44 protein-coding genes and 1 pseudogene (2 of these 45 only partly in view) are annotated in these 57,671 nt (G+C 37.3%); 29 read left to right on the forward strand and 16 right to left on the reverse strand.

The window, feature by feature from the left end; genetic code table 11:
• Both fcl and gmd read right to left on the reverse strand, forming a co-directional pair.
• Nucleotides 1–260, reverse strand: partial view of a GDP-L-fucose synthase gene (gene fcl / locus OQZ33_RS02730; RefSeq protein ID WP_265797504.1) — the 5' end (the start) only. Its footprint begins 673 nt before the window's first position; only the first 260 of its 933 coding nucleotides appear in the window; it begins with the start codon at nt 258–260; its stop codon lies off the left edge, out of view.
• A 5-nt stretch (nt 261–265) separates the two neighbouring features.
• Nucleotides 266–1,378, reverse strand: coding sequence for a GDP-mannose 4,6-dehydratase (gene gmd, locus OQZ33_RS02735; protein ID WP_265797505.1), 1,113 nt, complete (start codon nt 1,376–1,378; stop codon nt 266–268).
• Between the two features lie 291 nt (nt 1,379–1,669).
• Here gmd and OQZ33_RS02740 point away from each other — a divergent pair, with 291 nt between their 5' ends.
• The 3 genes from OQZ33_RS02740 to OQZ33_RS02750 all read left to right on the forward strand — a co-directional run bounded on the left by OQZ33_RS02740 (nt 1,670) and on the right by OQZ33_RS02750 (nt 6,144).
• On the forward strand, nt 1,670–3,064 hold the full coding sequence (locus OQZ33_RS02740; protein WP_265797506.1) for a UDP-glucose 6-dehydrogenase: 1,395 nt from the start codon (nt 1,670–1,672) through the stop codon (nt 3,062–3,064).
• A 193-nt stretch (nt 3,065–3,257) separates the two neighbouring features.
• A complete protein-coding gene (locus tag OQZ33_RS02745; protein ID WP_265797507.1) occupies nt 3,258–4,649 on the forward strand; it encodes an undecaprenyl-phosphate glucose phosphotransferase in 1,392 nt (463 codons plus the stop codon).
• 586 nt (nt 4,650–5,235) lie between these two features.
• Complete coding sequence (locus OQZ33_RS02750) at nt 5,236–6,144, forward strand: sugar phosphate nucleotidyltransferase (protein ID WP_265797508.1); 909 nt, start codon at nt 5,236–5,238, stop codon at nt 6,142–6,144.
• A gap of 427 nt (nt 6,145–6,571) precedes the next feature.
• Here the strand turns inward: OQZ33_RS02750 and OQZ33_RS02755 are convergent, their stop codons facing one another.
• The 3 genes from OQZ33_RS02755 to OQZ33_RS02765 form a co-directional block, all read right to left on the reverse strand.
• Nucleotides 6,572–10,894, reverse strand: a complete 4,323-nt coding sequence (locus OQZ33_RS02755; protein WP_265797509.1) for a PAS domain S-box protein — start codon at nt 10,892–10,894, stop codon at nt 6,572–6,574.
• A gap of 234 nt (nt 10,895–11,128) precedes the next feature.
• Nucleotides 11,129–12,325, reverse strand: coding sequence for a sugar transferase (locus OQZ33_RS02760; protein WP_322975003.1), 1,197 nt, complete (start codon nt 12,323–12,325; stop codon nt 11,129–11,131).
• On the reverse strand, nt 12,325–12,729 hold the full coding sequence (locus OQZ33_RS02765; protein WP_265797510.1) for a response regulator: 405 nt from the start codon (nt 12,727–12,729) through the stop codon (nt 12,325–12,327). The genes OQZ33_RS02760 and OQZ33_RS02765 overlap by 1 nt, the downstream gene beginning before the upstream one ends.
• 545 nt (nt 12,730–13,274) lie before the next feature.
• Here OQZ33_RS02765 and OQZ33_RS02770 point away from each other — a divergent pair.
• The 3 genes from OQZ33_RS02770 to OQZ33_RS02780 all read left to right on the forward strand — a co-directional run bounded on the left by OQZ33_RS02770 (nt 13,275) and on the right by OQZ33_RS02780 (nt 17,743).
• Nucleotides 13,275–15,632: a response regulator gene (locus OQZ33_RS02770; protein ID WP_265797511.1), complete on the forward strand. Its 2,358-nt coding sequence runs from the start codon at nt 13,275–13,277 to the stop codon at nt 15,630–15,632.
• Between the two features lie 412 nt (nt 15,633–16,044).
• Nucleotides 16,045–17,196 (forward strand): DUF1972 domain-containing protein, encoded by a 1,152-nt coding sequence (locus OQZ33_RS02775; RefSeq protein ID WP_265797512.1) that lies wholly within the window; start codon nt 16,045–16,047, stop codon nt 17,194–17,196.
• A complete protein-coding gene (locus tag OQZ33_RS02780; RefSeq protein WP_265797513.1) occupies nt 17,186–17,743 on the forward strand; it encodes a serine O-acetyltransferase in 558 nt (185 codons plus the stop codon). Before OQZ33_RS02775 ends, OQZ33_RS02780 begins: the two co-directional genes overlap by 11 nt.
• 24 nt (nt 17,744–17,767) lie before the next feature.
• Here the strand turns inward: OQZ33_RS02780 and OQZ33_RS02785 are convergent, their stop codons facing one another.
• Nucleotides 17,768–18,589: a sensor histidine kinase gene (locus OQZ33_RS02785; RefSeq protein ID WP_265797514.1), complete on the reverse strand. Its 822-nt coding sequence runs from the start codon at nt 18,587–18,589 to the stop codon at nt 17,768–17,770.
• A gap of 1,039 nt (nt 18,590–19,628) precedes the next feature.
• Between OQZ33_RS02785 and OQZ33_RS02790 the strand changes: the two genes are divergently transcribed.
• Together OQZ33_RS02790 and OQZ33_RS02795 are read left to right on the forward strand one after the other, a co-directional pair.
• Nucleotides 19,629–20,279, forward strand: a complete 651-nt coding sequence (locus OQZ33_RS02790; RefSeq protein WP_265797515.1) for a response regulator — start codon at nt 19,629–19,631, stop codon at nt 20,277–20,279.
• Nucleotides 20,280–20,410: 131 nt separating this feature from the next.
• Nucleotides 20,411–21,817 (forward strand): exopolysaccharide biosynthesis polyprenyl glycosylphosphotransferase, encoded by a 1,407-nt coding sequence (locus tag OQZ33_RS02795; RefSeq protein WP_265797516.1) that lies wholly within the window; start codon nt 20,411–20,413, stop codon nt 21,815–21,817.
• A gap of 323 nt (nt 21,818–22,140) precedes the next feature.
• Here the strand turns inward: OQZ33_RS02795 and OQZ33_RS02800 are convergent, their stop codons facing one another.
• From OQZ33_RS02800 to OQZ33_RS02810, 3 genes are all read right to left on the reverse strand, one after another.
• On the reverse strand, nt 22,141–22,464 hold the full coding sequence (locus OQZ33_RS02800) for a hypothetical protein (protein WP_265797517.1): 324 nt from the start codon (nt 22,462–22,464) through the stop codon (nt 22,141–22,143).
• Nucleotides 22,465–22,671: 207 nt separating this feature from the next.
• Complete coding sequence (locus OQZ33_RS02805; protein WP_265797518.1) at nt 22,672–23,133, reverse strand: OmpA family protein; 462 nt, start codon at nt 23,131–23,133, stop codon at nt 22,672–22,674.
• Nucleotides 23,134–23,272: 139 nt separating this feature from the next.
• Complete coding sequence (locus tag OQZ33_RS02810; protein WP_265797519.1) at nt 23,273–24,826, reverse strand: right-handed parallel beta-helix repeat-containing protein; 1,554 nt, start codon at nt 24,824–24,826, stop codon at nt 23,273–23,275.
• 201 nt (nt 24,827–25,027) lie between these two features.
• Between OQZ33_RS02810 and OQZ33_RS02815 the strand changes: the two genes are divergently transcribed.
• From OQZ33_RS02815 to OQZ33_RS02855, 9 genes are all read left to right on the forward strand, one after another.
• Nucleotides 25,028–25,837 (forward strand): polysaccharide biosynthesis/export family protein, encoded by an 810-nt coding sequence (locus tag OQZ33_RS02815; protein WP_265797520.1) that lies wholly within the window; start codon nt 25,028–25,030, stop codon nt 25,835–25,837.
• A 6-nt stretch (nt 25,838–25,843) separates the two neighbouring features.
• On the forward strand, nt 25,844–28,156 hold the full coding sequence (locus OQZ33_RS02820; RefSeq protein WP_265797521.1) for a GumC family protein: 2,313 nt from the start codon (nt 25,844–25,846) through the stop codon (nt 28,154–28,156).
• Nucleotides 28,157–28,168: 12 nt separating this feature from the next.
• Nucleotides 28,169–29,716, forward strand: a complete 1,548-nt coding sequence (locus tag OQZ33_RS02825) for an MATE family efflux transporter (RefSeq protein ID WP_265797522.1) — start codon at nt 28,169–28,171, stop codon at nt 29,714–29,716.
• 22 nt (nt 29,717–29,738) lie between these two features.
• Nucleotides 29,739–30,482: a glycosyltransferase family 2 protein gene (locus OQZ33_RS02830; protein WP_265797523.1), complete on the forward strand. Its 744-nt coding sequence runs from the start codon at nt 29,739–29,741 to the stop codon at nt 30,480–30,482.
• Nucleotides 30,483–30,559: 77 nt separating this feature from the next.
• Nucleotides 30,560–31,786, forward strand: a complete 1,227-nt coding sequence (locus OQZ33_RS02835; protein ID WP_265797524.1) for an O-antigen ligase family protein — start codon at nt 30,560–30,562, stop codon at nt 31,784–31,786.
• A 3-nt stretch (nt 31,787–31,789) separates the two neighbouring features.
• A complete protein-coding gene (locus OQZ33_RS02840) occupies nt 31,790–32,836 on the forward strand; it encodes a hypothetical protein (RefSeq protein ID WP_265797525.1) in 1,047 nt (348 codons plus the stop codon).
• Nucleotides 32,837–32,839: 3 nt separating this feature from the next.
• Entirely contained in the window at nt 32,840–33,688 is an 849-nt protein-coding gene (locus OQZ33_RS02845; RefSeq protein ID WP_265797526.1) for a glycosyltransferase family 2 protein, read from the forward strand.
• Between the two features lie 2 nt (nt 33,689–33,690).
• A complete protein-coding gene (locus tag OQZ33_RS02850; protein ID WP_265797527.1) occupies nt 33,691–34,617 on the forward strand; it encodes a glycosyltransferase in 927 nt (308 codons plus the stop codon).
• Nucleotides 34,617–35,783 (forward strand): glycosyltransferase family 4 protein, encoded by a 1,167-nt coding sequence (locus OQZ33_RS02855; RefSeq protein ID WP_265797528.1) that lies wholly within the window; start codon nt 34,617–34,619, stop codon nt 35,781–35,783. Before OQZ33_RS02850 ends, OQZ33_RS02855 begins: the two co-directional genes overlap by 1 nt.
• A gap of 38 nt (nt 35,784–35,821) precedes the next feature.
• Here the strand turns inward: OQZ33_RS02855 and OQZ33_RS02860 are convergent, their stop codons facing one another.
• Nucleotides 35,822–36,580 carry a WecB/TagA/CpsF family glycosyltransferase gene (locus tag OQZ33_RS02860; protein WP_265797529.1) on the reverse strand — a complete coding sequence of 253 codons (759 nt, stop codon included), beginning with the start codon at nt 36,578–36,580 and terminating at the stop codon, nt 35,822–35,824.
• Nucleotides 36,581–36,895: 315 nt separating this feature from the next.
• Between OQZ33_RS02860 and OQZ33_RS02865 the strand changes: the two genes are divergently transcribed.
• The 3 genes and pseudogenes from OQZ33_RS02865 to OQZ33_RS24420 form a co-directional block, all read left to right on the forward strand.
• Nucleotides 36,896–37,411, forward strand: coding sequence for an RNA polymerase sigma factor (locus tag OQZ33_RS02865; RefSeq protein ID WP_265797531.1), 516 nt, complete (start codon nt 36,896–36,898; stop codon nt 37,409–37,411).
• Nucleotides 37,412–37,577: 166 nt separating this feature from the next.
• Complete coding sequence (locus OQZ33_RS24415) at nt 37,578–37,871, forward strand: NAD(P)-binding protein (RefSeq protein ID WP_416338736.1); 294 nt, start codon at nt 37,578–37,580, stop codon at nt 37,869–37,871.
• A 235-nt stretch (nt 37,872–38,106) separates the two neighbouring features.
• A pseudogene (locus OQZ33_RS24420) lies at nt 38,107–38,232 on the forward strand (UDP-galactopyranose mutase); the annotation flags it as partial.
• A gap of 332 nt (nt 38,233–38,564) precedes the next feature.
• Here the strand turns inward: OQZ33_RS24420 and OQZ33_RS02870 are convergent.
• From OQZ33_RS02870 to OQZ33_RS02895, 6 genes are all read right to left on the reverse strand, one after another.
• The gene (locus OQZ33_RS02870; RefSeq protein WP_265797532.1) at nt 38,565–39,455 is read right to left on the reverse strand and encodes a beta-1,6-N-acetylglucosaminyltransferase; all 891 of its coding nucleotides are present in this window, start codon (nt 39,453–39,455) and stop codon (nt 38,565–38,567) included.
• 916 nt (nt 39,456–40,371) lie between these two features.
• Nucleotides 40,372–41,736 carry an NAD(P)H-dependent oxidoreductase gene (locus OQZ33_RS02875; RefSeq protein WP_265797533.1) on the reverse strand — a complete coding sequence of 455 codons (1,365 nt, stop codon included), beginning with the start codon at nt 41,734–41,736 and terminating at the stop codon, nt 40,372–40,374.
• Nucleotides 41,737–41,756: 20 nt separating this feature from the next.
• Nucleotides 41,757–42,308, reverse strand: coding sequence for a dTDP-4-dehydrorhamnose 3,5-epimerase (gene rfbC / locus OQZ33_RS02880; RefSeq protein WP_265797534.1), 552 nt, complete (start codon nt 42,306–42,308; stop codon nt 41,757–41,759).
• A gap of 12 nt (nt 42,309–42,320) precedes the next feature.
• A complete protein-coding gene (locus OQZ33_RS02885; protein WP_265797536.1) occupies nt 42,321–43,406 on the reverse strand; it encodes an NAD-dependent epimerase/dehydratase family protein in 1,086 nt (361 codons plus the stop codon).
• Between the two features lie 24 nt (nt 43,407–43,430).
• Nucleotides 43,431–44,249 carry a glucose-1-phosphate cytidylyltransferase gene (gene rfbF, locus OQZ33_RS02890; protein ID WP_265797537.1) on the reverse strand — a complete coding sequence of 273 codons (819 nt, stop codon included), beginning with the start codon at nt 44,247–44,249 and terminating at the stop codon, nt 43,431–43,433.
• A gap of 790 nt (nt 44,250–45,039) precedes the next feature.
• Nucleotides 45,040–46,143: a glycosyltransferase gene (locus tag OQZ33_RS02895; protein WP_265797538.1), complete on the reverse strand. Its 1,104-nt coding sequence runs from the start codon at nt 46,141–46,143 to the stop codon at nt 45,040–45,042.
• 626 nt (nt 46,144–46,769) lie between these two features.
• Between OQZ33_RS02895 and OQZ33_RS02900 the strand changes: the two genes are divergently transcribed.
• The 9 genes in view from OQZ33_RS02900 to OQZ33_RS02940 are tightly spaced (at most 45 nt apart) and all read left to right on the forward strand, a layout consistent with a single transcriptional unit that may run on beyond the window.
• Entirely contained in the window at nt 46,770–47,522 is a 753-nt protein-coding gene (locus OQZ33_RS02900; RefSeq protein ID WP_265797539.1) for a polysaccharide biosynthesis/export family protein, read from the forward strand.
• 6 nt (nt 47,523–47,528) lie between these two features.
• The gene (locus tag OQZ33_RS02905) at nt 47,529–49,913 is read left to right on the forward strand and encodes a GumC family protein (RefSeq protein WP_265797540.1); all 2,385 of its coding nucleotides are present in this window, start codon (nt 47,529–47,531) and stop codon (nt 49,911–49,913) included.
• A 45-nt stretch (nt 49,914–49,958) separates the two neighbouring features.
• On the forward strand, nt 49,959–50,888 hold the full coding sequence (locus tag OQZ33_RS02910; RefSeq protein WP_265797541.1) for a glycosyltransferase: 930 nt from the start codon (nt 49,959–49,961) through the stop codon (nt 50,886–50,888).
• Nucleotides 50,889–50,898: 10 nt separating this feature from the next.
• Nucleotides 50,899–52,191: a lipopolysaccharide biosynthesis protein gene (locus tag OQZ33_RS02915; protein ID WP_265797542.1), complete on the forward strand. Its 1,293-nt coding sequence runs from the start codon at nt 50,899–50,901 to the stop codon at nt 52,189–52,191.
• Between the two features lie 7 nt (nt 52,192–52,198).
• Nucleotides 52,199–53,143 carry a nucleotide-diphospho-sugar transferase gene (locus tag OQZ33_RS02920; RefSeq protein WP_265797543.1) on the forward strand — a complete coding sequence of 315 codons (945 nt, stop codon included), beginning with the start codon at nt 52,199–52,201 and terminating at the stop codon, nt 53,141–53,143.
• The gene (locus OQZ33_RS02925) at nt 53,143–54,366 is read left to right on the forward strand and encodes a glycosyltransferase (protein WP_265797544.1); all 1,224 of its coding nucleotides are present in this window, start codon (nt 53,143–53,145) and stop codon (nt 54,364–54,366) included. Before OQZ33_RS02920 ends, OQZ33_RS02925 begins: the two co-directional genes overlap by 1 nt.
• 2 nt (nt 54,367–54,368) lie before the next feature.
• Entirely contained in the window at nt 54,369–55,847 is a 1,479-nt protein-coding gene (locus OQZ33_RS02930) for an O-antigen ligase family protein (RefSeq protein ID WP_265797545.1), read from the forward strand.
• Nucleotides 55,844–56,701 carry a glycosyltransferase family 2 protein gene (locus OQZ33_RS02935; RefSeq protein WP_265797546.1) on the forward strand — a complete coding sequence of 286 codons (858 nt, stop codon included), beginning with the start codon at nt 55,844–55,846 and terminating at the stop codon, nt 56,699–56,701. Before OQZ33_RS02930 ends, OQZ33_RS02935 begins: the two co-directional genes overlap by 4 nt.
• A gap of 6 nt (nt 56,702–56,707) precedes the next feature.
• A protein-coding gene (locus tag OQZ33_RS02940; RefSeq protein ID WP_265797547.1) for a glycosyltransferase crosses the window boundary here: on the forward strand, nt 56,708–57,671 show its 5' portion. 167 nt of this gene lie beyond the right edge of the window; 964 of the gene's 1,131 nt are visible here — the first part of the coding sequence; its start codon is at nt 56,708–56,710; its stop codon lies beyond the right edge, outside the window.

A 57,671-nucleotide genomic window follows, 5' to 3' on the forward strand; every position in this document is an offset into this window, starting at 1 on the left:
ATCATCAAGTTTTCATAAAGAAAATCTGCTCGGTAAATGTTGTTAGCCAGGATACCACCAACCTTAGCGGCAGCCAGAAAAACGTAATCCGGTTTCTCCGTTTCAAAAAAAAGCTGTACTGCTTGCTGGTCTTTTAAATCCAACTCTTTTGAGGAACGCGTGATTATGTTAGTAAAACCTTCGGCTTTTAATTTCCTAACGATTGCAGAGCCAACCATTCCGTTGTGCCCTGCGACGTAAATTTTTGCTGATTGCTCCATAGATCTTATTCGAATTGATTTTTAACTGCATAACCTGCCTCTTTCAACATTTTTTCCTTTTGGAAGTGTTGAACGTCGGCGTTCATCATGTCGTTAACCAATCCCGCCAAGTCATATTTAGGCGTCCAGTTTAATTTTTCTTTGCACTTCGTGGGATCGCCGATCAACAATTCCACCTCTGTTGGGCGGAAATAACGGGCATCTACCGCTACAACTTCTTTACCAACTTCAACTTGAAACTCTGATTTGCTGCACGAAACAACATAACCCTTCTCCTCTACACCTTCACCTTTAAACTCTATTGATATTCCTACTTCTTCAAAGGCCATTTTAATGAAATCTCTTACTGTTGTAGTCACGCCTGTTGCAATAACAAAATCTTCCGGCTTTTCTTGTTGCAGGATTAACCACATAGCCTCTACATAGTCTTTCGCATGTCCCCAATCCCTGCGGGCGTCTAGATTTCCCAGATATAATTTATCTTGCATACCTAAAGCAATCTTTGCAGTACCGCGGGTAATTTTACGGGTAACAAATGTCTCTCCTCTTAAAGGGCTTTCATGGTTAAATAAAATACCGTTACAAGCATATATTCCATAAGCTTCTCTATAGTTTACTGTAATCCAGTAAGCATACATTTTAGCTACTGCATAAGGAGAGCGAGGGTAAAATGGAGTGGTTTCAGATTGAGGAACTGCTTGAACCAATCCATAAAGCTCCGAGGTTGAAGCTTGATAAACTTTGGTTTTTTCAACTAAACCTAAGATACGGATTGCTTCCAAAATCCTAAGTGTTCCGATTCCATCAGCATTTGCAGTGTATTCTGGTGTTTCAAAACTAACCTGCACGTGGCTCATTGCACCTAAATTATAAATTTCGTCAGGTTGAACTTGTTGTATAATGCGAATAAGATTAGTCGAATCACTCAAGTCGCCATAGTGTAATACAAAACGAACATTGCTCTCATGAGGATCTTGATACAAATGATCAATTCGATCGGTGTTGAATAAGGAACTACGTCGTTTGATACCATGGACTTCATATCCTTTTTTCAATAATAGATCTGCTAAATATGATCCGTCCTGACCGGTAATTCCGGTAATAAGCGCTTTTTTCATTTATTTAAAATTTTTTATTTAGAATTTTCAGAAGATTAACAAAAATTTAATATAGATTTTATCTTAGAAGTGTATTAAACAGGGTTTAAATGAAAATTCAATCATTGTTTGTTTCCTTGAAACCATTTTTAAAGGTTTTACGGCGTAAATATATTCATTTCATTTTAAAATCTTAATTGAGATCAGCTTCTGAGTTGCATTTTTTCAAAAAAAAATGTTTTACCTTAAAAAAAGAATTTACCTTTACGATAATATTTAATGAATACCCACTCTAATCTAATTACGTATTAAATGAAGAAAATTACTAGCATTTGCTGCATAGGGGCAGGATATGTAGGCGGTCCTACAATGGCAGTTGTAGCTAAACAGTGTCCAGATATTAAGGTAACTATAGTTGATTTGAACGAGGCGCGTATTGCAGCCTGGAATGATGAAGATGTAAATAACATTCCCGTTTATGAGCCTGGATTAAGTGAAGTGGTTGCAGAGGCAAGAGGAAGAAATCTATTCTTTTCTACTGATGTGGACAAAGCTATCGCCGAGGCAGAGATGATTTTCATCTCCGTAAATACGCCCACTAAAACATACGGATCAGGTAAAGGGATGGGCGCTGATTTGAAGTGGATTGAGTTATGTGCAAGACAAATAGCGAGGGTATCTACCTCGGATAAAATAATCGTTGAAAAATCAACGCTACCAGTTCGGACTGCTGAGGCTGTCCGTGATATTCTCCATAATACCGGAAGTGGAGTTAAATTTCAAGTATTATCAAATCCGGAGTTTTTAGCAGAAGGCACGGCTGTTGAAGACCTTTTATCTCCCGATAGAGTGCTTATTGGTGGCGATGATACAGAAGAGGGTGAGCAAGCGATTCAATCACTTGTAGATATTTATGCTAATTGGATTCCTCGAGAGCGGATTTTAACAACTAATGTGTGGTCTTCCGAACTTTCGAAATTGGTTGCCAATGCTTTTTTAGCGCAGCGTATTTCTTCTGTAAATGCTATATCAGAACTTTGCGAGAAGACTGAAGCAAATATTAACGAGGTGTCCAGAGCTATCGGTACAGATAGCCGAATAGGTCCAAAGTTCTTAAAGGCATCCGTAGGTTTTGGTGGTTCCTGTTTTCAAAAAGACATTTTGAATCTAGTTTATATTTCTCGCTCTTTTGGATTGCAGGAAGTTGCAGATTATTGGGAACAGGTTATCATAATGAATAATCACCAAAGAAGAAGATTCGCGTTAAATATTGTTAAAAATCTTTATAACACCGTATCGGGTAAAAAAATTGCATTCCTGGGTTGGGCGTTTAAGAAAGATACCAACGATACTAGAGAGTCCGCTGCAATCTATGTTGCTGATGAGTTATTAAACGAGCAGGCATTTATTCAGGTGTATGATCCAAAGGTGCAAGAAAAGCAAATCCATCACGACTTACAATATTTGGATACTAGGAGTGAGGAAGCAAATAAGAATAATGTAGAGGTTTTTACTGATCCATATGAAGCTTGTAAGGGTGCACATGCAATCGCCGTTTTGACTGAATGGGATGATTTTAAAGAGTATGATTGGAAGCGTATATATGATGGGATGTTAAAACCTGCAAAAATATTTGATGGTAGAAATCTTTTGGATCATAAGTCTCTAAAAGCTATAGGATTTCAGGTTACTGGAATCGGTGTCTAGCTAACTGATAGTTGTAAAAGGAGTGCATAATCTAATAATTAATGCACTCCTTTGATAAATAATGGAGTTTAGTAAAGTAGGTATTGTAGAAGGTCTGAATTTATATCTCATTACCCTCAACATTCTTCTTACTACTTTTAGCTCTATTGGTTGCTTTTTTATATATTTGTCTTGTCTATCCTGTATTTAAACTATGACGTCTCCAACTCGCTATCTATATCTGCTTAAATATATTCTGCCTGTAACGGATCTCATTATGCTAAATGTGGTATATCTCGTTGCATTCCACCTTACGCCTCTTTTTGGGAAAGAGGTTCATAACGAAATGGACAGGCATCATGTTGTCGTATATAATCTTATCTGGTTGTTCGCCTCCGCTATATTTGGTCTATATTCATCTTACGGTGCTCGAAAATTGGAGCGGATATATAGAGGAACTTACCGAACACTTTCTGTACACTTTGTATTATATCTTTCCTATCTGTTATTTTCTGCAGAACATGGTTTCTCAAGAGCCTTCTTGATTGTCTTTTATGCTTTACTGGTCATATCTTTTATATTGAATAGATTTGTCGGAACCTACATCCAATATGTTGTTCTAAATAAGTTTAAGGCCGCTAAGAAAGTTGCAATTTTAGGGTCTAATGGAACCGCTATCAGGTTATCGGAATATATAGGCAAACATAGGAGCTTGGATTTTATCGGATTTGTTGGAAATGATGATGATATCTATGATTCTATAAACGGTCATGACTCAATCTCTTCGAAGCTTGAATTAGCCGTCGAAGCAGGGGTTAAGGAGATATACGTTGCTATCGCGCCAAATCGTATGAATGATGTTAGCAGGTTAGTCTCTGTCGCGGATCAACAATGTGTTAGACTCAAATTTGTGCCTGATATAGGTGGTGCACTTGCTGCCCCATACACAATATCTTATGTTGGTGGAGAGTTTCCCATGATCACGCTCAGAAATGAGCCACTCGAAGTGATGGGCAACAGATTCAAAAAAAGAGCTTTTGATATCATATTTAGCTTTTTTGTTATTGTATTTGTGATGAGCTGGCTTTATCCAATCATTGCAATTTTGATTAAAATCCAAAGCCCGGGTCCAGTATTATTTAAGCAGTTGAGAAGTGGTCGTAATGATGAACCCTTCTGGTGCTGGAAATTCAGGAGCATGAAGATCAACAAGGATAGTGATAGTAAGCAGGCCACTAAAGATGATGATCGAATTACGAAAATTGGACATTTTTTAAGAAAGACGAGCTTAGATGAAATGCCTCAGTTTTTTAATGTGTTTTTTGGATCTATGAGTGTCGTAGGACCTAGACCGCATATGCTTAAGCATACAGAAGAATACAAACAAATCATTAGTCAATTTATGGTTCGACATTTCTTAAAGCCTGGTATTACCGGATGGGCTCAAGTTAATGGCTTTAGAGGGGAAACCAAGCAGGATGACGCAATGGAAAACAGAGTTAAATTTGATATTTTTTACCTCGAAAACTGGACCTCCATGCTAGATGTCAAAATTATTTTCATGACGGTAATAAATGTATTTCGTGGAGAAGATAATGCCTATTGATGCTGGCCTCGATTTTTAAATTTATTTTTTTGGTAAAATTCTTGTTGTGGATGGATTTTTAGAATTTGCCATCAGCTTATAATTTATTAACTCCAGTTGAAAAAAAAAACCTTTTTTTTCTAAGAGCGCGATTAAGTTTCACCTGTAAAACTATATACCTTTTTTTTGCACCTGTAGCAAATGAAGTGTTTAATCGGTAGCCAAGGCAACAATGATTTCAAAATTTTACTTCTAGGTATGCGTTCCATAGGAGATTTGCACTTGGAACATTTCTTTTTCTCAGGCAGTGTAGGTGTAGAAGTCATTGCGATCGGAATTTAACTATGTCTGGACGGAATTACGTGAGCAAATATAAGTATTTTACGTTCAATCTAGTTTTTATTGATATTTTTGTTGTTTAAAATGTTGAATTCAATATAAAATTAATAAGACTGGTGTCTTATTTTGTGATTAATTGTTAATTTATCATTAATCTTTTGTTAAATACATTGTTTTTTAGTCATAAAACCTGAAATTAGTCATTAAATTGCCGGTTTACATCTATAAAATTTGTTTCATTTTAATTATCACACTCTTATAAGCAATTATGAATAACTTAAAACCCGCTTTAGTAATTTTAGCAGCAGGAATGGCCAGTAGGTATGGTGGATCCAAACAAACAGAATCGTTTGGACCTTCTGGAGAGACCATAATGGAATACTCTATTTATGACGCAATAAAATCTGGCTTCGATAAAGTAATTTTTATTATTCGGGAGGAATTTTCAACCTCTTTCAAGGCTGCAATCGAGCCAAAGCTAGCTGGTAAAATCAACTTACATTATGTTTATCAAAGTCTTGATAAATTTAGGGCAGGGAGACCTTTGCCTGAAGGTAGAGTTAAACCGTATGGCACCCAGCATGCTCTTTTATGCTGCAAGGATGTCCTTGATGCGCCATTCGCGGTGATAAATGCTGATGACTTTTATGGTCTGGATGCTTTCGAAAAGGCTTATGCTTTTCTAACACAATCTGTAGATAAAGGAAAATATGCCTGTTTAGGTTACCAATTGAAAAATACTTTAAGTGATCATGGCGCAGTAACGCGTGGGGAAATAAATGTTAATGAAGAAAATTTTATCACAGCAATTACTGAAAGAAAAGAAATCTACAAGAAAGCAAATCTTGCTATAAGAATTGATGGGGAAGAGGAGATTGAAATGGATGTACAAACTCCCGTAAGTATGAATTTCTTCTGTTTTACTCCTGAGTTTGTTGATTGGAGTGAGCAACGATATTATGAGTTTCTTGATAGTCATGATGGAGATCTCAAATCCGAATTTCTTATACCAGAAGTTGTAGATTCTCTTATTAATACCGGAGCGGGAGTGGTGAGTTTGGTAAAGACCGAGGCCCAGTGGTTTGGCGTTACTTTTAAAGAAGATGCAGAGATCGTAAGGAGTCAGCTCGCTGAATTAACCTCAAAAGACATTTATCCTAAAAATCTCTGGAAATAGAAGTTACCTCTCCAAGGCCTCAATTTTATATTGAGGCCATTTCATGACAACCTCAACTTTCACATCAAGTATAGATAACGCTTCGCAACCAGGGCAAAGATATTTCTAACCTCATGATGCACCCTCATTTTAGTTTAGTATCCATTTTGGAAAATATATTAACGAATCTTTTAGAGGACCGTTTTTAGTTGCGTGTGTTTCACAATTTTCGTATAAGCATGAGGTTCAGGCTAGTAGCAGCCATACAACGTTAGTGTAATGTTTTAAGATTTATAATGCTTCTGTGACCGACCTTTTTAGACTTAGATGCAGTTTCAATACCTTCTATTATCACTTCTGTTTACTAGATCTTGATTATTATTATTGCATTTTTCTAGTCACAAGGTCTCTTTACTTAGCTGGTATTGGCGGTAGTTTGCAGCAAGTTTTAAACATCATATCTGGACTTTAGAATTGGGATTATAGTCTCTATTCCGATTTTTAAGTTATTCAATAACTCACCGTTATCAATCAAATCTTCGGAGTGTATTTTTTGTAGGCTATTTGTAATTTCTGCAATGTTTACCAATCCGGCTGAAATGGACATTCCGTAAAGTTTATGCGCAAATGCAGTTACTTTTTCAAGATCTGTTTGCCAGCCGTTTTCATTAAGCTGGTTAAGAGCTTGTTCTAATTGTTTAATCGTGATTAGAATAATTTTTTTAAGCTTACTCTCATCTTTATCTAAATAGAAGTCTAGTTTTGACTTATCAAAATGTATTATTTCTTGAGGCGTCGAAGTTTTTTTAGCTTTGGGCAACCATTTTTTCAGGATATCATCAATATTTTCCTCAAGCACGGGTTTTGTGATGAAGTCATCCATACCCGCTTCAATACTTTTTTCCTTCTCCCGCGTGATGTTTGCAGCAGTAAGTGCAATAATTGGAGTACGATAGTCGTTTTCGAGTAGTCTGATTTGTTTTGCACATTCATATCCATTCATTTCAGGCATTTGAATATCCATGAACACAAAATCAGGCACTTCTTTTTTAAAAACCTCTAGACCCAAGATTCCGTTTTCCGCCTCTAAGATTTTTGAATTTGGATGAATTTTTTCAATTAATGCTCTTGCCAGGAACCTATTCACCTCATTGTCTTCAACAATTAAAAACGTGTAATTGTGATTTAGCGTTGTAACTTCTTCTGAACTAATGATGTTTTGAGTAGTATTGTCTGGAGAAACCTCGTTCAGTTTAGCCAGCGCTTGATACAGATCGTCAATTTTAATCGGTTTACTGAGCCTGCTTTGAATGCCCAGATCTCTGCAGGCGGCGATTAATGTTCCATCATCAGATGAGCTGTGAAGAAGAATTATGGGCGACTTTTGATTTGGATCTGAAAAACTTTGCCTGATTTTAGCAACGGTTTCTAAACCGTCCATAAACGGCATGTGATAATCCATCAAGATAACATCATACTCATTGCCTTCAGCCAAAAACTGTAGCGCCTGAAAACCTCCTTTAGCTTCTGTGACATTAATATTTTTTAGCAGGAGCATATCTTTTAAGATAATCCTGTTATTGTCATTGTCATCCACAATCAATACATTGTTGATCGATTCGATCCCCATATACTCTATCGCAGGACCGGCTTCAGATTTTAACGAAATGTCAAAGAAGAAGGTACTACCAACGCCAGGTTCACTTATCAGCTCAAGACGGCTATCCATCATGTTAAGTAACTTATTAGATATCGTTAATCCAAGGCCTGTTCCACCATATTTCTTAGTTGTTGATGAATCTTCCTGGGCAAATGCGCTAAAGATTTTGTCTTGTTTGCTCAGTGGGATTCCGATGCCGGTATCTCTTACACTAAAACGAAATCTATCTTGCTCATCACCTTTGGTAAGTAATTCTATCTTAAGTTCTATTTCTCCCGAATGAGTGAATTTAGAAGCATTGCCTAAGAGATTGATAAGTACCTGTTTTAAACGCAATCCATCCGCGAATATAAAACGGGGCAATTCGGCGTGAAGGTTTAATAGCATCTCCAGGTTTCTGGATTGGATTTGGTAAGTGGTGATATCAGTTGCCTGTGAGGCGATTTCAAATAAATCACATTTTTCCACGTCAAGTTCAAATTTTCCAGCCTCGATTTTAGAGAAATCCAGAATGTCATTTATAATGGTGAGCAATGTATTTGCAGATTGGTTTACAATAGATAGATATTGTTTTTGGATGTCGGTCAATTCCGTTTTTAAAACCAGATCAGTGAAACCGATTACGCCATTCAAGGGCGTCCTGATTTCATGGCTCATGTTGGCGAGGAAGTCTGACTTTGCAGCATTAGCATAATCCGCACGGAGTTTGGCCACAGTTAATTCCTCTCGATGCTTAACAGCCTGAGAGATATCCTGAGTGACAATCATCATTCCTCCTATAGCGCCTTCTAAGTCATGCCAAGGACGCATCTCCCATGAAATGTGATGGGGCACCTTGGTAATGGGATCGACGAAAATATCCTCGTCTTTTTTAATCACATCACCTTTTAAGACTTTCTGATGATTTTCAATTCTGCCTTTATCAAGGTTCGGGAACACTTCATAATAAGAGAGCCCATCAACATTGTCCAAGGTTTTGATATATGTATTCATCCATCTCTGACTTGCGGCTAAGAAATGCATGTTAGCATCCAGCATAGCTACCGAGGCAGGTGCGTTATTAATGAATGCAAGTAATGTAGCTTTCTCAATCGCCAAAGCTTTTTCAGCCATTTCCTTTTCAGTAATATCCGTAGCGACACCAAGATGGCCGATTATATGGCCATCAGTATCCTTGATAGAGGTAATAGATAACGAAACCCTTATCCGAACCCCTTCTTTTGTAATGTATGTAAAAGGCCTTTCCTTCTCTTCTGTATCAGCGCAGATTTGAAACAAGCGAAACTTGTCATTTCTAGTGCCGTTTTCTTCCAAAACATCATCACATATGGCTAGGATTTCCGACTTATCGTGTATAATTTCCGGACTTTTCAAGCCAACCATTTCAGCAGCAGTGTAACCCAGTAAGTTTTCAGCTCCAGTGTTAAACAAAGTGATAATACCATCATTATTAGTAGCGATGATACTCACCTGAGAGGATGCAGACAATACATCATCTAACAGTTTTTTAGATTCAACTAGCTCAAGCTGAGCGCGCTTTTGCTCATCTATATTCTGAAGGGTTCCATAGATTCTGGTGTTTCCAAGTTCAGATATTTCCCGGTTTCCTTTTGCCCTTACCCAAAGTTCCTCTCCAAAACTATTGATAATTTCCAGTTCGTGATCCCACTCTAGACCTTCTTCGATACATTTCCTAACAGCACTACTGACCTTATCCCTACTTTCACCTTCCTTGTAAAAGTCCATCGCAGTGGAGAGTTGCGGAACATAATCCGGGCTTAAACCATGGATTTCCTTAGTGACATTTGTCCATATCAATTCTTGTTCATTAATCTTGTACTCCCATCCGCCTATCTTAGCAAGCCTACTCGTCTCCTCAAGTAAATTTCTGGTATGTGTGAGGTCAGTTTCTAATTTCTTTTGATCTGTGATGTCTACTGCGTTGCCGATTACATAAAATTCATTACGCTCATCCTCTTGCAGGACATTTGAATAGAGCCAGATTCTTTGTTCACCGGATTTTTTTCTGACAATCATTAGTCCCTTGGAATGACCTTGTTCAAACACTTCTTTCAGATAATGATCAAGGTTGTTATGACGTTCCTCCGGGATAATATCCCGAAGATTTTTCCCTCTAAGCTCGGCAATATCGTAGCCAAGAATTCTAGCCCCAGACGCATTAAGTGATAGTAAATCACCATTTAAATTGTGGATACACATTAATCCCTGCGAATTTTCAAAGAATACCTTGAACTTTTGCTCGCTGAGCGTTAGTAAGCGGTTTTTTTCTGATTCATCTGTGATATCCCTTCCTATAGCGAAAAGATTCTTTTTATTTTTGTCGGCAGTTGTTGACCATTGAATGGATCTATATTTTCCGCTTGCAGTAAGTATTCGGAAACTGATAACATCAAATTCCTTTCCATACAAAAAATTATCCCAATACGATTTTGCAGACTCAATATCTTCAGGGTGTACCAGATCAAAATAAGACTTTGTCTTCAGTGTTATTTCATTCCAACCCAATCGTTTGATAAATCCAGGATTAACCTTTTTAAATCTTCCATCACTTCCCAAAATACAGATCAGGTCATCTGTTTCTTCAAATAGTGTGCTGAAGTTTTTATATTCCTCCCTTTTCTTTCTTTCCATGATGAGTTCCATTGCTTCCTCAGCCAACAGCGCCAATGCATGGCGTTGTTGAGAACCAAGCTGTTTCGGAGATGTATCCACCACACATATGGACCCAAGAGTAAAACCTTGCGGATCGATGATCGGATAACCTGCATAAAAGCGTACTTTCAACCCGTCAGTAACATCCGGATGAGTTTTAAAACGTTCATCCTTGGAAAGATCCTCTACAATAAATAAATCCGTTCCTAAAACAGTATGTTCACAGATAGCTGCTCCGCGTGGGAGTTCCTCAATGACCAGTCCATTTGCAGATTTGTACCACAACCGATTGGTTTCTACAAATGAGATAAGAGAGATTTCGCAACCACAAATAATTGATGCAATTTCTGTTATCCGGTCAAAATCGCGTTCAGGACTGGTATTAATAATCTCATAATCATATAACGCTGCTAATCTTTCCTCTTCTCTTTGTTGCATATTTATTGGTTGTATGGTTTTTGTACAGGCTTAACTTCATAATAAGTAAGAAGTCATAAGAACTCTAAGCCTCTCGAATCGGATTAATTAGTATAGATATATAAGAATGAATCGCGACCTATAGCAACGATAACTCTTTGTTATAAATATAAAGAAACTTACGAAAAATTATAGTTTCTACAGGAAAATTTTGAACTATAATTGCGTTTTGCAATGATGAAGAACTATAGTGGTTCAGACATTTTCTTTTTGAAATAAGGCAGGGATAGTTTTCAAGATCAATTTGAGGTCATTTGCAAAACTTTGGTTTTTCGCATAAGTATTATCCAGTAATAACCGCTCCTCTTCGCTCATATTACCCTTGCCTCTTTTTTCAACCTGCCATAGGCCAGTGATTCCTGCCGGAGCGGCAAAACGTAATACGTATTTATCTGTAGTTAGCTTTTCTGCCTCATAAAGTGGAAGTGGTCTATTGCCAACGATGCTCATATCCCCCCTAATCACGTTCCAGAGCTGAGGAAGCTCATCGATGCTGGTGTTTCTTATGAAATTTCCGACTTTAGTAATTCTGGGATCATTCATGATTTTGAAGAAGGCTGACTTACCATGCTTATTTTCTCTGAAGGCGGTATCTTTTTCACACCATTGAACGCCATCTGAATATAAAGGATATTGGCATTTACCCGATGAACTGCAATTATTGCATAAATCCACCTGAGCTGCAACATTGGTGCTGTTTTGTGCATCAATGTCATATTGATTTAGGTGCTTAAGCTCTTTAATCCGAGCGTCGGCGTTGACATACATTGACCTAAATTTATAGAAAGGAAAAATTTTAAAACCAGTGCCCGCCCTTGGGGAATAGTAGAATATAGGTCCTTTAGATTCTAATCTGATCAATATGGATACAATGATCAAGACAGGAGAGAGCATAATTATTGCAAGTCCCGCAAAAAAGATATCGAAACTTCGCTTAGCCCAGCCAATTGGCTTAAGCCGAACCAAATTGTTATTCACACTGGATCTAAGCGCGGTCCAGTTTGCTATGTTGAAGTTAACCCTCTTTTCAATTTTATAGCCGTCTAGAGGTAATTTAAATACATCAGTTACGCCACCTGATAAAGCGAGTAATCTTAAATTTGCATTAAAATAATTCACAACCAAAAAAAACGGAACTTCTTCTATGTTTCTATTTCTAATTGTTTCTATCAGGGACAGACCACCAGTAGACAAGATTTCACTGTGGGATATGATTGCACGAATATCTAAAGACTCATTACTCCATTTTTCTAGCAGCCTCATTCCGTTTTCGAAACAGATCACCTCGGCACCATGGAAATTTAATTGCTGAAAATATGAATTTAAATCATCTGAAAACCCAACAATAGCCACCATGGTAATTGCTGAGTTCGTTTGAATAGCAGCATCCATTAGTTTATCCCTTTTCCAACTCTTCTCAATATCCCCTTTATTCTAGCTTCCAGTTCAGCTGGATTGAAAGGCTTTAATAGAAAATCATCTGCTCCCGCTTCCAAGCATTTGATTCTTTTGTCAGAGCTCTCCTCTCCGGAAAGAATAATGATAGGTAGAGAGTGGAAAAAATCACTCGCCTTCATCTGCTCAATTAATTCAAGGCCGCTCATATTTGGTGTGTTTAGATCAGAAATAATCAGATCAGGTAGATGACCAGACTGTAAGTGATTAAGTGCACTCATTCCGTCTGATTTGATATCGATGCGATAGTTGGTCTGAAGAATTTCCTCAAGTATCGCCTGCATAAATTCGTCATCTTCAATAACTAAAATGTGGATCTTCTGCTTATTTTGTATGCTCATCGAGGAGATTTGTAATTTATAAACATAAGGTGATAAATTCGGTAGAGTGTGAACATGCTTTGGAGAGAAGTTAGTGTAATCGGGACTATAAATGAAACCAAATTATTTAAATAATTTATAATACAATAATAAGGAAATTTATAGCGAAAATAAATGATATTCTGAAAAGGAGTGAAAAATGTATGTGTAGATTGTCTGTCGTTAGTAGATTTAATATGATTGTCAAAAAATCATTCGACAAAATTTGTATATGTATCATTACTTAATGTATTTTTAAGCAGTGAATTCGTTGCTTCCCTTTCAAGAAATATCAGGTTGTCGAACGGCTTATAATAACCTATCAGGTATGGTTGCTTTTTGGATCAATATTTTAACAGAAAACACTTAACTCTGCAAATTGTAACTGGCAAGACTATTGTTAAGGAGATGAAAAAACGAAGACACTGCTGATTGAAGAATAGAGTTAATTAAGGTTAGAAAGCTCCTGCTGTTTTCTGTTAACCTAGCAAAAAATTCAATCAAACATATACTATTGATATCGCACTATGCATACTGTTAATATATTAGAGGAATTATCTCTGGATTTAGAAAAAGAATCTCAGTCAGGACTTCATGGTCCAAGGGAGTTAATCAATGAGGGTGCTTATAGGCATTCCAAAAGCATAATGCATTATGCGCCATCTGTGTTCTTTGAATATCAGCATGATGAAGAGGGTAATATTACGCTCCGATATTTAAGTCCAGAGATTAGTAATCTATTTTCAGTACACACTGATTCATCTCAGCTAAATCATTTTTACAAGAGATTGAAACAGCTCACATTGCTTTATCAACAGCAACAATCAAAGCAGGGGCTCCCCTATATTGAGTCGCAATACCCTTTGAATGACGGAACCATGCTGTACTATAATATAGGAATAGCAAATGCAATTGATCCTCTCGATGGTCAACAGGTATTTCTGGGCTACATAGCGGATATTAGCAAACAAAGAATATCAGAAAAAGCCCAAGTTGATACCAATATTAAATATCGGGATACTGTTGCCACTATGGGTTTAGGGTTAATGGAACTTGATAGTAATAACGAGTTATTATATGTAAACAGGAGTCTCGGGAATCTGGTAGGATATGAGCCCAACGCCATGAAGGGCAAGCACGTGACTGATTTCTTTGGAGAGGAATATCTATCTGCACATTACTTAGAGGGCAAAGAAAGACCCCTGAATAATTTTCAACTTGAATTTAAGGATAGGGGAGGAAATAAAAAATGGTGCGTTGTCAATCAGACCATAAACTATAATACACAAAAAGAAATCATTGGTTATATCGCAATTATAATAGATATCACGGATCATAAAGTTGAACAGCATGAGTTAATAAATGCAAAGAAGGAAGCAGAGAGGTCCGCGAGCTCGAAGGAACTGTTTCTGGCAAATATGAGTCATGAAATTCGAACACCTATGAATGCAATTATGAGCATGGCCAATGAACTATCTAAAACAGTTTTGACACCAGAACAGAAGTATTGTTTGCAAACGATCCAATCTGCATCAAAAAGTCTTCTTGTTATTATAGATGATATTTTAGATCTCTCAAAGATTGAAGCTGGACAATTAAATTTGGAATATATAGGATTCAGTTTGCAGGACTTACTTCATGAGGTGATGAAATTTGTAATGCATAAAGGTGAGAAAAAGGGACTTGCTATGATCTCCAAGGAAGTGGATCGAAATATTGCTGGCATTCTCATCGGCGATCCTTACAGGATAAATCAGGTTATTTTGAACCTGTTGAGTAATGCAGTGAAATTTACTGAAAAAGGAAGTGTTAGTTTGGAAGCTCAGTTGTTGAGCGATGATGGCTCTCAGCAAGAAATTGAGGTGATTGTGAGTGATACGGGGATTGGGATGGACCCTGCTTTTGTAGAACATCTGTTTGATAACTTTACCCAGGAATTTGAATCTGTATCCAGAAAATACGGAGGAACGGGTCTTGGAATGAGTATATCAAAAAAATTGATTGGACAAATGGGCGGTCGTTTCAACGTAGAGAGCGAAAAAGGCATTGGCTCGACCATATCATTTATACTCAAACTCGAAAAAGGATTGGAAAGTGATATTCGAAATGAAGTTCCTATATCAATCGATGAGGACTTGCTGCTTAATAGAAAAGTACTCATTGTTGATGACAATGAGATGAATAGATTGGTGGCAGCAACCATTTTGTTAAATTATGGAGCCCAGGTGATGGCTGCGGAAAGCGGCGAATCAGCAATTGAGATGACCCAAGAAGGTAATTTTGACGTTATACTCATGGATATTCAAATGCCGGTATTAAACGGGTATGAAACAACCGGCAGACTGCGTAATTTAGGATATGCCGGACCTATCATTGCCTTGACCGCGTCAGCAGTTAGTGGAGAGCGGGAGAAATGTCTGTCAGCAGGAATGGATGATTATATCACTAAACCCATTAAGGAAGATACTTTTATCTTGTTGATCGATCAGTGGATAAAAGATAGGCCTTATTCTGTGGAACAGCCAATAATCGATCAGCCCTTGTATAGTTTAGAAGGGTTATTGGAGATTAGTAAAGGGCGGCAGGACTTCGTTACTAAAATGATGGAGCTATTTTGCAAACAAATGCCGATTGCGACAAGCGATTTAGCGGAGGCGCTGGCCAGAAAGGACTTTGATAATTTATCTCAGATTGCACATAAGCTCAAGTCTACTATTGACAATCTTGGTATTATTACAATTCAGCGTACCATCAGAGATATAGAAACCTTGAGCCATTCTGACATCCCATTAGAAGAGCTTTCTGCTTTGGTAAATCTTGTTATAGATACTGTCAATAAAGTGGTCATTGATTTAAACATGGAAATCAATAGGCGAACAGCCTAAAAGGTCCCTAATGATAAAATATATTTTCTTTGATTATCGCATTAATTCGCATAGACATCTTCCTTTAGCGCCGGTAGAGGTATAACTTAGGTTAAATCTAGAACCTAGAATCGAAGAAATTTATTTTAAGGATAAAAGGGCTATTATTTGTATAGCCGATTGTTTTCGCTCGGAAGGAACTTGTCATTTTTTTTTCTGGATGAAACTCCTTTTGATAAATATTGCTTACGCAGTAATCAATTCAAACTGATGGTATTTTGCCCTTATCTCATTTTTCTTCATCACTGGTAAAACTAGTATTTAAGGGCTATTGTTAGCAGATCGCTATCGGAGTAATTTTATTGTTGTAAAAACATCACTTATTCTTCATCATTGAATTGCTGTTTGTCAACTTAATTTAGGCCGAAAGATCATGAAAATTGCCATTGTTGGAACAAAAGGGATTCCTGATCTTTGCCGGGGATTTGAGAAAGCAGCTCAGTTTATTGCTCTTGGGCTTGTGCAAAGTGGTCATGAGATACATGTATATTGTTCTCATAATCATTCCTTTCAGGGATCAAATTGGAAGGGGATCAAATTAATCCATATTTATGATCCTGAATACAATTTGGGTGCCATCGGCAAATTACTATACGATTTGAACTGTTATAAAAATTTAAGACATCACCAATTTGACTTAATCATGCAGTTTGGAGCCTCAAGTTCCATCTGGTCCTGGATGTTGCCCAAGCAGACCCTACTGGTTACAAATATCTATTCCTTAGAGTGGAAGCGGGGGCGTTACGGTATTTTAATTTCAAAAATTCTTCAAATTGCGGAATGGTTGGCGGTGCGCTATAGTCATTCGCTGATTTCCGACTCGGTTTTTATAACCAAAAATTTGCAAGGCCGTTACAAAAGGGAAGTAACGCTCATTCCTCAGGGGATAGAGCCTTTCTCAGCAAGTACCGATGATAGTTTATCTGATCATCAGCTAATACCTTTCCATTATAATTTATATGTTGGAAGTTTAGATGCTGATTGTGATCTAGAGACCATATTAGATGGTGTGGTTTCCTCTGGCTCCAAGAAACCATTTGTCATTGTCGGAAATTGCTCAGGAGAGTTTGCTGAGAATTTAAAACAAAAGTATAGTCATCATCGGCAAATTAAATTCTTAGGAAGTTTTTATGAACCAGAGAGGTTGAACCAACTCAGGTACTACTCGGATCTTTATTTTTGTGGTAACCGTAGTGACGGCTCAATGCATTTGCTATTAGAGGCTATGGCTGCAGGTTGCGCAATCTGCGCACTTGATAACGAATCTAATCGTAGCATTCTTGGCGATGATGCGTTGTACTTTAGCTATTCGAGAGATGTTGCCGGACATCTTATTTCAGGAAAGGTTAAAAAGATAAATTACAAAGAGATGATCTTAAGAAATCTTGATAAAATTTATGAAAACCACAATTGGCCTACAGTGATCAACAAATATAGGCAGCATTTTGCCTCTTTATTTCCTCTAGTTAAGTTTAAAGTTATTCATGAGGAAGTTTTACCATTATACCAGATAGATGAGTGTTAATAGAAGTCATATCTTCCAGGACTGGAAGGTCAATCAAAATAACGTTAAGGGTAGGATTGTAATGGTCTGTTTTAGATGTGCAGCTTTAGTTTACCGTTATGATCTGTTAAAAATTGTTTTCTGCTGGTATATTTTGATTTACAAATTCATACTTGGTTGGATATTTAACATTGAAATTCATCCCAAGGCCATCATCGGCAGTAACTTCAAGCTGGAAAATGGATTTGGTACTGTGATTGATAAGACGACTCGAATCGGTTCGAATTGTACAATAAGCCATTTAACAACGATAGGTTGCAAAGATCTGGAAGATGGCTCGACCCTAGTCTCTCCGGTGATTGGCAATCACGTCTATATTGGGGTGAATGCGATAATTATTGGGCCAGTGTACATCGGTAATCATGTTATCATTGGCGCGGGAGCAGTAGTAACCAAAAACGTAGATAGTTATAGTGTTATTGGGGGAAACCCCGCTGTAGTAATAAAAATGATCTACAAATATCCACTAGTTAAGACTTCGCTGGAATTGGAAGGAGTAGTGAAATAAAAGATAGGCCTTTAGACTAGTACTTCAGCCACCTTTTTTTGTCTCATCCAATTGTTGATAGAAATTGTCTGCAATTGGGAAGCTTACGGTGATCTTTGTGCCTTTATAGTTTTCAATAGTGAGCTGTCCATTGAGTCTTTTCACCCGAGAGTTCATATTTGATAAGCCCATACCAACCTTACTCTTGCCCACAGGATCAAATCCTTTTCCATTATCTTTGATAATAAGGGATATTGTTTCATCATTTATATTCAGTTCCATAGATACCTTGGTGGCCTTTGAATGTTTTAATGTGTTGTGACCAATCTCTTTTGCCAACAAATAGAAATTTCTTCTGCTTTCACTCCTTATTTTCAGAAATGGAATTAATTCTGGCATTTTTGACTTAAAAATGATAGCGGAATGTTTGAAAAGCTTTGATAATTGCTCCTCCATGTAAAATATAACGCTATCAAGTTGGTCATTTTCAGTGCTTGTTGTCCATATAATGTCATTTATCTTTAATGAAATTTCCTTTATCATCTCATTTAGTTCTTTAAATTCAACTATATCGGAATGTTTTTGCGTGGCTAATTCTGCAAATAATTTGATTGCGGACAATCCTGAACCCAGCTCGTCATGTAGTTCTGCACTGATCCTTTGTCTTTCTATTTTTATGGCTTGACTCTCCAGCAAATACTCATTTTTATACCTCAAGAAAAATTTATTTTTTCTAAAAATCACTATCGTTAATAACGGAAGGAAAATAATAAGAGAAAGGATGAACGGCCAGTGGTCGTATAATATACTAAAGTTTTCTGTGTCTAGGACAAAACCAACGCTATTTAATAATGCTAAAATGCTCATGTAAGTTGTAATATTAATAATACAAAAATGGATAAATTTGGTTATATTTTTTGTCGTATTCGCCTTTGTTTCATGTCGTATTATTTCAGTGCTTTCCGTTCAAATAATTCTATAATAGGTTGATTTAAAACTACATGCCTTTTTTTTGTCACTTTATTGATTACCCCTATCTTGCGGCCATTGAAGATTACAGTTAATAGAAGTATTTTTTTTCATATCACAGTTGTCACTTATTATAATAGTATTAAATATATGAGAATTAAGCAATATAGACACATTAAACAATTTAAGTATGAGCAAAAAACCGACAAAGTAAATTTTATTGATAAATGTCAATTATTTTCCTTAAGGTAATCGTTCTTTATTTTTACCGTCAATGCAACTCGCTAATAAATAATGGAAAGCAATAACCCGAAGCGTTTGCTTACAAAACTGATGCCTGTTTCAAAAAAAAACAAATAATAAATGAATAGACAGGATATGTTCTCCAATTTTTTTAGGGTAGTAATTCAACTTGGCTGTTTTGGCAATAACAATTTCAGATATTTTTTGAAAGCCTAGGTGTCAAATGATCCGATTAAGTGATTATCCGATTGGATAATATAATTGATCAAATTTACATTAAGGTATTCTGTCTTATTGTTAGCATTTATTTCAATTTGTCCATTAGAAATAAAACGCCAAGGCGTGTAGGGAAATAACACCTGCTATTACTTTAGTTGATTTTTTTAACACAAAATGGCTCGTAAATTGTAGTATAAAACTTACTAAAGCCAAATAAACTGTGAAACTTAAAGACCTTGGGAATTTGAGCCCAAGTAAATATTATCATTGATTGATCATTTATAAAGGATACGTGTGGCCCTAAGGGGCTATTGTTTCAAGACAAAGAAATCCATCAATTTACAAACGAAATAAATTTTTAACCTCATACTAAAGGCTCTCATGAATGTCGAAAATCGAAAATACACAGGTAAGGTAAATATTATTCCTGCCTTTGTTCGTTTGAGGTTGTTGACCAATAAAAACAGATTTTAATATGATTACAATTTCTATTGTTGAAGACCACCCTTTGTATCGCGATTTGCTTGTCAGAGCAATTCAGGTCAACAAAATTTTTACTGTTAAAGGCGTTTACGCATCCGCTGAAGAAGCATTATCTAAAATACATTTAGATGAACCGGATATCGCTCTGGTAGATATAAAACTAGAGGATAAATCTGGGATTGAATTTGTTAACCAGGCCAAGTCTAAGCTAAGTTACACTCAGTTTTTGATGTGTACCAGCTACCAAAACGATGAAAATATATTCAATGCATTACAAGCTGGTGCATCCGGATACATTTTAAAAGGATCAAGTATTCAGGAAATCTATTCTGCGATTACTGAGCTTTATGAAGGTGGAGCACCAATGAGCCCGTATATTGCTAAAAAAGTAATTAGTTTGCTAAATGCTAAACACAGTAATCCTGACGCATTTGGACTATCAGAGCGGGAATTAGAAGTTCTTTCACTGCTGAGCAAGGGACTGCTCTACAAGGAGATATCTGATCAGCTCTGCATTAGTCCAAACACTGTTAAAAATCATTGTAAGAATATTTACAAACGTTTACATGTTCAAAATAAAGTAGAGGCGTTAAACAAATTCAATCAATACCGCGTAAATTCATCACTGCCGAGATTCAGTTAATTTGATTTTTCTGTTATGTAGTTGATCATCAAATGTCTAACGTTTGTTCTTCATCGAAAAATTCATAACTTTAAAAGACGTTATGTAAAACTAACCTTTATTTATTTAATATAAGTTAACGATTCCGTCATATGAAAAGCAGACATGCTTTAATCCTAATTACCTTTCTGGTGCTGTTGGATGCGCTTACAATCAATTGCTTATTTGCAGTCATTTACTTTCTGAGATTGTTAAAGTTTACATACCCCAGCGGGGGATTCAATTTATTGATTCTTATTAATATTTGTTATATGATCTCTGCATTGATTGCTAGATTATATACATTTTCAAATGTGCAAAATAGCGATACCAGGTACAAGAAAATAATATTAGCATTTTTTTTTCAAATTGTCATTTTTATTGTCGTCAGTAAACTATTCTCGTTTAAATTTTCTGTTACAGAGCCGTTATTCTATTTTTTTGCCTTAGAATTATTGTTGTTAATTTCCATTCGCTTGTTTGTAGACATTGCGGATCGTTATTTCCTGAAAATGGATTTGCATAAACGAAAAATTGCTATCATCGGTGACGATGCGCTTGGCAATCGTTTAGAAAAGTTCTTTCTACAAAATCGACTTTCGATTAGTTTCGCAGGTTCATTCAGGGATTTAAATGAAGTTGAATTAGTTGATGAGCAACCTGTTGATAAATTGCATAGTTCAATTAAGTACGCGATAGAGCATGAGTTAGATGAGGTTTACTCGACGGTTTTTCCATCACAAAGCCGGGCGCTTGACCAGGTGTTAAAATTAGCTGAGCAACATTGCGTTCGTATCAGATTCGTAACCTCGTACCTACAATATCAACGCGACCTGGAGGCTTTCAGTAAGGCAAACTATAAACTGAGTAGGTACTATGACGGTATCCCGATTCTTGTCAATAGGATGGAACCACTGACGAAACTTCGAAATAGGATACTTAAGCGCGGCTTTGACATAATTTTTAGTCTATTGGTGATAGTGTTTCTGCTCTCTTGGCTTTTTCCCTTAATAGTAATTCTGATATTATTAGAATCGAAAGGCAATCCCATTTTTAAGCAACTGCGCTCAGGAAAAGATAATGAATCTTTCTATTGCTTCAAATTCAGGAGCATGCGTCTTAATGAAGACAGCAATACCAGGCAAGCGAGTAAGGATGATCCAAGAGTAACCAAAATAGGATCTTTTATCCGTAAGACTAGTATCGATGAGTTACCTCAGTTTTTCAATGTGCTATTTGGACAAATGAGTGTTGTCGGACCAAGGCCTCATATGGTAAAGCACACTGAACAGTATCGTTACACGATCGATGGTTACATGACGCGTCATTTCTTGAAACCAGGTATTACAGGACAGGCACAGGTAAACGGTTTCCGCGGTCAGACCAAGGAGGAATCACAAATGTTAGGGCGTGTAGCGCATGATATATCCTACATGGAGAGCTGGAGTTTGCTAAAAGATGTTAAAATTATATTTAAGACAATAACCAATGCAGTGAGTGGAGAGGAAAATGCCTTCTGATCTGATTATTTATAACTAAGAACCCTGTGTTTAAGCATCAAGTATTTACATCGTATTGCTTTTTTGGAGGTTAATACTTCATCAGCATCAACTTTTATATCCATCAGCTTCAAATTAGTTTTTAATCGATTGTTGATCAGAATTGTTGCGACAACTTTCAAGGGTTTCTGGATCTATTCTTAGGGCATCTTTTAACTCTTTGCTTGCAATACAAGCCGATATCAAATGTGTAAAAATCAGTATCATTCAATCGTGCAGACAAGGAATAAGATGGAATCAGTTGATTACCAGCCTTAGGGAGTAATAAAATTCCAACAAGTCAATTATAAAACATGTCTTTTGCTGGGGTCAATATTTAGTTTTAAGTCGCTAACTGTTATTGGCGCCTGGGCTGTAATAATTTCGAAGTTTCTATCTGGCGGGTTATTATGAATCCCAATTTCATTTAACGCAGCGATTGCTAAAAGCTCAATATCACTACAGGTCAGTTCTGAATAGTGCACATAAGTTCCTTGGGGTAGATCCTTCCACTCGTTTCCAACATTAATTACGCGATAAATTTTTCGGTTGTACAACGCGGTGTTTAGTTGACTTTGTTTTTCTGCATCAGTATTATTAATAGCGATGCAAAGAATAAATTGGGACATATCGATTCATTTGTAGCTTGCTAAATGCTCGCTAAGCAAATGTATTAATACTAATACAGAAAGTAAAAACTAATATTATAAAACTACTCTTATTTATTTGGTGTGAACGAATTCTTACATAAAAAAGAAATTTTTAGGTTTTATTTTAAGGCAAAGGAATTAATTATGGGAAAATATAGACTATCTTCCCATAACTAATAAGCGATGCTAACCGGCAATTTTCTTTAAATCAATTTCTACTCTTCTGTTTTTTTGTCGACCAGTAGCGGTTTTGTTTGAAGCTATTGGAAGTGTGCTGCCAAAAGGAGTGGTTATAATTCTATTTTCCTTAACACCCTTGGAAATCAGGTATTTTTTTACGTTGATAGCTCTTGTATCAGAAAGAACCCAATTATATTTGTATGCGCCGATCCCATCTGCATGGCCCTTTAAAGAAACAGCATAATCCCCATCAATTACTGCTTTTGCTAGCTGATCTAACTTCTCATAATAAGCATTTCTAACTGCTGGTCCATCGAAATCGTACTCCAGGTTTTTAGTAAGCTCAGAAATTGCTACGGCTTTTGCTGCCTTAGTCGTATTTTTTGTTTTTGTCTCGTGGTCTCCGTTCGCCTTAACGTTTAAGAAAATGAACAAAACGGCAAGTTGGATAATGATTTTTGTTTTCATAGTATTTGAATTAAAAGTTTATAAATTGAATGCTAATTTATACAATGATTATCAGAATGTTATGATGTAAAACTTTAGGTTGTATAACTGTAAAACGAGCTAGAGAAATTATGTATAAAAATACTTTAAGTTGTGAAACTTATTGCGAAAAAGTGTTATTGGAAAGCTTAATGTCTTTAAACCCACCTAAATCTACACGTCCACCTTTAACATTGCTATTTCTAAGTACTACGGAAATTGGTCTTCCTCCAAGAGCAGTAAATGCATTGACGGGAACTTTACTGCTGTTTTTCACATTATTTGCCCGTACAGTTAATTGATCAATACTGGCTCTGTCGGTACGAATTACAAAACCAAAATCCACTCCGGCTCCACCATTTGAAGAGGATGTAAAGGTTATGGTATCTCGTAATGATTTTATAACTTGATCAGCAACACCAGGTCGAAAGTGGGTGTAAGAAAATAGTGCAAATCGATCCCGTTGATTTGGCTTGTTAAACGTGTAATGATTCGCTCTTAAATCAATAATATACTTTCTTGCTCCAGATTCAATACTTATTGCTTTATCGTCTATGTTCTGAAATGAATTTTTATAAATTAGTACACGTGATTCATAGTCGCCAACAATATGGACACCGATTTTAGATTCTTTAATATTATTATTTTCTACTCTAGCTAATGGAAGTTTGTCTGAAGGTTTAGTGAAGGTATAGTTAAGAATCACAGCTGTTGAATTAGGATTTGCAAATATTTTGTTTTCCTTAACAATGGAACCATAGTTGCCCCTAACTTCAATTGCATAAATTTGGCTATCACTAATGGTATTATTTAGGACAGAAGAATTTGTTCCAACTGCAGATAGTGCTATCCCGTCTATTGCTTGCTTGCTATCCTTTCCTGTGCCAGTAATAAGATTTCCCTCAATAATACTACCATCAGTATTTCCCCAATCTTCAATGCCCATTCGCCCAGCATCGAAAATCTTGTTATTTAGGATTCGACATCCCACGATTAAATCTGTTTTATGATTACCGCTAGCGCTCAATGCATTTGAATATGATTTGTTTAATACATTGTTTTTTACAAGTGTACCATCGGCTCCATTTTCTGCATATCGTATACCTAATGTGTTTATTTCGTTACTTTGGATGGTGTTTCCATGCGCCTCAGAGCCAGATACCCACACCGCTTCTTGGCCTAAGGTTTGATAACTTAAATGAAAATCAAAGAAGCACGATTCTACATTGAATGTCTTGCAATTGAGTAAAAAAATACAGGCATTGTTCCATTCTCGGTAAGAATAGCTGCTTTCTGATTGTCTGAAAGTGATTTGTTGGATAGTTGTGTTATTTGCACGTTCGGCAAATATGTATCTTCCGAACTCCAAAAGTGTGCCAGTCATGTCTTTTCCGCCTTTGATAATGGTGCCTTTTTCACCTATTAGCTTTGTATTAGATTTAATATTTAGCGTATTACTAATAGTATAGACACCGGCTTTTAAATAAATAATAGATGAGGTATCTAAAAGTTTCTGCAAGTCTTGGGTCACATCTGTTAGTCCATTGGATTCTATGCCGTATGTGCTGAACTTTAAATGATCATCGAGCCTATTTTGAGTTTGCACAATTAATGAATTTTTTGTGCATGAAAGAAATGCTAACGATGCTATTGCTAGAAATTTGAAACTATTCATCTTGTTTTTTTTGGGTTTGACATCGGGTCGGTTTTAAATTAAATGAATTTATTCATTTTTTTTTCTCTGCTAAAACCGTAGCGATAAAAAAAACGTATAGATATATTAGACAGAGTCATGTCCCGGATGACGAGTTTTATATTCAAGTATAAAATGCTGTATAACTGTCTGTTTACAATGTAGTTAATAAAATTTATTTTTATGATCAAAATTTTTGATTTTTTCCCGAAAAGGGATTTTTATGGCTTTTTTGCTGTGATTGGTTTATTAGCCCTAATCAGTTCTTGTGCGGCTAATAAGAATACGGTCTATTTCAGCAATCAGCAGGACGCCATACTAGAAGCTAATAATCTTCCCAGTAAAAATGTAATTCAGGCAAATGATATCTTAAGCATCGCGGTTACAAGTTTGAACCCAGCTGCGACAGAAGTGTTTAATAAACCTAATAATGCTTATGTGAGTACCAGTAGTGTTACGGGAGCGAACCTGCAGTCGCCAGGGTATTTAGTTGGTGAGGATGGGAAAATACAGTTTCCGGTGCTTGGAGCGATGAAGATCTCAGGCATGACAACTGCGCAACTCCGAGAAAAAATTACAGCTGATCTTCTGAGTAAAAAGCTGCTTGTTGATCCTATCGTAATAGTGAGACAGTTGAATTTCAGGGTCTCTGTATTAGGAGAGGTTGGTCATCCATCTGTGGTGAATGTTCCTAATGAGAAGATATCTCTTCTTGAGGCACTCGGTTTGGCCGGTGATATAACAATTTACGGTAGAAAGGAAAATGTGATGGTCATTAGGGAAGAGGATGGTGTTAAGAAAATTAAACGGCTTAATTTAAATTCAAGTGAAATATTCACCTCAGATTACTATTATTTAAAGTCGAACGATATCGTTTATGTCGAGGCAAATAAAGCGAAAGCTGCCAGTTCTACGCGAAGTTCTACGCTAATTCCAATATTATTGAGCGCATTGTCATTCGGAGCCATAATTATAGATCGCATAGTTAGATAGAATTGTATGAAAATTATAGGAAAATCAGAAGAAATTAAACCCACAGGTCAATCAAGAGGATTTTTGATCTTCAGATTGCTACCCTATTGGCCAATGTTTCTATTGCTATTCATTATTGCGATAACAGGCTCATTTATCTACCTCCAGATTACCCCGTCAGTCTACCAGGCTAATGCTCGGATTCAGATTAATGAACGGGAAGGTGCTGCGGATAACAAGTCAGAAGATAAAGTTATTTCAGGTTTGACAACCAAGCAAACTGTCGATAATGAGCGTGAAGTGATTGCATCAAGTCCCATTGTTTATAAGGTGGTGGAAAATTTGGGCCTATACACGACAATTTTTCAAAAAAGAGGAATTGCTAGGGTTGTGCTTTATAAAAATGCACCTCTGAAAATAATGGTTAAGGATCCCAATGCATTAACACCACTTGAACGGACTGAGTTCAGGATTGTAGGAGAAAGGGTTGTGATAAATGAGAAGAAATACCCATTTGATAGGTGGTTGAGGATGCCCTATGGAACGATTATGTTTAGGCTGAACCCAGCTTATAAAAATGACTTGGAGGGTGAATACAGCTTTGCCCTAACACATCCTAAAAAGATTGTTTCGTCGATCCAGGAAAATATTAAAATTGAAGAAGCCAATAAATTATCTACAATATTGGACGTTTCTCTCTCAGATATCGATCCTAAAAGGAGCGAAGATATTTTAAATGATATGCTGAGTGTTTATAGCGCTTCGATGGTAGATCAGCATAACTTGCTTGCAGCCAACACTCAAGAGTTTATTGATAAAAGATTAATGTCAGTAGAAAAGGAGTTGTTGGATATCGAGACAAAATTACAAAACTATAGAGTTGAAAATAGCGCAATTGATGTTGGGGTTCAAGGTAAATTATATTTGGAGAATGTAAGTGTTAATGACCAGAAGGTTGGGGAAATCAATATGCAACTTTCTGTGCTTAATCAGGTAGAAAATTATGTAAAGTCAAGAGATTTAACGGGGGGGATCGTACCCTCTACTGCAGGGATTAATGATCCTGGATTATCTCAAATGGTGAAAGATATTTACGAACTTCAGTTGAATGCAGAGGGTTTAAGGAAAACAACTGGAGAGAACAATCCAATGGTGGTGTCTTTTGTGGATCAGATCAATAAAATAAAACCACAGATTTTGCAAAATTTGCGCAATCAAAGAAATAGCTTAACGGCAAGTCGTAACAATTTAGCAGGAACAACCGGTAATTACTCTTCTGCTTTAAAATCGATGCCTCAGACAGAGCGGACATTGGTGGATATGAATCGTCAGCAGCAAATTAAAAACGGTATCTACACATTTCTGCTTCAGAAGAAAGAAGAGACTGCTTTATCTTATATCGTTAATGGTTCAGATAGCAAAATAGTGAGTGCTGCGGAATCCTCTGGCCTTCCTGTGAGTCCGAAAAAGAAAATGATTTATTTGGCATCTCTTTTTGGTGCTGGGATTTTAGGTATCGCTTTTATTTCGGTTAAAGAAGGGCTGCGTAGAAATGTGATGTTTCAACGAGACATTGCCGCGTTAACAAGCTTGCCAATTATCGCCGAGATTAGCATTAATATTGGCAAAAATAATATCGTAATTGGTTCTCAGCAACGTACCTTGATTGCCGAGCAGTTCAGGAGTTTGAGAACAACGCTTCATTTTCTTGGAATTGGTAAAAAAAATAAGCGCGTAATGGTTACCTCTGCAATATCAGGTGAAGGGAAAAGTTTCGTAGCGTCCAACCTTGCAGTGACCTTAGCTATGACAGGAAAAAAAGTAGCCCTCCTGGATTTTGACCTAAATCATCCGACGCTTCACCGGAAACTAAATATGAAACAGAATTTAGGGATCTCTGAATATTTAGAAGGTTCAGCCTTGGCTGAAGATATTATTCAGCCATCACCGATTAATGAAAATCTTTCTATCTTATTAACCGGTAGACTTCCTGCAGATCCTGCAGAATTGATTCTCAATGGCCGCGCAGAGCAATTATTGGACTACCTCGATGAGCATTATGATTTTATTATTGTTGATGTGCCTCCCGTTGGCCCGGTATCTGATGCTTACATTTTAGCTCCGCTTTGTGATGCCACACTTTTTGTAGTTAGACATGCTTACACCCCTAAGGTATTTGTGGAACGTTTGGATGAAAATATTAAGTTAAATAACCTTCCCAACCCCGCGATTGTCTTTAATGGTGTAGCACGCAGAGGCTATGGAAAAAATAATTACGGGTATGGATACGGAACAGGAATGGTGTACGGTGAGGTTTATACCCAAAAATTAATTGATTAATAATAAGCGCTCGTGAATAAAGAATTATTAAAATGGAACTTTATTTTTCAATATGGCTATGTGATAACCAATATTTTCAATGCCTTGATTCTATTGCCTTTATATCTGCATAAAATTGACTCTGCTACCTTAGGTCTTTGGCTGGCTACCGGGAACATATTGGCTTGGATGACACTAGCCGATCCTGGTGTAGGCGATGTTTTGCAACAGAAAATTGCACTCTTGCGCGGACAAAAAAATAATGAGGAAATAAATAAGACCATTGGCTCTGGAATTATCACATCGATGTTTATTCTATTGTTTTCTGTTCTTGCCGGAATTCTATTTTATTTTCTGATCGGGAAAATTATTAACAAAGATGTTTCTCAATACGAAGGACTACAGGTTGCCCTGTTAATTTCAATCGTGGCTACAGGCATGTCCTTAGTATCATTTAGCCTCTCTGGAATCAATCAGGGTCTTCAGAACTCCGCTCAGGTTGCCATCAGTTCGTTGTCAGCTAACTTTGTATTTTTGTTTGCAAATGTCATACTACTTTATTTGGGTTATGGTGTTATATCCATCGCATTTGCAAATCTTTGTCGGTCTTTCTACATTAACATTTACAATATTATATCTTTAAAGAAGCAGTTGAAGCGAGACTTGTTAGTGATTTCCTATAATATTGCACACCTCAAGCAATTTGTCAAGATCTTTTCTTTTACATCATTCTCTAGAATTATTGGAGGATTTTCTGCGAGTCTAGATATGTTGGTTTTAGCAAGGTTTATTGCGCCATCGATGATCACGATTTTTGAAATAAATAAGCGGCCAATTTCTATGAGTCAGTCACTTGTTGGTCGTCATTCAGTAGCACTAATGCCACTCATATCCCACGAAAATGGCAAAGGCAACCATCAAGGAATAAAAAAATTAATTTATACGCAGTTCAAATATTATTCCTTTGCAGCAATTTTCATTGGATTTGGGTTTCTTTTTAACTACGGTAATTTAATTATTCTGTGGACAGGTGAAGGCAAATATGCAGGAAGTCTGGTAGTGAATTTGCTGATCGCAACTTTTTTCTTCACACTTATTGGATATTTTATGTCAAACATGGCTTATGCTCTCGGTGATATCAAGATGAATAGTTTCATCGTGATTTGCAAAGGTGTGGTGATGGGTGTACTCTATTATTTCGCAGGGAAATTTTATGGGTTAATTGGATTGTTGAGCGTGATGGTCGGAATTAGTTTTACGTTTGATTTTATTTTCTTTAGCCATCGCCTTAACAAACTTGGTTATCTGGATTGGGATTTCGTTAAAGCGATGCTCAAAAAATGGTTCGTAATAATTGCTTTTGCAGGAGTTTTCGGTTCAGTTCTCTATTACGGTTTTTCGTTAGTTATACCCGTAAATATGAGAATTATCAGCATTCTTTTGAATGGCTTCTGTTTTACCGCTCTTTTTGTGATTTTAATTTTAAAAATAGATAGGGAATTCAAAGAAGCGATCCAAGATAGAGTTTCAACATTTTTTTCAAAACAACAAGTAAAAAAAGCACTTTCAAACAAATCTTAACAATATGGCTAAATTTGTTATAATGCTACGCGTCAAGGACGGTATCTTCTTCGCCCAGGAATGGCTGGAATGTTTCGAGAACATCGCAGACGAAATTGTGGTACTAGATAATGGATCTACGGATGGAACATATGAAATCCTGAAAGCTCATCCCAAGGTTGTAGATATCATCAGAACGGAGGGATATAATGAGGGAAGAGATAAAAACCTACTCTATGATCATGTTCGTCTCCGCAAACCTGACTGGTGTTTATGGATAGATATTGACGAAATTTTTGAGCCACACCTTACGCGAGCACATTTCGACAAACTTATGCGTAGCAAATTCATTAACAAGTATGCTTTTAGGAGGTTTCATTTTATAGATAGGGAACATTTCGCGGGTTCGTGGTATAGATTGAACTATTCTGCCGGTCATGATAGACTGATGTGGCGCGAGAATCCAAAAGGTTATTTTCAGGATCTAATCATCGATTCTCCAAACGTAAAGGGAATCAATGGGTTAAAAAGAAATACTGATTTTCGTTTGAAACATTTAGGGTACATCAATAAAGAATTAGTTGACAAAAAAGCAGAGATTTATCGTGCCATTATTCCTGAAAAAGAAGATATATTTCAAAGTATGTATCTTAAAGGTGAACGCCCGATCCGCTGGGATGATGAAAGAGGTAGCGTGAGAACGGTAATGCTTAATCAGTTATTGAATGCATTACAGGTAACACATATCTTTCCTAAAGTTATTAGAAGAGTTAAGCGAATATTTTAATGAGTGCTGTCATCAGAATATCCAAATATGAATTTGATGTAAAAGAAATTTTATTACTTTTTTTTACATTTTTCTTGATGGAAAATACTTTTTCATGGTTAGTTCTACCTAATTCAAGTATCATTCTGATGTATGAAAAAGTTTTGAGTCTTGTTATTTTTGCCTTTCTGCTTTTTAAGTTTAGAAGTCTGATGCTCGATGAGCAAGTATACCTCGGTTTAATGTTCTTTGTTGTCATTAAACTCATATTCGAGTCTATGCTCGATTACGGGACCATATTTCAGCAGCTCACTCTTTTCACTATCTTGTTTCCTGTAGCGTTTATTGTTTTTATCAAAGCGATTTCCAGGACACTTGATCTGGACGTTCTTGAAATCGTTGCCCAATTTTATATAGTGCTTTATGTGGTATTCATGGCTGTGTATGGGCGTGATTTTTCATTTAGCTTGGAAGCTGTAACAATGGATGATTACGGGCCTTTTTCTGGTGATAGCAGAATCATTCATGCACGTTCGATCTTTATGCTGATTATACCCTTGCTTTGGTACTTTAATCAGTTTCTGGTAAAGGGAAAAAAAACTTCGTTATTGCTTTTTGTTTTTTGCATCATTGCTATTGTCATTCATCAGCATCGGTCAGTCTGGGCAAGCAGCCTCTTCGGGATGGGTATTTATTTATTTATGGCATTACGAAATGGAATAATTTCAATCCCAAAAGTGACAAGAATTTCTCTTGTGGCCATCATTGTCCTTGGCCTAACAACTTTCGTTATTTCCAATATATCGCCCGGTTTGATTGATTTTTTTGGTGAAAGATTCAGTGAAATACTCGATCCGGCCCGTGAAGATGGTACCGGTAAATTTAGAGCCGACCAAAGGCGGGTTTATTTTCCAATGGTTTTAGAAAAACCAGTTTTTGGTTTGACCTTCGAGGGATTCGAAATGAAAAATCCGCTTGTAGATTGGTGGCCCGCTAAGAGTGGACAACATTTTCATGAAGGCTATATGGAAATGCTGTTTTATCATGGTTTCTTTGGATTATTATTAAAATATTTTTACTTGCTTTATTTGGCTGTTTATGCTTTTTCAAAAAAACTCAGTGAAAAGGCAATCATATTGATTGCGTTTTCGCTAGCTGGGTTAATATTTTCATTTAGTTACGTGCTTCCATTGGTTTTCTGGGGAAATGTTGGACTGTGTCTCTATTATCTAAGTAAATGTAGAGAAGACAAATATTCAGAAAATCGAGCTAAAAGGCCTATCAATATTGATATTCAACAACATCAAAAATACTTAACTGATTAAATTATGGATTATATATGCACCTGGATATGTACAGATGCCGTTGGCGAAGAGAGCATTTATCCACAGACAGGAGAAAAATCATCCGGAAAGCGCCATCAAGATATTTATTGGAGATGCATTTTGTTATTTTTTGCAACTAGTAAAAGGTTTAACAAGTCGCAAAAACATGTGCTCTTTAGCAATACTAAAGTCATTCCGCAATTGGATGGTAGAGAAGTCTTAAAAGCATTATCTGATCTCGATGTGGAAATTATTTATACTGAATTTAAGTATAAAACACCGAAAGGTTACTTTAACATGTTTCAGAATCAATTTTATGAATTTTCGATTCTCGAATACATTGTAGAAAATAATAAAAATCCAGCGGATCAATATTTAATATTGGATTCTGACTGCATATTCACTAAAGGAGTTGAATCCCTGTTTTCTCACGCTAAGCCAGATGGATTCGTTTCCTTTGAGGATGGGTGTACGACCGATTTGGTGATTCACGGGCTGAGCAGGAAAGATATGAAATTGCTCTATGAAGATTTGCTTGGAGAGCAAATAGACCATATTCCAGGTTATCATCTAGGTGAATTTTTTTTAGCAAGTGTTAGGAATATTAATACAATTTTTTCTGATTTTCAGCAGCTTTGGCCTGAACTCCTAAGAAGGCATCGAGAAAATCTTCCGAAATTCAATGAAGAAGCACAAACACTCAGTTATCTTTATTTTAAGAATAATTTCAAAGCAAGTGAAGATAAAACCTTTTTGAAACGAATCTGGACAAACCCGGTATTTTACAGGAATGTTGAAAAGACAGATCTTGATGTAGCGATTTGGCACTTACCCGCTGAAAAGACCTATGGCTTATCTGCACTTTATCAAGATCTTATTCTTAAAGAATCACAGTACGGGTTGGGCATCTCAAATGATTCATATCTGGGAAAAGTAAAAACTTTACTGGGCATTCCAGAACTTAATACTTTATCTTTTCTCAGGTACTATTTGTTCAGTTATTACAGGGCGGTATCAAAGCGGTTAAAAAAACATACACAAGCAAGTTAACATATGGAGATAGCTGTATTGCTAGCAACTTTCAACAGAAAGCAAAAGACATTAATCTGTTTGGAAAATCTTTTTGCACAGAAATCATTGCATGGGGTGAACATTAATGTGTTTTTAACTGACGACAATTCATCTGATGGGACTGCTCAGGCAATTGCTTATGCTTATCCGCAGGTGAATCTGCTTAAAGGTTCTGGTGCCTTATTCTGGGCCGGAGGTATGAGGAATTCATGGGCGAAAGCACTGGAAAGTAATCCTGATTTCTATCTTTTGTTAAATGATGATACTGTAATAAATGACGATTGTATTTCCAATTTATTAAAGTATCATCGTGTTGAAAGAAGGTCAAAAGAAGCCATCGTGATCGGCAGCACAATTGATCTTCTAAAGCAGGTGATTTCTTACGGAGGACATAAGCTCCGTGATCCTAAAAAGGTTTCCTATGATAATATTTTTAGTGAAACGGAGTATTGTCAATGTGATTTGGCTAATGCTAATATAATGCTGGTTCCAAGACAAATTGTCGAAAAAATTGGAATTCTTTCAGATAAATTCACTCACAGCATGGCAGATTTTGATTATACCTTGAGGGCTAAAAAGTCCGGCTTTGATGTAGTTGTCGTGCCTGGCATTCAGGGGCTTTGCACAGATGATAACTTAAATGAACAAGGGAAAATAAAAAGAAATTTCAGGCAAAGAATTAGGTTTCTTAAGAGCCCCAAGGGCCTGGCTTACACCGAATACATGGGTTTTATCAATACTCATTTTCCATCACATAAAACAGCAGTTTTATTTAAATTATGGTTTAGGACCATTTTCCCGGAGTTCTGGCAAAAATTAAAGAAAGTATAAGTATGAAAAGTTCAATTATTATCGGGGTGTTTTGCTACAATCGGGTTAGCAAATTGAAGAGCTGTATTGATGCGCTGTTAAAAAATCCAGAATGCGAAAGCATGGATATTATTTTTTTTAGCGATGGGCCAAAACGTGAAAGCGATGTGGCTCCAATTGATGAGGTGAGAGCTTACATCGATAGTTTGACAGGGTTTAAATCAATAATAAAGCACTACCGAGACCGAAATTTAAGCACTGGCCCCAATTTTAGAACTGGGTTAACATATTTGTCAGAAAATTATGAGAAATTCATTATCGTAGAAGACGACCTAATTGTCAGCCCTAACTACATCAAATTTTTAACTGATGCACTTAAGTTCTATCAGGAGGATAAATCAGTGTTTTGTGTGACTGCTTATGTTTTTCCTATCAAGACTCGAGGCTATGATTATGATTCAATTGTTTATAAACGTTTTTGCTCGTATGGATGGGGAGGATGGGGAGATCGTTTTACTAATGTGATATGGGAGGAGGCTGAACTCGCTAAATTAATCAATACCTCACCAGGCTTCAAACGAAGATTAAACGCTGAGGGACATGATTTAATGCGAATGCTGAAAAAACAAATAAGTGGTGAAATATCGACCTGGGACATTCAAATGCAGACACATGTGGCTGAAAATCGGTTGAAGGTTATTTATCCAACTCTTTCTAAGGTGAGTAATATTGGGTTCGATGAACAGTCGACAAATACCTCAGGAATTAATTACCTGATAACCCCAATCGACGATGGCACACAAAGAAAATTTAGTTTTGTTCCTGCCGATTTAGTTTTGCCAGAATTGGAATCTCAAATAAAAGCGCCTTATGCCTTTGGAACACTTGTTGTGAGAAAATTGCGAAATGATTTTTTAAAGCTTACAAACGGTATTAAAAAGGCGAATTAATGAAAATCATTTTTGTTCATACCTTTTATAAGGTTCCTGGAGGAGAGGATACTGTTGTTCAGAATGAGATGGAACTATTACGCAGAAATGGCCACCAGGTAGACTTAGTTGAGTTTAAAAATGAGGGCAATACTTTTGCTAAAATCTTATTTTCTCCTTTCAATTTTTTTTCTTATTTGATAATCAAGGAAAAAATAAAAAGTATAAGGCCTGATCTGATTCACATACACAATCTACACTTTGCAGCATCTGCCTCAGTTATTCATGGTGCTCACAAAATGGGAGTGCCTATTGTGGCTACCTTGCACAATTACCGTTTTCTGTGTCCTTCTGGGACATTATATTTTGACGGAGAACTTTTTCTGGATTCGTTGAAAACAAAAGTCCCGTGGAAAGCAATAAAGTTAGGCGTTTATCGCAACTCAAGACTCCTGACGTTCTTATTGGGTGCATCTAATTATATTCAACATAAAATTAAAACCTTTGATAAAATCAGTAAGTTCATTGTTCTCGGAGAACATTCCAAATCCCTTTTCCTCAATTCTCATTTTAAAAATTATCATCAAAAATTCGTAGTAAAACCGAATTTTTCGCCTTCAACTAGCACTGCTGTAGTTGAAGAAGGATCATATTTTCTGTTTGTCGGCCGTTTAAGTAAGGAAAAAGGTGTCGAAACATTATTGGAGGCATTTTCCGCGACTTCGATAAAGCTAAGGATAATCGGCTCGGGCGAATTTTCAGACGAGATAATTTCCCGGTGTTCCATTCATAAAAATATCACATATTTGGGACAGCAACCCCAGCATGTGGTTAAAGAGCAACTCAATGGTGCGTTGGCACTAGTATTTCCATCGCAATGGTATGAGACATTTGGAATGGTTCTGATTGAAGCCTACTCCAGATCTGTTCCCGTGATTGCATCAGATCTTGGTAATATCAAAACAATAGTTGAGGATGGAAAAACAGGATTGACTTTCGAGCCAGGGAATGCGCAGGATTTGTTGAAAAAGGTTACGTATTACAATAATCTTCCAACGACTATCAAAGCAGAATATAGGTGTAATGCCAGAAAGGCTTACGAGAAGGCCAACACGCCAGAAATCAATTACAATTTGCTCATCGCTATTTACAAGGACGCGATAAGCAACCACTCATCACAGTTATAGTTCTTAAGATTTATTTCGAAATACATATGTTGTATTGACTATTTCGACGATACTTTATGATATTTCCTGTATAACTTTAGTTTTATTATATAGAACATATAGATAGGTCCATAGTAGATATATCGTTTCCACATTCTTGAGGGATTACTCAGCAGTCTGCCCATCCATTCCATCTTATTCCGGACTAATCGTGCATTTGGCCGTTTAATAGTCTCGGAATAAAAATCAAATACAGCTCCAATGGAACATATTGCTTTAGCGTGTATCTGATCCTTGCATAATTGAGACCATTTTTCCTGTTTTGGAGCAGTCAATCCAATGAAAAGTACGTCGGGAGCAAATAAGTTCACCGCTTTAATCATTGCTCGATTGTCCTCCATACTAAATATAGCCTTAAAAGGGGGAGAATAATACTCCACCTTAATTTTTGGAAATTCTAATGAGACCTTATTTTTTATCTTCTGTAAAGTACTTTCGCTTGAACCAAGATAAAAGCAACGGCCTCCCTTCTCATTCAAGGTTTTAAGCATATGTTGATGAAGATCAGTACCTGAGATCTTTTTGATTTTTTTTCCAGAAAGAATTCGTTCAGCAAGAACAACTCCATCACCATCAGGGAGCAGTATGTCTGAGCTAGTTAACGCCTCTTTAAATTCGGGATCTTCCTCTGCCATGCAGTAAGAATACTGATTAATTGTATTAATAACAATCTTGGAGTTTAACGAAAGTTCTGCCAGTTCTCCAGTATAGAGATCATAGTTGATACCAGTTTCGTTTAAATTGAAAAAATTTCCCATAGCGATTCTAAACCTTTCTTGAAAAAATCACCGGGACATCTGATTTCTTAGTATAATATACGCTTTTTTTAAGTGCAGGGTTTTAGTTCTGGTTATTTTTTTTTAAATTTATTTCGTAACTGTACGTTTACAACTTAGGAGAATAACGTAGAGATATTTAGGTCTATTTCTTTTCGGTTTTTCAATTTGTGATCTCACCTTCTTCCCCTTGGTGAAAATTTTAATAAGGTAAATTACACTAAATTAACCCCATATATGCTTATGACTTATTGTAATGGAAATGTCAGTAGAAACTGTCATTCATCCGCAAGTCCCATGCTACTTGAAACAAAACCGGAAAGTCATGTCGAAATACTCAATGGACTATACAGAGATCATTCAGCTGATTTAATGTTTTCAATACTCAAGATTGTTCCCCATCAGGAAACTGCCGAGGATATTTTACATGATACATTTGTCAAAATGAATGGTTGTATTCATACGTATAGCTATCAGAAAGCACACCTTTTGACTTGGAGCAAAACGGTAGCAAAAAATTTAGCCATTGATTATGTAAGACTGAAAAGTACTCGAAACAGCAGACTCAATCAATCGCTCGATGCTTTAGAATTTGAGTTTGGGGCAAATTATAGTAGCAGCTTTAACATTGAGAAAATAGGTGTTAAGCAGTTGATTGCTAAATTAAATGCAGAGGAAAGAAAAATAATCGATTTGTTTTATTTTAAACAGTTTACACAGGATGAGGTTGCAAAGGTTTTGAATTTGCCCTTGGGGACAGTAAAAACCCGAATCAGAAAATCGATCAAAAAACTTAGACTTTGTTTCAATTGAAGGCTGAAGCTAGTGGATTTCATTTTGATATTTTACATCTTTAGCATTGACGAAGAGGACTCGTCGGATGGAAAAATTCACACAGCGGGCTTGATGGTGAAAAATTAGAATCTTTCGTTGATTATAGTATCAATTTAACTAAAAATGTATTACTTTTTAATCGTCGGTGCTAGTTTCGCTGACGGCGTCCTTTGCAGAGCGACTTGCTGCGAGCGCTAATGTAAAACTATTGATAATTAACACGCGAAATCACATAGGTAATGCTTATAATCATTATGATGAAGCGGGTATCATGGTTCATGAATATTGTCCCCATATTTTCCACACCAACAGTGCAGAGGTTTTCGAACACCAGTCAAAGTTTGCCAAATGGAGACACTATCAGCATAAGGTTCTCGCTAATCTGGATGGTCACTTTTCCTATCCCGATCAATATGAATACAATCAATTTTTCGTATGAATGAAGTTAAATAATAATGAGATTGTGGATTTTTTTGAGACCAAGTCAGAAACATAAGGGATATCCGAACCTCGGAAGATGTCGTAGTCAATAGTGTGGGAAGGGAGCGTTACAAAAAAAATAAAAAATGATACCAAAAAGCAGTGGGGTTGGATCCTTAAGATATTATAAATAATATCATATAGAAAACTTATTTCACTGGACCGGAAGATGAATATTTTGATTTCAGTTTGGGAAGCTTCCTTGTAGATCGATTAATTTTAAGTTTGATACTCTGGGGGTGGAAAAATTCCAGCAGACCGCTACGGTGAATTATCCAAACGACTACGATTTTACTAGGGTCACAGGATTTAAAATCTGACAGGGCAGGAGCAAAAAAATCAGTCGTGTATGAGTATCCTGTACAAAGCTGTGATCCACATTATCAACTCTAAAACCCAATAAGTCACTTTTTTATGACCGATATCAAGAGCTGCGAAGTCTTATCTAATACCTATTTTGTTGGCAGACCTGCGACCTACAAATACTAAAACAGGGACCAGTGTAGTTGCTAAGTCCTTATCTGTATATGAAATACTATGAAGGATTTAGAAGTATCTCAAAAGTGGTGGTTTAAGTAAACCTTTCAGTCCTCCATCTCCCACCGGCTTTGGATAGGAATTCAGCGACCGGGAATGGAGGTGCGGTAAAATATCAGTGCTTGTGCAAAAGTTCTTTATCAATCATATCAAGTATTTCACTATCTATTGCCTCATCAAATTTTCTTGCAAATATTTCCTCGGAAAATTTAATTCTTTCAAAATCAGATTTACGTAATACTTTTGGATGTGCGTCTTGTGGAGTATCCCATATGGTAAAACGGAGCTCTGTATTTTTAATGCGTTTGATTAGCTCTGTATCGTTGCTGTTTCCGATGATCATAGGTACAACAAGTTCGTCAGCAACAAAGGTATGTCTGTGAAATTTAAGGTATTCAGGGTTTTTCTGATTGAAATCAATAATGTAATTTAACGCATACATATCTAAGATTATCCATGTTTGCCCAATATATGGTTTCATTTGATTAGGTATCTTTCTGCGCAGAAAAGGCAAAAAATTAGCGAGCATATTTAGCGCCCTTGAGCAGAGTAGTTGAGTCTTTTCACCTCCAAAATAATATTTATCTACCCGATATAATCCGCCACGATCCCTTCCAGGCCATTTTTCAATATTTGGTAGTGGAATATGGTTTATGAAAACAGAGTAGGGTGAGGTTTTGAAAAAATTATTAATTTCTATGTTGCTCTTAATAGGATAATCTTGCCCGCTTAAAAGGATAATCCTATCGAACTTCAAGCCAAAATCTTTGATGGTTTGTAGCCCGGAAAGCAAAGGTAACGTCAAACCTAGTTTTCCCCAAGTGGAGTCGAATCGTTCTAAAAAAATAACCCGCTCTCCAAATCGCTTTAGGATACCAAATTGTCCCAGATCAGAATGGATATAGATGTGAATAAAAAAATAAGACTGGTTGTCATTTAATCTGTCAATTAATCTGTAGAGTTGGCCAGGTGATTTATGAGCCATTATTAAGTAAGCTTTTTCCATAGGTTTATCAAATCAATCCTTCTGAATTCTAAAATGTACTACTTTGAACTATTTTCGCATGAAAACGATTTCTAAATTTGTGTATATAAATATATAAGTTCCAATTTATAGATCTAACTGAATTTGTTATTAGTAAGGAATTGATAGACTAAAGCACTTTTTGAAAAAAAACAACGAACAACACCGAGCAAATAAGCGAACGGAACATAAACACTTTCCAACGCGGACGCACGAAAAACAACACTGAAATTTTTATCGGTAAATTTAGATACCTCAGCTTTTTTGATATAAATATCAAAAGCCATGCATCGCATAGCTTTCGGTATATTACGTCCATCCAGACATTATGCAATAATGCATTATAATTGTTAACTAGTATAAATCGTCCCGTGATTTAATTTCAACAACTAAAGGTAAAATTTTTAAGATATTAAATTAAAGTTTAGTCTTAAAGGTTGTATTAATTATGATTTATGTATAATTACATTTACATAATTTCACATATTTTGATTGTTTGTCTTTTTTTGTCATTTAAGGTTTTAGACTCGATATACCATTTGTCCAGATATACAAGGAAGATGAAATATTAAAGGTTAACATATAAGGAATTTTAAAAGAGAATTAAACATAAGTGGCTTCGTTTATGGGAAACGGGAAAAATTTTAAGCTATGTTGCAGTTTCCCATGGGATCAAAACCAAATAATTGTTAACTTTATTAAGCCTTAACCTAGTATTAATAGTATTTATAAGTAAGTTTCAGTATTAATCAAAGATGGATATGATTAAATTCTTTGCCCGATATATTTATCAGTCAACTTCAAAATAAATAACGTCTTGGTTATTCATTGTGACTACTAACTTTTTATTGTTCGGGTCTTAACAATAGGAGACTGCACTATAATGCAGCCCCCTATTTTAAATTATAAATTTTAAGATTGCACCTACGATAGGATTTGACTTAACCTTTGTAGCCTGTTGATGAGTTGGCATTTTAAAGTGTTCATTTTGCTCTTTTCGTAACTTATCTATTAACCGCCCTTGAGGTAGAATTACATCATCATAGGTGAGAACTTGATCCTTTGCAACATTCCTTTTCAAAATACAGTTTTCCGCAACCCCTAATGGAAGTAAATTTTCAAGTGCAGTAGTGTCCGCATTCTCACATAAGCCATAGCTCATAAATTCTCCAATTCCATCTAAAATATCACCAGTTTTTAAATCCACCTTTGCTGCGGTAACGACCTCGACATATGGTTTATCTAAAGGAGTCAATGCGGCATCTTTAAATAATACCGCCCTGGCAACCGTCTGTGGCACTTCAAAATGGCACAAATGATAAGGAGTATAGAATAAATAAAGCGGTCCCTCGCCTAATTTGTACAAATTAAGGTAATGCTGTTGAATTGGATCATCATGGGTGCCAACTACGAATACCCCTGGAGATGGTTCTGCACCCACAACGTAATCTACTATTCCTGGTCCTTTTGTAAGTTCTTCGAGGGGATATTTATCCAATACATCTTTTAGATGTGTTCCTGATGGAACTGACGGTCCGATCATGCCCCGTTTTGCCACTCTCATGCCCGTACCATTTGCCAGAATAGCCTGTTCGAAGGAAATCTTGCTTCCATCTGCAAAAGAGGTAACCATGACAGGGTTTTGTCCCCATTTTTCGGCAAATTCTTTTTGTGTTTGGGGATTTCTATAGGGATCATGTAAGCCTTTAACATTCCCGACAAGTACTGGTTTCACACCCAGACCTTTGACAAATCGATATAAGTTCATCATCACGCCAGGTTGATCTCCATCTGCATTGGTCAGAATTACGCCTGCCTTATCCGCATACGCTTTTAAGATCGGGCCGACTGTACCGTCCAGTTCAGCGTTCATTAATATGACATGTTTCTTATTTTCTATTGCGCAGAGTACCACTCTGGCAGAAGCCTCGACGGCACCGGTAACTTCTATAATGGCATCAATACCGGCAGACTTACATAGTAGCGTCGGATCCGTAGTAATGCTATACACGCCATTGAGGATATTTTTGTCCAGCTGCTCGGTGCTGTTTACTTCCACGCATTCTTCTACGCCTGATTGGTTATAGGCGTATTTTGCTTTTTCTATGTTTCGATTTGAAATGGCAACCAATTCCATTCCTGGAACATATTTACAAATCTGAAGCGCTATACCTCTGCCCATAAAGCCTGCACCCACTATGCCAACTTTGATGGATTTATTTTGGGCCGCCAGCTTTGCCAGCGCATTATCAACAATTATCATAAAAATTACTATTAGTATTATCAAATATTTGGTTCACCAACACCGTCGTTTATCAATAGATGTGATTGGTCTTTGGCTGAAATTACAACAGGTTCAATCGGCCACTTGATATCAAAGGATGGATCGTCCCAACGAAAACATTGCTCAAATCCAGGTGTGTAAAATTGAGTAACCTGGTATGAAACGTCGGTACGATCTTCAAGGGTGATAAAGCCGTGTGCAAATCCTTCGGGGACATATAACATTCTGTAGTTATCCGCTGTGAGTTCAACGCCAATCCACTGCTTGTAGGTCTCGGATCCCGCTCTCATGTCCACAATCACATCATAAATGGATCCCCTTGTGCAACGAACTAATTTCGTCTCTTCAAAAGGAGCCTTCTGCATGTGCATTCCTCTGAGGGTACCTTTTTTTTCATTGAAGCTGATATTGTTCTGAACAGCATTTGTGTTTAGCTTATATTCCTTAAACTCATCGCTGCAGTATGATCTGGAAAAAAAACCGCGTTCATCGGTTATGGGTTTAATGTCTATGATATATGCGCCTTTCAGCTTTGTTTCTATAAATTCCATCTGGATCTTTGATTAAATGTTTACCGCTTCGCTTTCTGCGACTTCGACAGATTTAAAATTCCATTGCAAATCTTCACTTAGGTGATTCTTTTCCTGCAATGCATTTAATATTCTCAACCTCATAAACGGGGAGTTATGAAAATTAACGTTGTCGAATTCCATACTGACCAGCCCGTTGTAGATCTCCATGATGGTGTCCTCTAGATTGCAAAGGGGTTGAGCCTCTGGTGCCAGCTGTTCAAACAGAGAAAAATCTACTTTGTATGATCTTTCATCTGGTGTGGCATTTTTATTGATATCGATTTCCACGCCAGGGATGGCTAGTGCTACTGCATTGGCCAGATCCACAACCTGGTAATTCCATCTACGGCTGCCTGCATTCACAGCCAGGAATTCACCACCACAATCTTTTTTTCTGTCGATTGCCCAATTAATTGCTCTGGCCATATCCTTAATATGAATCAGAGGTCTCCATGGGCTTCCATCGCTTAAGATTTTTATTTTCCCAGAACTTACCGCCCCGGCAACAAAATCGTTTAAAACTAAATCAAGTCTAAGCCTTGAACTCATTCCGCACGCGGTTGCAAATCTTAAACAAGTGATAGTAAATTCATCGCTTGCCAGATCTTTTAGGTCATGTTCTGCGTAAACTTTAGATTTTGCATATGCGGTGAGTGGATTAAGCTTGGAAGTTTCAGTTTTTGCAGGACCATCAGCCTTCCCATACATGCTGCAGCTTGAGGCAAATACAAATGCATTTGCGCCAGCAGCTTTCGCAACTGTGGCTATTTTGATGGCAGCTTTATAGTTGATATCATAGGTCACTTCCTCATAGCGATTACCCATAGCATCATTGGAAATCGCAGCCAGGTAAATTACTTTATCTATCCCATCAAGAAGCTCAGCACCCAAGTCCCTTACATCTCCAAAAATTTGCTGATCCAATTGACTCTCTGGAAAAAACGCTGCGTTTGTGAGTGAGGATGCAAAATAGCCCATATCATAGCCGATTAATATAGCCTTTGGGTGATTTTTACGCAGCAGGGTGATGACTTCCGGGCCGATGTAGCCCATGTTTCCGGTTATAAGTATTTTCATTTTTATTTGCTTGGATAAGGGTTTCTATAATGCGCTGATTTCAGTGGAGGCAATTTTATGCATCAGGGATTCCCAATGCCATGGCGCAATTCCCTGTTGCCAAAGATCTTCCAAAACTGTTCGATCACGAAGGGTATCCATCGGTTGCCAGAATCCAGTGTGTTTATAGGCGGCTAGCTGACCATCCTTTGCCAGATTTTCCATGGCTTCTTTTTCCCACACCGAATTGTCATCCTCGATGTAATCAAAGATTTCTGGTTCCAGTACAAAAAAGCCCCCATTGATCCACGGCATTTCTGAACCATTTGGTTTTTCCTGAAATGATCCGACCAAATCTTCACCCTCAGGTAAGTTGAATACTCCGAATCTTCCTGGTTGCTGAACAGCAGTCAGCGTGGCATATTTGCCATTTTTTCTATGTGTGTTGATGGATTGAGTAATATCTACATCACTTAACCCATCGCCGTATGTCATGCAAAAAGTTTCGTTGTCAAGGTATTTTTCTACTCTTTTTAATCTGCCCCCAGTCATCGAGTTGTGGCCAGTATTTACCAATGTCACCTTCCAGGGTTCTGTCGCATTTTTATGGACTTCCATGGAATTGGTTTTCATGTTGAAGGTAACATCTGAATTGTTAAGGCAGTAATTTGCGAAGTATTCTTTGATGACATGGCCTTTGTAACCACAACAAACAATAAAGTCATTTATGCCATGACATGAATATATTTTCATGATATGCCATAAAATGGGCATTCCACCAATTTCCACCATGGGCTTGGGTTTAATACCACTCTCTTCGCTGATACGGGTTCCGAATCCACCCGCCATAATTACTGCTTTCATACTTTATACTTGATTTTTTGACTGCTACTTTGAACCCCCTGCCATTTATTTTCTCTTAAGATCACAGGCATTCTTTATTTGGTTAGTTCTGGGTTTAGGTCGATTATTAAGTTTATGCTTGTATTGTTTTGCGTTCTTAAAACTTCTTGCAACACCCTAGAGGGTAATTATCAGGTTTTAGAACATAGTACTAAATTATGCCAACGTCAGGGCCACGACAATAGCCCTTTAATACTAGAATGTGACAAAAAAACAAGGGCATTAATACCCTTAGTTGAGCGCTTACAATACTTCGGCAACCCCCTAGTAAATGACATTTAATTTATCATCGAGCAGCGATTAAAAACTTTTATGGCCGTAATTTTTCTGGGAATATTTTTATTTTCGTTTGGCTAATTTCTTTAAACCAAAATAATGGGCACATGAAATTAACTGATAGGTATGGGGTAATAAAATAGATCCTTTTTGCTAAGTGAGCAGTGCGTTTATGATCGGGATATTAGTGGTCGGTGGTATTTTTCCTGGATAAGAGGGCTGTGTTAACTAATGAGGTCAGGCTGCATGATGGAAAAAGACACCTCGACGTAGTAGTAGAGACATATTAACTAAAGCCTTCCGTTGCAGAAAATGTTTATCAACATGGTGAGTTGTCTTTGGAGGCTAGCTGAATGAAGTAGCACTAATGAATGTTGCTCATAGCCCGCTAGAAATGGAGAAAATTTGTATGCGTGAGCCCGTCATTGCTTTTACTCACTGGTTGATCATGCTAGGATTTTTTTACTAAATGCACTTAGCTTGCCTGTAAGGTTGATTTCTCAGCCGCTTTTAAGCCAGTTGGCAATGGTCGGCCTAAAACTTCGAAGAAACTTCTGGCTATACTGGAAGTTAAAAGCAATAGATTGTATTTCTCATCCACAAACTTTCTGCCTTTCAATCCCATTTCCTTTGCGATTTCCGGGTTTTCTGTCAGGTAATTGATCGCTTTGGTCCATCCTTCCACGTCATTATATTTAACTTTAATGCCAAAGCCCTCTTTCTCTACATCAAATGGAAAGTAAGGATTATCTGAGGTTATAATTGCGGTTTTGAGCGCCATTGCCTCCACTAAGGAAGTCAGGCCAACGGTATAGTTGTGCTCATTACAGGATACTACTGCGCATAGGCTGTTGTAAACTTCATTTGCCAAAAACCTATTGGAGTTTTTGGTGTCAACTAGGGTGAAATCTACGTTCGGATACCGCTTGGCATAATCCATCAATAATTTTTCATTGTTCATCTTTCCGTGAACTTTGGTAGTATATATTATTAGGTTGCTTTGAGGCAACCTGGAGAAAGCATGAATAAGGGTAGGGAAATCACGATTTTCTCTTCCTGTAGAACAAAAGGTAGTATTAAGGGGCTTTTCCTTACCCATCATAATCTGATCAAAATACTCTGCATCCGGACCCCATTGTATCTGCATCATTTTGTTTTTTTCTATCAGGTTTGCACGCTGGCTTTCTTCGATATGTTTAGTGGTAAACATCGGGATTTTATCAAAGCCACTGTAATATAGTTTAAGTAATCGATTGATTAGTGGTTTGCTGGCAGGCTTGATTGCCCTGTGGTGCCACACTACAATAGGTTTTCGAAACAATCCCAGACTTCTGAGTAATACCACAAGTTCAAGCCCATATGGAGTGCTTCCGTAAATTAAATCGAATGATTCACTTTGGAAAATAACTTGTATAGCAACCTTAATGGCTAAAATTATTCTATTTCCCAAATAAGAATTTTCAAGATAAGAAACCTTTATACCGAATTCTTCCATTCCCAATACACCATTGAAGAAGTGACCCGGTAGCGCGTTCGTTTCTGTTTTTTTTAAAAAACGATGATAGTATAAAATTTTCATAACATCAAAATCGGAGATAAGCATTGCCTGGTATAAGGGGTGGTAAAGCCGCTAAAATATTTTTCATCAGATATTTGGTTGAGTTAACGTTTGGAGAATGAGCGTATTTTTTTCAAGAGAAAGCGCAGGATCATTTAGGGTATATATTAAAACATTTATTTTTTGGCAACGAAATAACTGTTTTCAATTCTTAAGTTTCAATAGGACAAATATATAGTAAACCAAACTTGCCCGCAAGGATTCTATGCGATTAAGCTGATACAGTCAACCTTTTGGCAAGAAAACGATTTTCCAGGGTGAGTTATTTTTTGATTTTATAGAGGAAGGTTAAATTGTGGAGCGTCGCAAAGTCATTTAGGGCCAATATGTGGCCTTAATGTATCCTAGAAGAATAATAGCGACCTTATGAACTTCGAATTGAGGCCTGAAAACGAATTATTCTATAAATAAATCACACTTTCTAATGCCGTTCTAATGTGTTTTTTGGTGTAGTATTTATAATACTTTTTTGCTCTAAATTGTAATCATAGCCCTTTGGGGCTATTGATTTTACAACGCCAATGATGGACTTTCGTAACGGTGATTTTTATGCACCAAACATCTTTCACATTTATAACTCCTAATTTATGAATAAGTATTATTTCTTATTGATTTCCGCCATGATTTTACTCATGAGCTCTTGCGGATCATATAAAAACATCCCCTACTATCAAGATCTTGAAAGAAATGGGCCGACCGTCGATCAGGTAAAAAATTATTCCCCATTGACCATTAGACCGAACGACATCTTAGCGATTAAGGTGAGTAGCAGAACCCCAGAGTCGTCATCCATTTTCAGTTATGAGCCTAATAATCAACAAAACGCTATTCCAGGTTATCAGGTAGATACCAAGGGTAATGTTCATCTTCCTGTGATTGGAACATTAAAAGTCGAAGGGCTGACAACCACTGAGCTTCAGGAAAAGATGAATGTCGCACTTTTAAAGTTCTATAATGATCCGGTAGTCAATGTTCGTATCCTTAATTTTAAGGTAAGTGTATATGGCGATGTGGAGCGACCGAACGTCTATACCCTGCAGAACGAACGAACCACCATTACCCAGGCTTTGAGTTTAGCGGGTGATTTAAATATCACAGCGATGAGAAAAAGCATCATTTTGGTGCGGGAGGAAGATGGAAAAAGACAGTTTATTCCCATCGACCTGACCTCAAAAAAGGTTTTCGAATCTCCATATTATTATGTCCGGAACAACGATGAAATATACGTGCAGCCAGATCGTACAAAATACGCAACCGTCGACCGGGGATATAGAACAGCTACGCTTGTTTTGTCCGGACTCTCTATTATAGCAATTGTTCTCTCTAATATATACAGGTAGGCAATTATGAGTACACAACAAGCCCAGTTCGCACCAATGATGTTGGGTGAACGATCAAAAAAAACCGAAAACTGGAAGGTTGTATTAAATAGATATATTTTTCACTGGCCGTTGTTTTTAATTTCAATCCTGCTCACTATCGGTCTTGCTTTCATTTATCTGAAAAGGTATAAGCCAGTCTATGATGTTAAAGCAACGATCATTGTAAAGGATAACAGCAAACAGAGTAGTGGAAAGAATGACCTGCTGGATGAAATTGGTATCTCCAACTCTCCTGATCTGATTGAAAACGAAATCAAGGTTTTAAAATCAAAGCAGCTGCTCAGCAGAATTGTGGATGACCTCCAGCTTTGGGTAACCTATTACCAGAAAGAGGGATTAATTACGAAAAATGATGCATTGACCTCTACGGATATGTATCTGGAGAGTCCGGTTAAATTCGTGTTGACGAGTGTTAAGGGCAATCTCAACAATCAAGGTATAAAGATTAAATTGATTGATAATAATCATTTTGAACTAATTTCCAAGGATGGAAAGTCAACTGCCCTTTCATTTCACCAGGAATATCACGATAAATTTGGCAACTGGAAACTCGTTCCAACTCAAAAGTTAAAAGCATCCAAGGGCAAAACACTTGTCATTTCTCTTACAGATCCTGGGACCAAAGCCTTGGATTTGCAAAAGGGAATAGAGGCAAGCCTGTCCAGCAAACTGGGAACATCTATTGACTTAGCTGTATCTGATGTGAATGAGCAGAGGGGAAAAGATATTCTCAATGCTGTCATCGCAAATTATTATTCTGCAGCAACGACGGGTAAGAACTCTGAGCTAAAGCAAACGCTTGAGTTTTTAGACCAACGGTTGGCCTCGCTTACAAACGAACTTTCTACAGCAGAAAAAGGTATAGAAGGTTTTAAGAGCAGTAAAGGTTTAACCGATATCAGTTCCCAGTCTGAGATCAGTTTGCAAAATCTCCAGGCCAACGATTCGAAGCTGAATGAAATCAACCTTCAGCTGAATGTGATCAATGGAGTTGAGCAGTATGTAAATTCATCCCGTGAGGGAAATAAGATTCCATCAACAATCGGAATAAATGATGCGACCCTGTCTAGCGCTGTTGAACGCTTAAGTGTGATTCAACTTGAACATGATAAGATGGCCGCCAATATGCCTGAAACAAATCCTGAATTTGACCCCATCAACAGACAGCTCAAAACAACCAAAGGCGTTATTCAAGAAAGTGTAAGAAACATCAAACAAAATTTGCTTAGTGCCAGAAATAAACTCCAGTCATATAACAATCAATTTGAAGCCTCTATTCGGGATATCCCTACAGAAGAGCGTCAGTTGTTAAACATCAAAAGGCAACAGTTAAGTAAGGAAAATACTTACACCTATCTCCTTCAAAAAAGAGAGGAAGCCGCAGTAAAATACGCTTCCAATCTCTCCAATAGCAGAATTGTGGATGATGCTTATGCGGAGACGCCAAAAAACAAAAAACCTTTTGTTTTTCTATTGTCATTGGTATTTATGGTTGCAATGCCGGTAGGATTGATCTACGGACGAAATGCATTGTCAGATAAAATTCTGGTTGCAGAAGACATTACCAAAATTGCTGATGTTAAAATTGTTGGAGAGATTCCCTATCAGGGGGGAAAGGATCCCATTGCCATTAACAGGACTACCGTTAATGCGGTCAGTGAGCAGCTCCGGGCATTAAGGATTAAATTATATTACCTGCATAATAGGAAAGAGACTGGCAGGGTAACTTTGGTAACCTCCAGTGTATCAAAGGAGGGTAAGAGTTTTACGACTGTAAATCTTGCTGCAACGCTTTCCCTTGCGCAGAAAAGAACTGTTGTGCTTGAGCTTGATATGAGAAAACCTAAAATTGCGAAGTATTTTAGGTTATCGAATGAGAAAAAAGGCGTAACAGATTATTTAAATAACAATGCCAGTGTTGATGAGATTATACAAAATAGTGGCATTAACAAATTCTTAGACGTTATCCCTTGTGGACAGATCGTAGATAACCCATCGGAACTGCTTGAAACCAGGCAGTTAAAGGATCTGATCACAAAACTGGCTGCAATCTATGATGATGTGATTATTGACAGTCCACCGGTTCATTTGGTGCCGGATGCAATATTACTTTCAAATCTAGTTGACGTAACGCTTTATGTCGTTAGACAAGGATTTACCGGCAAATCAGAAATGGATTTTCTCAAATCGCTGAAGGAGGAAAATCACCTGAGAAACCCATATGTAGTGTTCAATTCAATTGAAAGAGTAAAACACGGTTATGGATACAGTTATGATGAATCCTATTATAGCAATGCTAAAAAGAGTATTGTGTCCCAAGTTTTTAGTGATTTTAGAAATAGGTTTTAAGCCGAAAGTCCTTAAAAAATTAGTAAACCAAACTCAAGTAAGATCATGTTATTTAAAGGCGCATATAAATTAAGTGAACATCCCCAGATTATAGGTATTCAGGATTATGAAGCCCTGGAACAGCTCGCTAAAAACAAAAACAGCGAAGATTTGATTGCATTCGTCCATTTGACATGGAACCATGCAAAACTTTATAAGATGGTTGAGAAGAAACTATTTTTCAGGAAGCTTAAGAAATTGGGTGTGCAACCCATTATGATGTGCAATTCTTCATCTGAGGACCGCTATCGGAGCATTTTTCAAATTCCTGGGATGAAGTGTCCAATCTATGTATATCTTAATGACAAGGATTATTTCGTTGAAAATGTGGAAAAGCGGTTCGACGCTATTTATGCCGCGCAGATTATTCCTTTCAAGAGGATTGGCCTGGCGCGAGAAATTGAAAATTTATATATCTTAACCTATACCCAAGGGGCAGGTGAGAGAGAAAACGACCTCTATGCTGCCTATCCCGAAATGAAACATGCGGATTTCAATAGAAACTGGAAAAATGTATCAGAAAAAAACAGGCTTTTCAATGAATCACGGGTGGGATTATGTCTTTCAAAAGAGGAGGGTCCAATGTTAGCAAGTTTGGAGTATATGCTCTCTGGGATTCCTGTGGTCAGTACCAAAAGCACTGGCGGCAGATCTGAATATTATGATCCTGAGTACACTGCAATTGTGGATGATAATCCCAGGGCAATTAAAATAGGTGTGGAAAATATGATTCAGCGGCAGATCGATCCAAAATATATCAGGGAAAAGACCCTGTTGAAATTGAACAAGGATCGTGAAAATTATGTTGAAACCATTGTCGCGCTACATAAAAAGCACTCCGGTGAACAACTATCTGGAGCTGATCTGATGAAATCCTTGTTTACCAATCCCCTTGATCGGTTCGCTGCGATAGATTCACTAATGGCGCATGGGTAGGACAGGGTCTATGATAAATTTAAAAAGTGCATTGAAATTCGACACATTCAAAAGAGCCGAAATTCAATCGAAATTACGGACTACCGGTGTATATCTGCTTGTTCCTATTGTTAATTTTAGCGTTTCGATATTTACCTCTCCCTTATTTGCCAAGTATCTGACGGCTGAAGAGTTTGGTTATTTTGGTTACTATACCTCATTGGTAGGATTTATAAATATTTTCTTTAGTCTTTCTTTCACCACCTATTACATGTCTGTTTATTACGCAGAGCAGGATAGGAAAAAGGTTTTGGTAACTCTGACTTCAGCCTTAGTGCTGTGGAATATTGTATTTCTTCCCCTGGTTTACGGGGGGGTAGTGCTTTTCTTAAAATTGTCAAATTCACAGGTTCCCTTGTATCCATTTGCGCTATTGACTTTTGTCGCCGGATCGATTGGGGTGTACAAAAATTTTCTGCAGATCAACTATAGGCTTGGCGGAAAACCGCTTTCCTATTTTTTCATTGTATCAGGATACAGGATTCTCTCGACATTTCTGGGGCTTTATTTAATTATTGAAATGGACATGAACCTAGCAGGAAGAATGCTAGGTCTTTTAATCATAGAGGTAGCCTTTTGTCTGCTTTCTTTGATTCATATCTATAAAGGGCTGAGCTTTCATATTGACAAGAAGATCTTAAGAAGTGCTTTAAAGGTGATTCTGCCGCTGCTTCCTGCCTCCTTACTCTATATACCCATCATTGGGTTTGATAATATCGTTTTGGAAAGACTGGGCGCCCCGAAAGAAATGGGATTATACAATATCGGCAAGGGTATCTCTACTTATGTGTATACGGCGTTGTTTCCATTTTTTCAAACCTTTGAGCCCAATATCTACAAATATGCGAGTCAGAAAAACGTAACCCAGCTCAAGAATACTTCCCTACTACTGGTCGGTATAGTCATATTAAGCATCATCACCTTTTGGATAATCTCACCGATGGCCATTAATTTCTTAACTGACGGCAGGTATCCGGGAGCCGTATTTTATGCGAATATTCTTGTGATCACTAGCGGTCTGATGATTATATTTTCAATATTCGATGCCATTATCAATGCGCTTCAAGCTACAAAGCTACACTTGTTTATCAACGGCACTACAGCAGCATTTTGTATTGTGGCATATTTTATTGGAAGCATCTATTTTAAACAGGTCGGCGTGGCGCTTGCATCTGTGGTATCCTATTTATTCCTGATCATTCTGCAGGGCATTTTTATCGTAAAGAAGTTTAGGAACTTTAAACCAGTATTATTGAATCAATAAGTAAATTATGGCAAAGACTCCAATATTGCTAATCACTTTCAGCAGGCCTGATACCACCAAACATGTTTTCGAGGCCATCAGGGATTATAAGCCCGAAAAGCTCTATGTCTTTTCTGATGGACCAAGGCAAGAAAAATATGCGACGGACAGCCCAATGATCAATGAGACCAGGAGTTTATTTGACGATATAGATTGGGATTGTGAGGTGATAAAGAAATTCAATACAGCCAATCAAGGATGTGGGGCTGGGGTTTCGGGCGCAATAAATTGGGCTTTTGAAACAACAGATAGATTAATCATCCTGGAAGATGATTGCCTTCCCTCACAATCTTTCTTTCCATTCTGTGATCAATTGCTTGAGAAATATCAGGATGATCAAAGGGTGATGCATATTGCAGGCACCAGATGGAATGAAGAGTTTCAAATCAAGGGAGATAAAAATTATTTTTTTAGTCGATACGGACATATCTGGGGCTGGGCAACCTGGAAGCGCGCTTGGGAAAGCTATGATTTCCAGATTAAAGCATGGCCTGAATTTAGCCAGACTGAAGCGCTCAATACAATACTGGATAACTACTTCCCATTGATTAAAAGATGGGAGTATATGTTTAATGATGTTTACCATCAACAGGCAAAACACACATGGGATTACCAATGGCAATTTGCCATATTCAAAAACAATGGATTATGCATTACCCCGGTAAATAACCTCATTACCAATATTGGTGATGTGGGTGAACACTTCAGTTCGGCGACCAGTGCACATCACCGGGATCGCACTGAGTTTATCGGAGAGCCTTTGGGACCTGATGGCCTCCGCTTTGAGGATGACTTTGATGCCTACCATGGTCGCACGTTTTTTTTAGAAGGTAGGAGTCCAATTAAGCTTTTCTATGATCAGACGATCGGTAAGCTTATGTATAAATCATTAAAAGCAAAGGAAGTAAAGTAATGAAGATTTTGCACATATGTTATTCTGATGGGGGCGGGGCAGGAACAGCCGCAGTCCGTCTGCATAAAGGGCTGCTTGAAATAGGCGTTCAAAGCAAGATGCTTGTTTTGAATAGAAATTCCGGAAATGAAAGGGATATTTTTGAATTTCCAAAAGGAAATCGTATGGGTTTATTATTGATTAGAATTTTAAAAAAATTAGGGTTTCCCCAAACCCTTGAACATAAAAACGATAATAACTATAGAAATTTTACTGGTCATTTTGAGTTTTTCTCCTTTGCGAAAACTTCCTATTCTCATTTGGCCAGTCATGAGCTGGTGCAAGAAAGCGATGTCATCAATTTACACTGGGTACCAAATTTCTTGGACTATAGTACGTTTTTCAATTTATTAAAAAAGCCCATTGTTTGGACCCAGCATGATATGAATGCTTTTCAAGGGGGATTTCACTATAAGGGGGATAGCTTGAGAAACCGGCATTTGGATCAGATTGATGGTGAGCAATACCAATGTAAAAAGTTGGGCTTATCTCATCTAAGGGATGCTGATATGACCATTGTCTCTCCCTCAAAATGGATACAGCAGGAAGCGTTGCAGTCAGAGAATCTAGCCCGCTTCAATAATGTGGTGATTCCAAACGGGATAGATCAGTCCATCTTCAAATATAGCGCCGGTGATCCCATTAAGAGAACAATGAATTTGTCTTTAAACAAGATCACGGTACTATTCATCTCAGAGACTATCAGAAGTTTTCGTAAAGGGTTTGATTTTGTAACCCAGCTGGTAAATGATCCGGCAATTAACTCGAAATTTGAGTTCATAGCAGTTGGAAATATTCCAAGTAAGGAGAAGAATCCAAATATCAGGTATTTAGGGAGTATCAAGTCAGAATTGGAGATTAGTCAGGTTTACAGTGCTGCTGACATCTACCTGTTGCCCAGCCGGGAAGATAACCTGCCAAATGTAATGCTGGAAAGTCTGGCGGTAGGAACACCAGTTGTAGGATTCAAAATTGGTGGCTTGCAGGATTTAATTGAGAATGGAGTGAACGGATATTTAGCAGAGGAATTGACGCTGGAGAGTTTGCGGGATGCGCTGATGGTTTGTGCAAATAACCTGGCACAATTCAATAGAGAGGGAATAGCAGAAAAGATTGGCGAAAAGTATAATCTGAAGGTCCAGGCCAATCATTATCACAGAATCTATCAAGAAATGATTAAATAGAGATGAGAATAAAGTTAAATGATACCTTATCAATCCTTCTGAAGATAGCCGCTGCTGTAGTTATCGGGCCCTTTACCTATTCTATTTATTCGCTTCCAGTAACGATATTGGCGCTGCTCTCGATTATCTTTTTATTTTATATCTCCCTTCATCAGAAAAATTATTTTTCTTTTCTAATGCAGCTTTTCATCTGTAATCATTTCAATTATGGCTATGAGATAGGCGGGGCATTTAACCTGGCGGCGACGATTGCCTTGATTGCACATCTGTTCATTCATGGCAAGTCATTTTTTGCTGAGACGAGTTTTAATAAACCGACAATTTTTATGATTGTTGTACTCTGCATTGTTGAGGTGCTGAGTCTTGCAAACAGCAATACACCAACAGGACTTCTAATCAGCTCTTCCATTACCTTTTTTAACTTCTTTTTTCTATTATTTTATTGCTCGAAAATCAGGCTCGATGAAAGCCATTATGTGAAGATCGTCCAGATTATCGGAATCTTTTTTATATATATGTTTGCCAATGCCTTGAATCAGCGGTACAATTTTTTCCATTCACCCTATGAATTTTTTCCGAATCTGGGCGAAGATATCGTCTGGGAGCTGGATATTCCCCGATCTGCAGGAACATTAGGTAACTTTGAGTTTTACGCAGAATATTCTATTTCTGTGATTGCCTTATCCCTGCCAGGGATATTGAGCGGTTCGTTTAAAAAGGTAAGTATCTGGTTTTTTTTCTTCACTATTTTGGTTTCTTTTTTAGGATTGTTTGCTATTGTGTTATCAGGAACCAGATCTTCCATTTTATTGCTTCCGGTTTTAATTGTGATGGCGATTTTATTTCTTGGAAAGCGGATCAGTGTAGTGAATATCGGATTAGGAGTGGTGGGTGTAGTGTTACTGTTTATTGTTAATGATTCCTATAATTTTTTTGACGTAGAAGTTTTTTCAAAGCGAAGTGAACAGGTGAACATGAACAGCCTTTCCTTAAAAAGCATTATGAGTGGCAAGGATATGAACAGGGGAGATATCTTTGAATATGGTTTTAAGAAAATAGAACGATCGGGTGGCTTTTTCGGAGATGGGTATTTTACAAAAAGAGACCAGTATATTACAGCCCATTTTGATAAGGCCCGTACTGATGGTATCCCGGATTATCACAACTTGTACATGAGTGCTGTGGTATTATGGGGTTACCTTGGTGCCTTTGTTTTACTGTTTCTGTTTTTCTCCTCCATCATCCGGGGATTCTTGCTGTATTTTAAACTCAAATCCTATAATAATTATTTAGTCGATCTTCTTCTGGGATTTAATCTGCTTTTTTTGTTTTTGATGATTAATCAGTTTAAGATTCAGTTTATACGTGATTCCAATTATTTCATGGTGACCTTAATCCTGTTGGGATTTTATAACTCCCTGATCTATCTATTGTCGACGCCCATCAGTGTTTACCCTTCAGCTCAAACAAGTAAATTATGAACATAGCCGTATTATTAACAACCTTTAATAGACGGGACAAAACGGTTATAAGCCTGGAAAGCCTGAAAAATCAAACATCGGTTGATAATGCCACACTGCAGATTTATCTAACCGATGATCATTCATCAGATAGTACTGTTGCCGATGTGCTGAAAATTTTTCCGCAAGCAAATATCTTTCAAGGTGATGGGCAGTTGTTTTGGGCCGGTGGTATGAGAAAATCATGGAGTGAGGCAGTAAAGGCTGATTTCGATTTTTATTTTCTGTTGAATGATGATACCATTCTTGAAAGAAATGCCCTTTCCACGATGATCGCTGCCTACCGGGAGCTCAGAGATGAATTGGGGAAAGGTCCGATTATAGTGGGTAGTACTCGCGAGGTAAGCGGTACAAAGATTTCTTACGGTGGTAAAAGGCTGATCTCCAAATTTGGTATCGGTTATGAAACTGTTTTCAATGAAGACAGACCGATGGAATGTGACCTGGGAAATGCCAATATTATGCTGGTTCCCCGTGAAGTTGTTGAAAAAATTGGTATTCTGTCCAAAAAGTATACCCATGGAATAGCAGATTATGATTATACGCTGACCGCTAAGCGAAGCAAGTTCAAAGTATATGTTGCACCAGGAGTTCTGGGTAGTTGCGAGGATGATCACGGCAATAGCTGGAAATCCCAGCACAGCACCCTTGCTGAAAGAGTAAAATTTTTAAAGAGTCCTAAGGGACTTGCATACAAGGAATATCTTTATTTCACGCGGAAATTTTTTCCAGCCTCATTGCCTTTTGCTTTTGCAAAATTATGGTTAAAGACATTGTTTCCTGTCATCTGGGATAAATTCAAAGTTGTTAATTGATTACACATGAATGTTAAAGAAAATAAAATCAAAATAGCCTATTTAACTCAGGTGCCAGGTCCATACAGGGAGCGGATGCACGAGCTGATTCACCAGAATCCTCAGTTTTCCTACGACGTGGTTTATTGTGCAAAACTGGAACCTAATAGAAAGTGGGTGTTGGATTATGGCAATTACAACATGCATTTCCTTACAGAAACGGCTAAGACGTTCAGGCATAATAATCCAAATGTTTGGCAATTATTGAAAAAACTCAATCCCGACGTATTGATCATTACAGCCTTTAAACCGACAATGCTTTATGGGGTGATTTGGTGTTTGCTGAATGGAAGAAAAATCATCGTTTACAATGATGGAACTTTTAGATCTGAGAAAGGAATTTCTTTTGTTCAAAAATCACTCAGAAAGTTCGTCTATCGCTTTACCTCTTCGTTTATGGCGCCGGGAAAAGGGACTGAAGACTTATATAAGAGTTACGGGGTGAGCAATGATAAGATATTTAAAAGTTGCCTATGTGTCGATAATTCACAATTTCAAAACACACCGAAGGATCTTCGAGAGTTTACTGTCATGTTCTCAGGCCAGATTATCGATAGAAAGCTTCCGCTGTTTTTTGCTGAGATTGCAGTGGAACTAAGCAAGCGGATTTCAGGATTCAAAGCGCTGATCATCGGAGATGGTGATCTGCGAGAACAGATGCTGGAAAAACTTACTGCCCATAATGTGGAATATGAATTCCCAGGCTTTCTCAATCAAAAGGACCTCCCGAGCTATTATGGTAAAGCAAAATTATTTTTATTTACAACCAAACACGATGAATGGGGTATCGTTGCCAATGAGGCGTGTGCAAGTGGTACTCCTGTGATTACTTCTTTGGATGCTGGAGCGGCCGAAGATCTGATCATACATGATTTTAACGGATATATTCTTCCCAACTCAGTTGATGTCTGGGTTGAACATATCCTTAAAC

Origin of the sequence: Pedobacter sp. MC2016-05 (genome assembly GCF_026239735.1) — a bacterium.
Lineage (GTDB): Bacteria > Bacteroidota > Bacteroidia > Sphingobacteriales > Sphingobacteriaceae > Pedobacter.

Excerpts from the sequence above, each read along its gene's own strand:
- gmd (WP_265797505.1), bottom strand. The coding sequence starts at position 1,378 with ATGAAAAAAGCGCTTATTACCGGAATTACCGGTCAGGACGGATCATAT.
- OQZ33_RS02740 (WP_265797506.1), top strand. The coding sequence starts at position 1,670 with ATGAAGAAAATTACTAGCATTTGCTGCATAGGGGCAGGATATGTAGGC.
- OQZ33_RS02745 (WP_265797507.1), top strand. The coding sequence starts at position 3,258 with ATGACGTCTCCAACTCGCTATCTATATCTGCTTAAATATATTCTGCCT.
- OQZ33_RS02750 (WP_265797508.1), top strand. The coding sequence starts at position 5,236 with ATGAATAACTTAAAACCCGCTTTAGTAATTTTAGCAGCAGGAATGGCC.
- OQZ33_RS02755 (WP_265797509.1), bottom strand. The coding sequence starts at position 10,894 with ATGCAACAAAGAGAAGAGGAAAGATTAGCAGCGTTATATGATTATGAG.
- OQZ33_RS02760 (WP_322975003.1), bottom strand. The coding sequence starts at position 12,325 with ATGGATGCTGCTATTCAAACGAACTCAGCAATTACCATGGTGGCTATT.
- OQZ33_RS02765 (WP_265797510.1), bottom strand. The coding sequence starts at position 12,729 with ATGAGCATACAAAATAAGCAGAAGATCCACATTTTAGTTATTGAAGAT.
- OQZ33_RS02770 (WP_265797511.1), top strand. The coding sequence starts at position 13,275 with ATGCATACTGTTAATATATTAGAGGAATTATCTCTGGATTTAGAAAAA.
- OQZ33_RS02775 (WP_265797512.1), top strand. The coding sequence starts at position 16,045 with ATGAAAATTGCCATTGTTGGAACAAAAGGGATTCCTGATCTTTGCCGG.
- OQZ33_RS02780 (WP_265797513.1), top strand. The coding sequence starts at position 17,186 with ATGAGTGTTAATAGAAGTCATATCTTCCAGGACTGGAAGGTCAATCAA.
- OQZ33_RS02785 (WP_265797514.1), bottom strand. The coding sequence starts at position 18,589 with ATGAGCATTTTAGCATTATTAAATAGCGTTGGTTTTGTCCTAGACACA.
- OQZ33_RS02790 (WP_265797515.1), top strand. The coding sequence starts at position 19,629 with ATGATTACAATTTCTATTGTTGAAGACCACCCTTTGTATCGCGATTTG.
- OQZ33_RS02795 (WP_265797516.1), top strand. The coding sequence starts at position 20,411 with ATGAAAAGCAGACATGCTTTAATCCTAATTACCTTTCTGGTGCTGTTG.
- OQZ33_RS02800 (WP_265797517.1), bottom strand. The coding sequence starts at position 22,464 with ATGTCCCAATTTATTCTTTGCATCGCTATTAATAATACTGATGCAGAA.
- OQZ33_RS02805 (WP_265797518.1), bottom strand. The coding sequence starts at position 23,133 with ATGAAAACAAAAATCATTATCCAACTTGCCGTTTTGTTCATTTTCTTA.
- OQZ33_RS02810 (WP_265797519.1), bottom strand. The coding sequence starts at position 24,826 with ATGAATAGTTTCAAATTTCTAGCAATAGCATCGTTAGCATTTCTTTCA.
- OQZ33_RS02815 (WP_265797520.1), top strand. The coding sequence starts at position 25,028 with ATGATCAAAATTTTTGATTTTTTCCCGAAAAGGGATTTTTATGGCTTT.
- OQZ33_RS02820 (WP_265797521.1), top strand. The coding sequence starts at position 25,844 with ATGAAAATTATAGGAAAATCAGAAGAAATTAAACCCACAGGTCAATCA.
- OQZ33_RS02830 (WP_265797523.1), top strand. The coding sequence starts at position 29,739 with ATGCTACGCGTCAAGGACGGTATCTTCTTCGCCCAGGAATGGCTGGAA.
- OQZ33_RS02835 (WP_265797524.1), top strand. The coding sequence starts at position 30,560 with ATGGAAAATACTTTTTCATGGTTAGTTCTACCTAATTCAAGTATCATT.
- OQZ33_RS02840 (WP_265797525.1), top strand. The coding sequence starts at position 31,790 with ATGGATTATATATGCACCTGGATATGTACAGATGCCGTTGGCGAAGAG.
- OQZ33_RS02845 (WP_265797526.1), top strand. The coding sequence starts at position 32,840 with ATGGAGATAGCTGTATTGCTAGCAACTTTCAACAGAAAGCAAAAGACA.
- OQZ33_RS02850 (WP_265797527.1), top strand. The coding sequence starts at position 33,691 with ATGAAAAGTTCAATTATTATCGGGGTGTTTTGCTACAATCGGGTTAGC.
- OQZ33_RS02855 (WP_265797528.1), top strand. The coding sequence starts at position 34,617 with ATGAAAATCATTTTTGTTCATACCTTTTATAAGGTTCCTGGAGGAGAG.
- OQZ33_RS02860 (WP_265797529.1), bottom strand. The coding sequence starts at position 36,580 with ATGGGAAATTTTTTCAATTTAAACGAAACTGGTATCAACTATGATCTC.
- OQZ33_RS02865 (WP_265797531.1), top strand. The coding sequence starts at position 36,896 with ATGCTACTTGAAACAAAACCGGAAAGTCATGTCGAAATACTCAATGGA.
- OQZ33_RS02870 (WP_265797532.1), bottom strand. The coding sequence starts at position 39,455 with ATGGAAAAAGCTTACTTAATAATGGCTCATAAATCACCTGGCCAACTC.
- OQZ33_RS02875 (WP_265797533.1), bottom strand. The coding sequence starts at position 41,736 with ATGATAATTGTTGATAATGCGCTGGCAAAGCTGGCGGCCCAAAATAAA.
- rfbC (WP_265797534.1), bottom strand. The coding sequence starts at position 42,308 with ATGGAATTTATAGAAACAAAGCTGAAAGGCGCATATATCATAGACATT.
- OQZ33_RS02885 (WP_265797536.1), bottom strand. The coding sequence starts at position 43,406 with ATGAAAATACTTATAACCGGAAACATGGGCTACATCGGCCCGGAAGTC.
- rfbF (WP_265797537.1), bottom strand. The coding sequence starts at position 44,249 with ATGAAAGCAGTAATTATGGCGGGTGGATTCGGAACCCGTATCAGCGAA.
- OQZ33_RS02895 (WP_265797538.1), bottom strand. The coding sequence starts at position 46,143 with ATGAAAATTTTATACTATCATCGTTTTTTAAAAAAAACAGAAACGAAC.
- OQZ33_RS02900 (WP_265797539.1), top strand. The coding sequence starts at position 46,770 with ATGAATAAGTATTATTTCTTATTGATTTCCGCCATGATTTTACTCATG.
- OQZ33_RS02905 (WP_265797540.1), top strand. The coding sequence starts at position 47,529 with ATGAGTACACAACAAGCCCAGTTCGCACCAATGATGTTGGGTGAACGA.
- OQZ33_RS02910 (WP_265797541.1), top strand. The coding sequence starts at position 49,959 with ATGTTATTTAAAGGCGCATATAAATTAAGTGAACATCCCCAGATTATA.
- OQZ33_RS02915 (WP_265797542.1), top strand. The coding sequence starts at position 50,899 with ATGATAAATTTAAAAAGTGCATTGAAATTCGACACATTCAAAAGAGCC.
- OQZ33_RS02920 (WP_265797543.1), top strand. The coding sequence starts at position 52,199 with ATGGCAAAGACTCCAATATTGCTAATCACTTTCAGCAGGCCTGATACC.
- OQZ33_RS02925 (WP_265797544.1), top strand. The coding sequence starts at position 53,143 with ATGAAGATTTTGCACATATGTTATTCTGATGGGGGCGGGGCAGGAACA.
- OQZ33_RS02930 (WP_265797545.1), top strand. The coding sequence starts at position 54,369 with ATGAGAATAAAGTTAAATGATACCTTATCAATCCTTCTGAAGATAGCC.
- OQZ33_RS02935 (WP_265797546.1), top strand. The coding sequence starts at position 55,844 with ATGAACATAGCCGTATTATTAACAACCTTTAATAGACGGGACAAAACG.